At 31.8% G+C, this 57,671-nt stretch carries 61 protein-coding genes (2 of these 61 running past the window's edge); 49 read left to right on the top strand and 12 right to left on the bottom strand.

Features of this window, described 5'->3' with window-relative positions; translation table 11 throughout:
- The 16 genes from scpA to IEW41_RS09625 form a co-directional block, all read left to right on the top strand.
- A protein-coding gene (gene scpA / locus IEW41_RS09700; RefSeq protein ID WP_188606159.1) for a methylmalonyl-CoA mutase crosses the window boundary here: on the top strand, positions 1–473 show its final stretch. It extends 1,651 nt beyond the left edge of the window; the window shows 473 of its 2,124 coding nt (coding positions 1,652–2,124); its start codon lies beyond the left edge, outside the window; the stop codon is at positions 471–473.
- A gap of 40 nt (positions 474–513) precedes the next feature.
- The gene (locus IEW41_RS09695) at positions 514–1,158 is read left to right on the top strand and encodes a DNA alkylation repair protein (RefSeq protein WP_188606158.1); all 645 of its coding nucleotides are present in this window, start codon (positions 514–516) and stop codon (positions 1,156–1,158) included.
- A 179-nt stretch (positions 1,159–1,337) separates the two neighbouring features.
- Positions 1,338–1,952, top strand: a complete 615-nt coding sequence (locus IEW41_RS09690) for a hypothetical protein (RefSeq protein ID WP_229660206.1) — start codon at positions 1,338–1,340, stop codon at positions 1,950–1,952.
- A gap of 164 nt (positions 1,953–2,116) precedes the next feature.
- Complete coding sequence (locus tag IEW41_RS09685) at positions 2,117–2,800, top strand: hypothetical protein (RefSeq protein ID WP_188606157.1); 684 nt, start codon at positions 2,117–2,119, stop codon at positions 2,798–2,800.
- Between the two features lie 137 nt (positions 2,801–2,937).
- Positions 2,938–3,582, top strand: coding sequence for a hypothetical protein (locus IEW41_RS09680; protein WP_188606156.1), 645 nt, complete (start codon positions 2,938–2,940; stop codon positions 3,580–3,582).
- Between the two features lie 164 nt (positions 3,583–3,746).
- Positions 3,747–4,205, top strand: a complete 459-nt coding sequence (locus tag IEW41_RS09675) for a DUF7674 family protein (RefSeq protein ID WP_188606155.1) — start codon at positions 3,747–3,749, stop codon at positions 4,203–4,205.
- Positions 4,206–4,383: 178 nt separating this feature from the next.
- Positions 4,384–4,863, top strand: a complete 480-nt coding sequence (locus IEW41_RS09670; protein WP_188606154.1) for a DUF7674 family protein — start codon at positions 4,384–4,386, stop codon at positions 4,861–4,863.
- Between the two features lie 183 nt (positions 4,864–5,046).
- Entirely contained in the window at positions 5,047–5,391 is a 345-nt protein-coding gene (locus tag IEW41_RS09665; RefSeq protein ID WP_188606153.1) for a hypothetical protein, read from the top strand.
- Positions 5,378–5,578: a hypothetical protein gene (locus tag IEW41_RS09660; protein ID WP_188606152.1), complete on the top strand. Its 201-nt coding sequence runs from the start codon at positions 5,378–5,380 to the stop codon at positions 5,576–5,578. Before IEW41_RS09665 ends, IEW41_RS09660 begins: the two co-directional genes overlap by 14 nt.
- Positions 5,579–5,660: 82 nt before the next feature.
- Complete coding sequence (locus IEW41_RS09655) at positions 5,661–6,071, top strand: hypothetical protein (protein WP_188606151.1); 411 nt, start codon at positions 5,661–5,663, stop codon at positions 6,069–6,071.
- Positions 6,072–6,163: 92 nt separating this feature from the next.
- Positions 6,164–6,667 carry a carboxypeptidase-like regulatory domain-containing protein gene (locus tag IEW41_RS09650; protein ID WP_188606150.1) on the top strand — a complete coding sequence of 168 codons (504 nt, stop codon included), beginning with the start codon at positions 6,164–6,166 and terminating at the stop codon, positions 6,665–6,667.
- A 92-nt stretch (positions 6,668–6,759) separates the two neighbouring features.
- Positions 6,760–7,368 carry a hypothetical protein gene (locus tag IEW41_RS09645; protein ID WP_188606149.1) on the top strand — a complete coding sequence of 203 codons (609 nt, stop codon included), beginning with the start codon at positions 6,760–6,762 and terminating at the stop codon, positions 7,366–7,368.
- 33 nt (positions 7,369–7,401) lie between these two features.
- Entirely contained in the window at positions 7,402–8,070 is a 669-nt protein-coding gene (locus IEW41_RS09640) for a DNA alkylation repair protein (protein ID WP_188606148.1), read from the top strand.
- 133 nt (positions 8,071–8,203) lie between these two features.
- Complete coding sequence (locus IEW41_RS09635; protein WP_188606147.1) at positions 8,204–9,034, top strand: peptidylprolyl isomerase; 831 nt, start codon at positions 8,204–8,206, stop codon at positions 9,032–9,034.
- Between the two features lie 16 nt (positions 9,035–9,050).
- Positions 9,051–9,407 (top strand): SET domain-containing protein, encoded by a 357-nt coding sequence (locus tag IEW41_RS09630; protein ID WP_188606146.1) that lies wholly within the window; start codon positions 9,051–9,053, stop codon positions 9,405–9,407.
- 110 nt (positions 9,408–9,517) lie between these two features.
- A complete protein-coding gene (locus tag IEW41_RS09625; protein ID WP_188606145.1) occupies positions 9,518–10,678 on the top strand; it encodes an outer membrane beta-barrel protein in 1,161 nt (386 codons plus the stop codon).
- Positions 10,679–10,752: 74 nt separating this feature from the next.
- Here IEW41_RS09625 and IEW41_RS09620 read toward each other — a convergent pair whose 3' ends face one another.
- Positions 10,753–13,521: a M16 family metallopeptidase gene (locus IEW41_RS09620; RefSeq protein WP_188606144.1), complete on the bottom strand. Its 2,769-nt coding sequence runs from the start codon at positions 13,519–13,521 to the stop codon at positions 10,753–10,755.
- A 207-nt stretch (positions 13,522–13,728) separates the two neighbouring features.
- On the opposite strand from IEW41_RS09620, the gene IEW41_RS09615 reads away from it, so the two are divergent.
- The 7 genes from IEW41_RS09615 (at position 13,729) to IEW41_RS09585 (ending at position 19,661) form a co-directional block, all read left to right on the top strand.
- Positions 13,729–14,493 (top strand): ParA family protein, encoded by a 765-nt coding sequence (locus tag IEW41_RS09615; protein WP_188606143.1) that lies wholly within the window; start codon positions 13,729–13,731, stop codon positions 14,491–14,493.
- Positions 14,493–15,392 (top strand): ParB/RepB/Spo0J family partition protein, encoded by a 900-nt coding sequence (locus IEW41_RS09610; protein WP_188606142.1) that lies wholly within the window; start codon positions 14,493–14,495, stop codon positions 15,390–15,392. Before IEW41_RS09615 ends, IEW41_RS09610 begins: the two co-directional genes overlap by 1 nt.
- Positions 15,382–15,984: a DUF5683 domain-containing protein gene (locus IEW41_RS09605; protein WP_188606141.1), complete on the top strand. Its 603-nt coding sequence runs from the start codon at positions 15,382–15,384 to the stop codon at positions 15,982–15,984. The genes IEW41_RS09610 and IEW41_RS09605 overlap by 11 nt, the downstream gene beginning before the upstream one ends.
- The gene (dapB, locus tag IEW41_RS09600; RefSeq protein WP_188606140.1) at positions 15,984–16,685 is read left to right on the top strand and encodes a 4-hydroxy-tetrahydrodipicolinate reductase; all 702 of its coding nucleotides are present in this window, start codon (positions 15,984–15,986) and stop codon (positions 16,683–16,685) included. Before IEW41_RS09605 ends, dapB begins: the two co-directional genes overlap by 1 nt.
- Before the next feature lie 63 nt (positions 16,686–16,748).
- Positions 16,749–18,722, top strand: coding sequence for a signal peptidase I (gene lepB, locus IEW41_RS09595; RefSeq protein ID WP_188606139.1), 1,974 nt, complete (start codon positions 16,749–16,751; stop codon positions 18,720–18,722).
- Positions 18,700–19,356, top strand: a complete 657-nt coding sequence (locus tag IEW41_RS09590) for a WbqC family protein (RefSeq protein WP_308419850.1) — start codon at positions 18,700–18,702, stop codon at positions 19,354–19,356. Before lepB ends, IEW41_RS09590 begins: the two co-directional genes overlap by 23 nt.
- Positions 19,353–19,661: a DUF6122 family protein gene (locus tag IEW41_RS09585; RefSeq protein ID WP_188606138.1), complete on the top strand. Its 309-nt coding sequence runs from the start codon at positions 19,353–19,355 to the stop codon at positions 19,659–19,661. Before IEW41_RS09590 ends, IEW41_RS09585 begins: the two co-directional genes overlap by 4 nt.
- On the opposite strand, the gene IEW41_RS09580 is transcribed toward IEW41_RS09585, so the two are convergent.
- The 8 genes from IEW41_RS09580 to IEW41_RS09545 all read right to left on the bottom strand — a co-directional run bounded on the left by IEW41_RS09580 (position 19,662) and on the right by IEW41_RS09545 (position 26,077).
- Positions 19,662–20,684 carry an endonuclease/exonuclease/phosphatase family protein gene (locus IEW41_RS09580; RefSeq protein WP_188606137.1) on the bottom strand — a complete coding sequence of 341 codons (1,023 nt, stop codon included), beginning with the start codon at positions 20,682–20,684 and terminating at the stop codon, positions 19,662–19,664. It abuts the gene before it with no gap.
- An 8-nt stretch (positions 20,685–20,692) separates the two neighbouring features.
- Positions 20,693–21,568, bottom strand: a complete 876-nt coding sequence (locus tag IEW41_RS09575) for a rhomboid family intramembrane serine protease (RefSeq protein ID WP_188606136.1) — start codon at positions 21,566–21,568, stop codon at positions 20,693–20,695.
- On the bottom strand, positions 21,569–22,315 hold the full coding sequence (locus tag IEW41_RS09570; RefSeq protein ID WP_188606135.1) for a rhomboid family intramembrane serine protease: 747 nt from the start codon (positions 22,313–22,315) through the stop codon (positions 21,569–21,571). It lies immediately after the preceding gene.
- Between the two features lie 9 nt (positions 22,316–22,324).
- A complete protein-coding gene (gene mutL / locus IEW41_RS09565; RefSeq protein WP_188606134.1) occupies positions 22,325–24,175 on the bottom strand; it encodes a DNA mismatch repair endonuclease MutL in 1,851 nt (616 codons plus the stop codon).
- Positions 24,175–24,453 carry a riboflavin synthase subunit beta gene (locus IEW41_RS09560; protein ID WP_188606133.1) on the bottom strand — a complete coding sequence of 93 codons (279 nt, stop codon included), beginning with the start codon at positions 24,451–24,453 and terminating at the stop codon, positions 24,175–24,177. The genes mutL and IEW41_RS09560 overlap by 1 nt, the downstream gene beginning before the upstream one ends.
- A gap of 8 nt (positions 24,454–24,461) precedes the next feature.
- Positions 24,462–24,674: a hypothetical protein gene (locus IEW41_RS09555; RefSeq protein ID WP_188606132.1), complete on the bottom strand. Its 213-nt coding sequence runs from the start codon at positions 24,672–24,674 to the stop codon at positions 24,462–24,464.
- A 149-nt stretch (positions 24,675–24,823) separates the two neighbouring features.
- Positions 24,824–25,309 carry a 6,7-dimethyl-8-ribityllumazine synthase gene (gene ribH, locus IEW41_RS09550; RefSeq protein ID WP_188606131.1) on the bottom strand — a complete coding sequence of 162 codons (486 nt, stop codon included), beginning with the start codon at positions 25,307–25,309 and terminating at the stop codon, positions 24,824–24,826.
- A gap of 3 nt (positions 25,310–25,312) precedes the next feature.
- Positions 25,313–26,077: a tetratricopeptide repeat protein gene (locus IEW41_RS09545; RefSeq protein WP_188606130.1), complete on the bottom strand. Its 765-nt coding sequence runs from the start codon at positions 26,075–26,077 to the stop codon at positions 25,313–25,315.
- Between the two features lie 134 nt (positions 26,078–26,211).
- On the opposite strand from IEW41_RS09545, the gene recF reads away from it, so the two are divergent.
- From recF to IEW41_RS09510, 7 genes are all read left to right on the top strand, one after another.
- On the top strand, positions 26,212–27,291 hold the full coding sequence (recF, locus tag IEW41_RS09540; protein WP_188606129.1) for a DNA replication/repair protein RecF: 1,080 nt from the start codon (positions 26,212–26,214) through the stop codon (positions 27,289–27,291).
- Positions 27,288–27,704 carry a lipocalin family protein gene (locus IEW41_RS09535; protein ID WP_188606128.1) on the top strand — a complete coding sequence of 139 codons (417 nt, stop codon included), beginning with the start codon at positions 27,288–27,290 and terminating at the stop codon, positions 27,702–27,704. The genes recF and IEW41_RS09535 overlap by 4 nt, the downstream gene beginning before the upstream one ends.
- The gene (locus IEW41_RS09530; protein ID WP_188606127.1) at positions 27,704–28,003 is read left to right on the top strand and encodes a DciA family protein; all 300 of its coding nucleotides are present in this window, start codon (positions 27,704–27,706) and stop codon (positions 28,001–28,003) included. The genes IEW41_RS09535 and IEW41_RS09530 overlap by 1 nt, the downstream gene beginning before the upstream one ends.
- Before the next feature lie 78 nt (positions 28,004–28,081).
- Positions 28,082–28,687 carry a hypothetical protein gene (locus IEW41_RS09525; RefSeq protein ID WP_188606126.1) on the top strand — a complete coding sequence of 202 codons (606 nt, stop codon included), beginning with the start codon at positions 28,082–28,084 and terminating at the stop codon, positions 28,685–28,687.
- A 93-nt stretch (positions 28,688–28,780) separates the two neighbouring features.
- The gene (locus tag IEW41_RS09520; RefSeq protein ID WP_188606125.1) at positions 28,781–30,271 is read left to right on the top strand and encodes a ComEC/Rec2 family competence protein; all 1,491 of its coding nucleotides are present in this window, start codon (positions 28,781–28,783) and stop codon (positions 30,269–30,271) included.
- An 84-nt stretch (positions 30,272–30,355) separates the two neighbouring features.
- Entirely contained in the window at positions 30,356–31,531 is a 1,176-nt protein-coding gene (locus tag IEW41_RS09515) for an MFS transporter (protein ID WP_188606124.1), read from the top strand.
- A 112-nt stretch (positions 31,532–31,643) separates the two neighbouring features.
- Positions 31,644–31,835, top strand: coding sequence for a cold-shock protein (locus IEW41_RS09510; protein WP_188606123.1), 192 nt, complete (start codon positions 31,644–31,646; stop codon positions 31,833–31,835).
- Between the two features lie 81 nt (positions 31,836–31,916).
- Here the strand turns inward: IEW41_RS09510 and IEW41_RS09505 are convergent, their stop codons facing one another.
- Positions 31,917–32,336 carry a nucleoside-diphosphate kinase gene (locus IEW41_RS09505; protein WP_188606122.1) on the bottom strand — a complete coding sequence of 140 codons (420 nt, stop codon included), beginning with the start codon at positions 32,334–32,336 and terminating at the stop codon, positions 31,917–31,919.
- Positions 32,337–32,424: 88 nt separating this feature from the next.
- Here IEW41_RS09505 and IEW41_RS09500 point away from each other — a divergent pair, with 88 nt between their 5' ends.
- The 3 genes from IEW41_RS09500 to IEW41_RS09490 are packed head-to-tail and all read left to right on the top strand — an operon-like array spanning position 32,425 to position 35,145.
- Entirely contained in the window at positions 32,425–33,444 is a 1,020-nt protein-coding gene (locus tag IEW41_RS09500; protein WP_188606121.1) for a DHH family phosphoesterase, read from the top strand.
- Positions 33,441–33,986, top strand: coding sequence for a gliding motility-associated peptidyl-prolyl isomerase GldI (gldI, locus tag IEW41_RS09495; RefSeq protein ID WP_188606120.1), 546 nt, complete (start codon positions 33,441–33,443; stop codon positions 33,984–33,986). The genes IEW41_RS09500 and gldI overlap by 4 nt, the downstream gene beginning before the upstream one ends.
- A gap of 4 nt (positions 33,987–33,990) precedes the next feature.
- Entirely contained in the window at positions 33,991–35,145 is a 1,155-nt protein-coding gene (locus tag IEW41_RS09490; protein ID WP_188606119.1) for a peptidylprolyl isomerase, read from the top strand.
- 70 nt (positions 35,146–35,215) lie between these two features.
- On the opposite strand, the gene IEW41_RS09485 is transcribed toward IEW41_RS09490, so the two are convergent.
- On the bottom strand, positions 35,216–36,676 hold the full coding sequence (locus IEW41_RS09485) for an aminoacyl-histidine dipeptidase (protein WP_188606118.1): 1,461 nt from the start codon (positions 36,674–36,676) through the stop codon (positions 35,216–35,218).
- 73 nt (positions 36,677–36,749) lie between these two features.
- Between IEW41_RS09485 and IEW41_RS09480 the strand changes: the two genes are divergently transcribed.
- The 3 genes from IEW41_RS09480 (at position 36,750) to IEW41_RS09470 (ending at position 42,235) form a co-directional block, all read left to right on the top strand.
- A complete protein-coding gene (locus IEW41_RS09480; RefSeq protein ID WP_188606117.1) occupies positions 36,750–37,817 on the top strand; it encodes a DUF3810 domain-containing protein in 1,068 nt (355 codons plus the stop codon).
- A gap of 82 nt (positions 37,818–37,899) precedes the next feature.
- Complete coding sequence (locus tag IEW41_RS09475) at positions 37,900–40,872, top strand: amidohydrolase family protein (RefSeq protein WP_188606116.1); 2,973 nt, start codon at positions 37,900–37,902, stop codon at positions 40,870–40,872.
- 58 nt (positions 40,873–40,930) lie between these two features.
- Positions 40,931–42,235 carry an amidohydrolase family protein gene (locus tag IEW41_RS09470; protein WP_188606115.1) on the top strand — a complete coding sequence of 435 codons (1,305 nt, stop codon included), beginning with the start codon at positions 40,931–40,933 and terminating at the stop codon, positions 42,233–42,235.
- A 35-nt stretch (positions 42,236–42,270) separates the two neighbouring features.
- On the opposite strand, the gene IEW41_RS09465 is transcribed toward IEW41_RS09470, so the two are convergent.
- Entirely contained in the window at positions 42,271–43,065 is a 795-nt protein-coding gene (locus tag IEW41_RS09465; protein WP_188606114.1) for a DUF6503 family protein, read from the bottom strand.
- 85 nt (positions 43,066–43,150) lie between these two features.
- On the opposite strand from IEW41_RS09465, the gene IEW41_RS09460 reads away from it, so the two are divergent.
- From IEW41_RS09460 to IEW41_RS09400, 13 genes are all read left to right on the top strand, one after another.
- A complete protein-coding gene (locus tag IEW41_RS09460; protein WP_188606113.1) occupies positions 43,151–43,948 on the top strand; it encodes a TrmH family RNA methyltransferase in 798 nt (265 codons plus the stop codon).
- Positions 43,949–43,965: 17 nt separating this feature from the next.
- Positions 43,966–45,198 carry a M48 family metallopeptidase gene (locus IEW41_RS09455; RefSeq protein ID WP_188606112.1) on the top strand — a complete coding sequence of 411 codons (1,233 nt, stop codon included), beginning with the start codon at positions 43,966–43,968 and terminating at the stop codon, positions 45,196–45,198.
- Between the two features lie 209 nt (positions 45,199–45,407).
- The gene (locus IEW41_RS09450; RefSeq protein WP_188606111.1) at positions 45,408–47,021 is read left to right on the top strand and encodes an AAA family ATPase; all 1,614 of its coding nucleotides are present in this window, start codon (positions 45,408–45,410) and stop codon (positions 47,019–47,021) included.
- Positions 47,022–47,174: 153 nt separating this feature from the next.
- Positions 47,175–47,729 (top strand): hypothetical protein, encoded by a 555-nt coding sequence (locus tag IEW41_RS09445; protein WP_188606110.1) that lies wholly within the window; start codon positions 47,175–47,177, stop codon positions 47,727–47,729.
- 110 nt (positions 47,730–47,839) lie between these two features.
- Entirely contained in the window at positions 47,840–48,421 is a 582-nt protein-coding gene (locus IEW41_RS09440) for a hypothetical protein (protein WP_188606109.1), read from the top strand.
- A 2-nt stretch (positions 48,422–48,423) separates the two neighbouring features.
- The gene (locus tag IEW41_RS09435; protein ID WP_188606108.1) at positions 48,424–48,804 is read left to right on the top strand and encodes a hypothetical protein; all 381 of its coding nucleotides are present in this window, start codon (positions 48,424–48,426) and stop codon (positions 48,802–48,804) included.
- Between the two features lie 74 nt (positions 48,805–48,878).
- Positions 48,879–49,379 (top strand): hypothetical protein, encoded by a 501-nt coding sequence (locus tag IEW41_RS09430; protein WP_188606107.1) that lies wholly within the window; start codon positions 48,879–48,881, stop codon positions 49,377–49,379.
- 135 nt (positions 49,380–49,514) lie between these two features.
- Positions 49,515–50,831, top strand: coding sequence for a gliding motility protein GldB-related protein (locus IEW41_RS09425; protein WP_188606106.1), 1,317 nt, complete (start codon positions 49,515–49,517; stop codon positions 50,829–50,831).
- A gap of 128 nt (positions 50,832–50,959) precedes the next feature.
- Positions 50,960–53,164, top strand: a complete 2,205-nt coding sequence (locus IEW41_RS09420; RefSeq protein ID WP_188606105.1) for a RelA/SpoT family protein — start codon at positions 50,960–50,962, stop codon at positions 53,162–53,164.
- Between the two features lie 28 nt (positions 53,165–53,192).
- The gene (locus IEW41_RS09415) at positions 53,193–53,645 is read left to right on the top strand and encodes a Fur family transcriptional regulator (protein WP_188606104.1); all 453 of its coding nucleotides are present in this window, start codon (positions 53,193–53,195) and stop codon (positions 53,643–53,645) included.
- A gap of 9 nt (positions 53,646–53,654) precedes the next feature.
- Positions 53,655–54,926, top strand: coding sequence for an adenylosuccinate synthase (locus IEW41_RS09410; protein ID WP_188606103.1), 1,272 nt, complete (start codon positions 53,655–53,657; stop codon positions 54,924–54,926).
- A 147-nt stretch (positions 54,927–55,073) separates the two neighbouring features.
- Positions 55,074–57,185 (top strand): OstA-like protein, encoded by a 2,112-nt coding sequence (locus tag IEW41_RS09405; protein WP_229660205.1) that lies wholly within the window; start codon positions 55,074–55,076, stop codon positions 57,183–57,185.
- Positions 57,185–57,671, top strand: the 5' portion of a protein-coding gene (locus tag IEW41_RS09400; protein ID WP_188606102.1) for an aspartate aminotransferase family protein. Its footprint extends 725 nt past the window's final position; only the first 487 of its 1,212 coding nucleotides appear in the window; its start codon is at positions 57,185–57,187; its stop codon lies beyond the right edge, outside the window. Before IEW41_RS09405 ends, IEW41_RS09400 begins: the two co-directional genes overlap by 1 nt.

The following is a 57,671-nucleotide window of genomic DNA, read 5'->3' as shown; positions in this document are numbered from 1 at the left end:
GCGTGTATAGTAAAGAAATAAAAGACGATGCTTCCTTTAAAAAGGCTCGAGAACTTGCCGATAAATTTGCAGAACAAGATGGTCGCAGACCACGTATTATGATTGCAAAAATGGGACAAGATGGTCATGATAGAGGCGCAAAAGTAGTCGCAACTGGTTATGCTGATGTTGGCTTTGATGTCGATATTGGTCCTTTGTTTCAAACACCAAAAGAAGCAGCAAAACAAGCGGTTGAAAACGATGTTCATATACTTGGTGTATCATCATTAGCAGCAGGACACAAAACCTTAGTCCCTCAAGTTATTGAAGAGCTTAAAAAATATGGTCGCGACGATATTATGGTTATTGTTGGTGGTGTTATTCCAAAGCAAGATTACCAATATTTGTTTGATGCTGGTGCAGTAGCTGTATTTGGTCCTGGAACAAAAATTAGCGATGCTGCTATTCAGATTTTAGAGATTCTTATTGACTAAGAATTGCTCTTATAATTATTTAGGTGTAATTTAAAACATAATGAAACTATCTTCTAAAGCACAACATATTTATAATCAAATCGATAAGCAAACTACCAAATTGGGAGATTTGAGAAAGATTGCTAAAGAATTGAAAAAAGACCACAATTTGGCTTTAGAACTTTGGGCAACTACCGAATTTTTACCTCGTCAATTGGCTATTCTAATAATGGATAGCAAACGTCTTAACCAAAAAGAGATTGACAAACTTGACCAAGATATTCAAAAACACGATTACGATGAGCGAATTCATTTAATGGATTGGCTAATGGCAAACCAATTATCTAAAGACAAAAAATTGGTTGCTCTTATTGAATCTTGGGAAAACAGCTCCTATTCATTACAACGTAGAGTGTTTTGGTATTACCAAGCAAGATTAAGATGGATGGGAAATACTAACCAATCTAATACAGACTACCTTTTATCGTCAATAGAGAAACATATAATGGATGAAACACCAGAGGTACAATGGGCAATGAATTATACAGCTGGTCAAATAGGAAAATGGCAAACTAATTATCGCTACAGATGTATTGCTATTGGCGAAACAACAGGACTTTATAAAGACGAGGTTGTACCTAAAAATTGTACGCCAAGTTATTTACCAGAGTTTATTAGAATTGAAGTCGCTAAATTGAATACATAAATTACCTCACGCATTTTACACTTAAAAATTACGTAGTTCTACGTATAGGAAATTACATAAGTTTAATTTAGTTTTATGCTTAATAATAAGGCTAATAATTCCTGTTATCCCTTAATTGAAAAATATAAACAGGAACAATAGTCCACATATAACTAGTTGTAAACAAGCTAAACCAACATATGAACTTCATTAAAAAACTTTTCGGATTAAATAAAAAAGAGGAAGAAGAATACTCTGGGAATTTTATTGTCGCAACTCTAAATGATAAAGTAATGCCAATTGATAGAGGAGAAATTTATGAAGACCCGTTAGATGAATTTCTTCAAGCTAATGGAATTGGAGAAGTTACAGGTGGAGGAACTATGCAATTAGAATCTGGAGAATTAGAATACTGTGACGTAGAGATCCAACTAAATTCTGATGACATTAATGAAAATCACATTAAATCAATCATTGAGAAACTTGAAGAGCTTGGAGCACCAAAAGGTTCTAAGCTGACAATTGAGAAAACGGAACAGAAAATTGAATTTGGAAAAAAGGAAGGTTTAGGAATTTATCTTGACGGAATAAATCTGTCTGATGAAGTTTATAAAAATTCTGACTCTGAAACTTTAGCTATAGAGATTAGACGATTAGCGAATATAAAAGATAATGTTCTTCGATATTGGCAAGGAAATACAGAAACTGGATTATATTTTTATGGAGAATCATTTGAGAAAATCAATGAATCGATTGCTGACTTTGTAAAAACTCATCCTGAATGTGAAAATTGCCGAATTGAAAGAGTCGCATAAAAGCCAGTTTACAACAATGTATAACCGCAATTACGGCGGATTCGACTACGTCCGAATCCATGCGGAATTGCTAAAGCCTGTGTTAAACCGAAAATTAACGCATATTAACCCGTAACTGACGGTTATACGAGACCGTTACCTGCAAGCTAAAAAAAACATTGAGAATGACAAAAAACATTACACTTTTGATTTTAATTTTTATTATCTCAAGTTGCTCTGCGCAAGAAAATTTAAAAGACTTTTATTATCCATTTTCAAATAAAACAGAAACCAAAGTTTATAAATACGTGGATAAAAACGACTCGACAAAAATTGAGTATTGGAAAGTGACATCAAATCCGAAAACAAATGAATTGAAAACAGTTTCTTACGATTCTGACTTTAATATTTATAATACGTTTGACGAGTTTATAACAGAAAATGGAGCTGAATTAACAGCTTACTCTGACTTCGAAATGAATGATAAAGGAGAAAGAAAAGAAATCAAAGCAAAGGTAATTGACAAAGACGTTTACAAATGGAATGGAGATAAAGAGTACATATATTCTGTTAAATATGTAAATAAATATGGTCGCTTCGATTTTAAAAAGAAAAGAGCGGAATCTGGAATTGAAAATATTACTGTAAATGGAAAGGAATATGAAGCTGTGAAATTTAGAGACGACTATATAATTTTAGCACTTGACCACGATGTTGAGCAAAGGTTTTATCAAGATGCATTTTACGTAAAAGACATTGGAATGATAAAATATAAAAGGAAAATCCCTATTCAACACGAGTTGATTGAATTGGAATTAGCCGAAATCCTTAGTGAATCGGAATTTGAAAAAATAAAAGCCAGCAGGTAACACCGTGTATAATTAATGGCTAGTTCGAGCTTGCTTACGAAAATCCTCGCGGATTTTCTATTCGGTTTTTATTTGCTAAATTAGGTGCTTAAACACGCCACTAACCATACACAAAACCGTTACCACACATTTGAGAAATGCCAACACCAATTCATAGTAAAATAATAAACAAAGTTGCTCGGAAAATTTTAAAAGAGTACGGAATTGAACGCAAGGGACAATCTCGTAAATGGCTTGACGACCATTATTGGTTCACAACAGGAATAGAATTTCAACCTTTTAAAGATAGACAAGGAACTTGTTTAAATGTTGGAGTAAATTTTCATTGGTATCAAAAAGGTTATTTTTCTTATGACATTGGATATAGAGAATCTGAATTCATTGACTTTGTAAATGAAGAACAATTTGAAAAAGAAATGTGCACTCTTACGGAATTAGCTCTGAACCGAACTTTAGAATTACGTGAGAAATTGTCTGACTTAAATACTGCAACAAATACGATTCTGAATCACGAATTTACCAGTGACAGTCTTTGGGGGAATTATCATCGAGCAATAATTTGTGGGTTAAATAATGACCAAAAAAAAGCTCACCAGTATTTCGAACTGATTTTAAAAAATAAATTGGAATATGGATGGGAATTGGAATTAAAAAAAAGAGTTGAACAACTAAAATCCGAATCAGGAAACACAATTGAATTTAGAAAAGAAATTGACTATATAATTGAGGAAACTCGGAAAGAAAAAAAACTAAAAGAAACTGATATAAAAAACGTGTGGTAACAACGAGTATAATTTATTGCTTGTTCTCGCCTACTTACGAAAATTGCTTACGCCAGTTCGCTTTGCTCGTGTCTCGCGGATTTTCTATTCGGTTTATATTTGCTAAATTAGGTACTTAAACACGCCACTAATCATACACAAACACGTTGTAAGTAATTTGAGAGATGAATAAACCAGAAACTAGATATCATCAATCTGACATTGAAAAAGTCTTCCATAAACTGATTTCGAATTGGAATGAACTTACCGATTTCTACAACACAGAAGTGAAATTTGATTATGATGACCCAAATGACCGATTAGCCTATGTTGACATTGGAGATATTTCAAAATTTATAGTTGAAAAGAAAAAAGCCGAACAAACCGAGAAATTTGAAATTTTCTTTGAGAACGTAGAAGAAATAATGATTTACGGAGAACACTATGTTCAAGAACTTATCGTAATAGGTCTTTTTGAGGGAATCCAAGCTTTTTGCGGTTATAAAATAGATTATTATCGTTCATTTGACAAATGGCTGAAACCAAATTCGCTCAAAGCGTGGAGAGAATTAATTGATTTTTGGGAAAAAGATGATTGGAAAAGAACTGCTGAAAGCGAAAAAATATTGAATAAGAAAAAATAAAAACTACTTACAACACCGAATATAATTTATTGCTAGTTATAGCCTATTTGTGAAAATTGCTTACGCCAGTTCGCTTTGCTCGTGTCTCGCGGATTTTCTATTCGGTTTTTATTTGTTAACTTAGTTGCTTAACCACGCAACGAAACTATAGCCAAACACGTTGTGTGTAATTTGAGAAATGAACGTAATAGAACCCAAATATAAGTATAAAGAGATTGAAAAAGTATTTGAAAAACTGATTTCAGGAAATGCTGAACTAACTGAACATTTTACGAAAGAAGTTAACCTTACAGACTACAATCAAGTGGATAATATTCCTTATGTTGATATTGGCTCGATTTCCAGATTTATCGTCGAAAAAAAACTCGAAAATCAAACTTCTGATTTTGACCTTCTATTTGAAAATATTGAAGATGTTTATATAAATGGCGATAAAGACGTTCGGAATTTCATTACAGTTGGATTATTTGAGGGAATTCAAAATATTGGTGGAGAAAAAATTGAATATCATCATTCATTTAATGAATGGTTAAAAACAGAAACCCAAAATGCGTGGAATGGAATAATTGACTATTGGGAAGGAACTGAATGGAGAATTCCTAAAGACAAACGTGAAAAAAGGGAAAAGGAAATTCAAAAAATCCTGAATAAAAAGTAATAAAAACTACACACAACAATGGCTGTAACTAATTGCTTGTTCTCGCCTACTTACCAAAATTGCTTACGCCAGTTCTTTGCTCGTGTCTCGCGGATTTTCTATTTGGTTTGTATTTGCTAATTTAGTTGCTGAAACCACGCCACTAATCATACACAAACACGAATTGCGCAATTCAAGAGTGAGATGAAATACAATTTAGACTTTCATAAAACAATAATGCCTGAAAGCCGAAAAGCTGACTACTATTTGTCTTGCCTTGACAGTTCAGTTTTCATCGATTTTAATCGTTCTAATGAAAATCTAATATCATTAGTAAGAATATCTTTTGATGGTTATGGTTGCTGTAATCTTGATGAAAAGTCAAAACAATTAAGCCACGAAGATTCTCAGAAATTTATTGAAGAAATTGAACAGGATAAATTGAATCAAGAGATAATAACTAAATTGGTAAAAAACGCTATAAACATCAATAAGAAACACATTTGGGCTGATGCTTTAGAGAAATATAACTTAGATGAAAACGATTAAGAAGCATCCTTACAGATACAGGATTTGGTGGAGAGCAAGATTACCTTGGTTTCTAATCAATCTTGGAATTGCTGATAAAGGTAAAGATTGTGAAATAGTTAATGCTGAACATTCCTGGTATAATATTGACAATGAAACTAGTGGATGTTATTATTGTAGAAAAACAGCAAATGGAAAGAAATGGTAATAAAAAAACTACACATAACTAAATGATAATAAATTGCTTAAACACACAACTAATTATATACAAACACGTTAGCCAACATTAAATGAAACTCAAACTCTGGAATATAATATTGACATTAATATTGTGCTTTAGTTGTGAAACCGACCGAAATCTTGATGGAAATTATTCGGTTTGTAACAATGGAGAATATTTAGAGATTTATTTCAAACAAGACTCAATGAGAGTTGCATCCAACAATGAAAGAGTCAAATTATCCAAATGGAGAAAAATCGAAATCAAAAATGACACTCTTTATTTCGAGACGTTTGGAGAATGGAGAGAGAAAATGAAAGCGAAAATAAATTACACAGGATTTAATAATATTGAAATGCGGTTTTTGGAAACTGATGAAAGACGGAATTTAGAACCTATAAATAGAAATCTTAATTTCGAAAACGAAAAGGAATTCTGGAATGGATTTAATAAACGTATGAATTCCAAAAATTGCAAATAAGAAAATAACGTTAGTTAACAAAGTATATAAAAAATGGCTTAAATACAGTACTAATCTTACACAAAACTGTTGATCACTATTTGAAAACTACTATGAAAATAAAGATTTTTACATTAATCGGAATTACACTTTTGTTAAGTTCTTGCGATTGTTGGATTTCGGTAAATGGAAAAGTTGTTTCATCCGATACTGGTAAACCGATAAGTGGTGCTAAAATTGAAATGATTGACAAAAATCTAACTTCGACTTCTGACCAAAACGGAAATTTTAGCATTGGAGAAATGACTGGATTTTGTTACTCTCCAAAAGTCAGAATCACTTATGACAATCATAAACCTTTTGAAATTGAATTGGAATCTGACTCTGATTTTAAAAACTATAAATTAAAAAAAGAATCCGAATCTGTTGACTTTGACGAACCTTTTTATCCAGACCCAAATAACAGAAATACCTTTATTTTATCAACACAGATTGAAAAATATAGCGGAAGTTTTGAAATAAAATCGGATAGTTTAATTATCTATCTTGATGAAAAAAATCCGACCAAAGAAATTGAACTAATAAAAAGGAAACTAAAAAATAAAAACAGTGGCTAACAAAGTATATAAAAAATGGCTAGTACTAGCATACTTACGAAACTAATAATATTCATAAATGTTGCCATAAATATTAAAGCATCTATCACTAAATGATTAACAAATTTTTAAACGCCAAACATTGGCAATTATTTATCTTAATGTTTGGACTTCCATTTGCATTACAAATTGCAGTTATGATTTCAATGTTTATGAATATTGATTCAAACGGAAATCCAGACCAAACAGGAATGCTGAATATGATGAAGTTGTTTCCAATTATAATTTCCTTTTACATTGGGCTTTTTTTTGGTTGGTTTTGGTCAGTTGGAATTGGATTACAGAAATATGTCCCAACTGATATTAAAATGAAAATTAAAAAATTTAAAGCATTCTTCTTTATTCCACTGTTTTATATTCTTTTCTTATTATTAGTAATCGGAAATGCTTTTTACGGAATTTCATCTGGAAGTAATGGAATTGTTGGAAAAATGTTATTTGTAATTGTTCCAATACACCTGTTTTCTATGTTCTGTATATTTTATTTATTATATTTTGTATCTAAAACAATAAAAACTACTGAATTAAAACGGAGAGTGACTTTTAGTGATTTTGCAGGCGAATTTTTTATGATTTGGTTTTTCCCATTTGGGATTTGGATTATACAACCGAGGATAAATAAAATTATAGCAGAAAAAAATCACAACACCAACATCGTATAAAAATTAATTGCTAGTTCTCGCCTACTTACAAAAATGATTGAATTTATAAATACATTAGAAATAGAATTTGAAAAGCATAAAAATGCTAAAATTGCTTTAGAGCAAAAGGCATATATGCGACATCAATTTCAATTTTATGGCCTAAAAGCAACTGTAAGAAGGGAAATTCAAAAACCATTTTTTATAAAAGAATATCTACCTCAAAAAAGTGAAATAGAACACATAATAAAAACACTTTGGGAAAAACAACAAAGAGAATATCAACACTTTGCTCAGGAACTTGCCTTTAAATATGTAAAACAATTAGAGCTAAATGACATTAATCTATTTGAGTTTATGGTGACTAATAAGTCATGGTGGGACACGGTTGATTTTATTGCTAATAAACTAATGGGAGAGTATTTTAAAACTTTTCCAAACCAAAAAGAGAAATATGTAACCAAATGGCTAAAATCTAATAATATTTGGCTACAAAGGTCTGCTTTGTTATTTCAGTTAAAATACAAAAACAAAATAGATACTGTATTACTGAGTTCGACTATTAATTCTCTATTAAACTCAAAAGAATTTTTCATAAATAAAGCCATTGGTTGGGTATTACGAGAATATAGCAGAACAAACCCAAATTGGGTAATTGAGTTTGTAAATAATACCGAATTGAGTAATTTAAGTAAAAAAGAAGCATTAAGATTATTAAAATAAAGTAGCTATTACATAACGATAAATAAAAATACATTTTAACTAATTTTACACAAAAACGTTAAAGTACATTCGGCTAAAGCCAACTCAAATTACTAACTTAGTCGCACATCATTTACAAACACTTTTTACTACAATGAAACTAGCTTATAAAATAACCTTAACTCTATTAATAAGTGTATTGTTTTTTAGTTTTAAAAGCAACACACCACAAACCAAACCAAACAACAGAGTAACTGTAGAAATGGTGACCAATTATGGTACGATATTGCTAGAGTTATATAACGAAACGCCTTTACATCGTGATAATTTTATAAAACTCGTTAGCGAAAAGGCATACGACAATTTGTTGTTTCATCGTGTTATAGAAAGTTTTATGATACAAGGAGGCGATCCTGATAGTAGAGATGCTAAACCAAATACAGCACTTGGCGAAGGTGATTTAGGTTATACTGTACCTGCAGAATTTAATCCAGATTTGTTTCATAAAAAAGGTGCTTTGGCAACTGCTAGAGAAGATAACCTAGACAGAGCATCTAGTGCTATACAGTTTTTTATTGTGCAAGGTAAAATCTTTAATGATAGTCTGCTAGATATAGCAGAAACAAGAATAAATACTAAGCTTGCCAGACATGAGGTTATTAACGATGTGGCAAACAAACAACTTTGGAATGACTATCAAAATGCTTTAGAGGAAGAAAACAATGAAAGCATTAAAGACTATAGCGATAAGATAGATGCCATTGCTAAAACCTACACCAATTATACTAAATATACCATACCACAATCGCATAGAGATATTTATAAAACTATTGGTGGCACGCCTCATCTAGACCAAAACTATACTGTTTTTGGTCAGGTTATTAAAGGTATTGAAGTTGTTGATGCTATTGCAGCTGTAAAAACAGACGATAGAAACAGACCTATTGAAGATGTGCTCATCTTATCGGTTAGAATATTAAAATAATTACACATTATATTACATGACTACAATAGTTGAAGTAAAGCATTCTCCTGTGCATGGCAAAGGCGTTTTTGCAACACGAAATATTAAAAAAGGTGAAGTTATTGTAGAGAGCCACATGGCTTTGGTGCATGTTAATGAAAACCTACCAGAAGCCTTGGCAACACTTCAGTTTCCATGGACAGATGAGTATGATGCTATTTGCTTAAGTGATGTTGGGAGCTTTTTTAATCATCACAACCAACCTAGCGCAGAAATTATAGCTCGCGATTTTACAAACCTAGTACAAACTTTTGCTGCTAAAACAGATATTACAAAAGGTGATGAAATTACTATTTATTACAATGATGCTTTTGAGAAGTTTATAAATGAGTAAAACAAAAAAAAACTACCAATAAATGTTTAGGATATTTCATACAAATGCTATTTATTTGTCAAGTTTTAATTAACCATTTAACTAAACAATATTATTTAAAACCATTAGCAATGAACAAATTGTTTCTTTTTTTTATATGTTTTGTCATATATACAACTAATTATTCTCAAGTTACTTTTGAAACTGGCAGTATTACAAAATTTAATGGTGAAACCATTAATGGTTATGTAAAAATTCTATCTGATGTTGAAATTGAATTTAAAACTACTCTCGATGCTGAGTCTAGTAATTACAATAATAAATCGATTAAAGGATTTTCATTAGCTGAGCCTGAAAGAAAGTTTGTTTCGAAAACCATTAAGAAAACTAATGCTTCTTATTTCTTTGAATATATTGTTAAAAGCGAAGTATCATTACTATATGTAAACAATAATTATTACATACATAGTGAAGAAAATGATATCATTTTGCTAGAAATAAAAAAAACAAATGAAGTAACTAAAAAAGGTACTTTTGAAAGCTCAATTAGCACATATAAAGGTGTTTTAAGCTATTATGCAAAAGATTGTCCAGAAGTACAAGAAGAAGCTCAATCCGTAAGTTTTAAGCGTAATAAACTTGCAGACTATATAATAAAGTTAAACGAATGTCGAAAAGCTGATAGTGAAAATTATTCTTACACATCTCGTATCGATTTATTAGAAATTAGTTTTACTGTTGGATCAAACTTTGCTAATTTTCAAAACACAGGCGCAGAACCATATAAAACTCGTGGTTCAAGCCCTGGGTTAAGTGTAGGTAGCTTTATTAGTTTTTCTCCAGATATTACAAGATTAAATTTAACTTTTCAACTTGGACTAGAATACAATCAAAAAAAGGTTGACTATACATACAAAACAGAAAATTTAATATCTGAAAGAACTATTACTCATGATGCAGCAGTTATTGAACCTTTTGCCGCAATAATATACCAACCACTTTATAACAAGAAAAGCCTTTTAAATCCGTACATTGGTGTTGGTTCTTCTTATGGTTTTAATTTAAAAAACGATGTTACTAAAAAAGACATAATTACTGATGAAGCTTATGAAGTAAAACCAGATCAAAGCTTTTCTGTTATGTTAAAAGCTGGAACTTTTATAATGATTAAAAAACAAAAGTTCGTATTTGAGATTAGTTATACAGACTATAACTATCAACACACAAATTATGTAGAAGATTATGGTACAAATCTACAATTAAAACTAGGTTACGTATTCAGTATTAAATAAAAAAATAGTTCTGATTAATAAAACAAAAAAACCTGCCAATAATGACAGGTTTTTTTATGTATAGCAAACTGTAATTAGTCTACTTTTTTGGTTTCATTTTTAATTTCTAAATTTTCAAAATCACCACCATTTACTACAGTCCAATTTTCATAAGCTTTAAAGTATTTTTTAATTACTCTATTAACATCTGCAACTGTAAGTGCTTTTACTTTAGCTTCTACATCTTTTTGGAAATTCATATCTCTATCGTAGTACAAGTTATTACCAATAGTACCAGCTAACTCATTGTCTTTAGCTCTAGATACGTTTTGTTCTTGTACCCAACCATTAACTACATTAGTAAGTTCTTCTTCAGTAATACCATCTGCTATAAAACGAGCAATTTCTTCTCTAAATCCTTGTTGTACTTTAGCAGCATTTTCTGGATTGTAAATAGCATAAATATACATTGATGAATTTTTGTCTTTAGGATCTCCATCAACACCAACATTACCTCCTGCTCCATAGCTCACACCATCTTGCTGACGTAAACGTCCTGCAATACGTGAGTTTAAGAAACCTCCTCCAAAAATTTCGCCAGCAACTTGCAACGCAGCATAATCATCATCATACTGGCTCGCTTCAAAACCTAAAATACCTAATGTAAAGGCATTCTTTTTATCTGGTGTGATAATTTGCTCGTTTGCTGGTTTACTTGGCTTATACGGATTACTAATTTCTGTATAAGGCTTAGTGTTTTTAAAGCTTCCGTATTCTTTTTCAAAATATCCTTTTACAGCTTGCTCATCCATATTACCTATAGCAACTAAAGACGCACTATTAGAGATTCCGTAAAAATCTTTGTAGTAAGCTTTTATAGCATCAACAGTAACTGCATTTATTGCTGCAATTTCTTCTTCTAAAGTCATTGCATACGATGGATGTCCTTTAGGAAAGTTGTTATTTAGGATTCCTATTTGTCTAGACACAACCGATTGTGGTTCGTTTTTGCTTTCTTCAAGTCCAGCTAAATCTTGAGTTTTTAGCTTTTCTAATTCTGTAGCATCAAACACAGGGTTTTTAAGCATATCTGTCATTAAAGCTAATGTCTCCATTAAATTTTCTTCAGTACTATTTACATAAGCAAACGTACGACCAGTACTTCCGTTAAAAAACACCGACGATTTTAATGCGCTTAATTTATCTTCAATATCTTGTCTAGATTTAGTTTTAGTCCCTTTATTAAGCATTCTTGCTGTATAACGAGCTACTAAACCTTTATTCATTAATTGCTCAACAGTACCATTACGCATAGTAAAGTTTAAGTTAACCGTTTTACCACGATTATCTTTTTTAATAAAGCCATATTCAATATTGCTTTTAGTAAGCATTCCAGACTGTAATGCTTTTTGAATATTATCATAAGACACATCAAAAGCTTCTCCTGCGTTTAGAGCCTCTTTACCTTTGTAATTACTTACTAAAGCATCAACACCTTCGGTATGCTCAATATCAACACGTATTGGTTGTTTACTTGGCACAAAATTACCTACAGTTCTGTTCGTATTAATTAAATAACGTTGTATAGCTGCATTAACTTTATCTGGAGTCATAGCCTCAATACGATCTCTAAAAATGAATGATAATCTCCAGTCGCCAGCTCCAATAAACTCGCTCATATAAGTTCCTAAATATGATGAGTTTCTAAAGATTTGATCTACTTGCTTTAATATATTAGCTTTTGCTCTATTAACTTCTGCTTCAGTAACAGGGTTTTTTGATAACCCATCTAAAGTTGATAGTAATGTTGTTTCTGCTTCTGCTAACGATTTATCAGAAGGCACATCTACATTGATATACAAAAACGAAGGCTCTTTAGTGAATGGAGTAAACGACCATATTCCTGATGATTTTTTACCATCTACTAACGCTTTGTATAAACGACCTGAAGGTTCGTCAGTAAGTATTGCTTCGGCAATTGCTAAAGCTGCTGCGTCTTCATGAGATCCTGCTGGCACATGATATAATGCAGAAACAATTTGTAAATCGCCAACACGACTTAATGATACTCGCTTTTCGCCATCTTGTGCTGGCTCAACAGTTGGAATATCTCTTAAAGGTGTGTCTGGGTTTTTAATTCCTCCAAATTTTTTAACAATAAGTGCTAATGTTTTTTCAGTTTCAAACTTACCTGTAACCATTAAAATAGCATTATCTGGACGATAGTATTTTTTGTAAAATGCCTGTAAATTTTCAATTGGCACACGTTCAATATCAGAACGGTTACCAATAGTAGATTTTCCGTAATTATGCCATAAATATGCAGCACTAATTACCTTTTCCATCAATACACCAGTAGGTGAATTTTCACCACTTTCAAACTCATTACGAACTACAGAAAACTCCGATTCTAAATCTTTTTTAGCAATGTATGAATTTACCATTCGGTCTGCTTCTAAATCTAAAGCCCAATCTAAATTTTCGTCTGTGGCATTAAACGTCTCAAAATAGTTAGTACGATCGTACCACGTTGTTCCGTTTGGTCGTGCACCATGAGAAGATAATTCTTCAGGAATATTAGGATGATTAGGAGTGCCTTTAAACACCATATGCTCTAACAAGTGAGCCATACCTTTTTCACCATAACCTTCATGACGAGAACCTACCATATAGGTAATGTTAACTGTAATTGTTTGAGCAGAATTGTCAGGAAACAGAAGTACTTTTAATCCGTTATCTAACGAATACTCTGTAATTCCTTCAACACTTGCTCCTTTTTTTAGTTGTGCTTCTGCAGAAAAAGAAATTGCTACAAGCAAAACAAATGAGAATGTAATTTTTAATAAATAATTGATTTTTTTCATAATGAGTTGTTAATTGATTGTCTATAAAGATAGTACATACTTTATTAAGAAATAAAATTTAAAATAAATTTAACGCAGAAATAATCCTTTAACATTATAAATAAATTGATTTTAACAGGAAGATGCTGTAAATACAATGTTAACAAGTTACATTTTTTAAACTCACAAATAATCGTATTTTTACGTTCTCAAAAACCAAATCAATTAATGGGTAAAATCATTGCAATTGCCAATCAAAAAGGAGGCGTAGGTAAAACAACAACGTCAGTAAATTTAGCAGCTTCCTTAGGAGTTCTGGAAAAAAAGGTCCTACTTATAGATGCAGATCCACAAGCTAATGCAACATCTGGTTTAGGTGTTGATGTTGAAAGTGTTGAGATAGGCTCATACCAACTTATAGAACATTCGGCTACTGCTGAAGAATGTATTATAAAAACAACAGCTCCAAACGTAGATATTATTCCTGCTCATATAGACTTAGTTGCTATTGAGATTGAGCTTGTTGATAAAGATGAACGCGAGTATATGCTTAAAAAAGCTATTTCGCATTTAAAATCGTCATACGATTACATACTTATTGATTGTGCACCTTCGTTAGGTTTATTAACATTAAATGCGTTAACATCTGCAGATTCTGTTATTATACCAATACAATGTGAATATTTTGCGTTAGAAGGTTTAGGAAAATTATTAAATACAGTAAAAAGTGTTCAACGTATTCATAATCAAAATCTAGATATTGAAGGGATGTTGCTTACAATGTACGATTCGCGCTTGCGATTATCTAATCAGGTTGTAGAAGAAGTACAAAAGCACTTTAACGATATGGTATTTGAAACTATAATACAACGTAATGTACGTTTAAGTGAAGCGCCAAGCTTTGGTGAAAGCATTATAAATTTTGATGTGAGTAGTAAAGGTGCAGCAAATTATTTAAGTTTGGCAAAAGAAATTATTAAAAAGAATGACTAATGGCGAAGGCAACTCAAAAACAAGCTTTAGGTAGAGGCTTATCTGCTCTCTTAAAAGACCCTTCAAACGATATTAAATCTGTACAAGATAAAAATGCAGATAAAGTTGTAGGTAATATTATTGAATTGGAATTAGATGTTATTGAAATCAATCCTTTTCAACCACGTACAAATTTTAATGAAGAAACACTTCGCGAACTTGCTTCATCTATAAAAGAATTAGGTGTAATACAACCTATTACAGTTCGCAAATTAGATTTTAATAAATACCAATTAGTATCTGGAGAACGTCGTTATAGAGCTTCAAAACTTATTGGACTAGAAACCATTCCTGCATACATACGTATTGCTAACGACCAAGAATCGTTAGAAATGGCTTTAGTTGAAAATATTCAGAGACAAGATTTAGATCCAATTGAGATTGCACTTTCTTACCAACGTTTAATTGACGAAATTAACCTTACTCAAGAACAAATGAGTGATCGTGTTGGTAAAAAAAGATCTACAATTGCTAATTATTTACGTCTGTTAAAGTTAGATCCAATTATTCAAACAGGAATGCGTGATGGATTTATAACTATGGGTCATGGTCGTGCTATAATTAATATTGAAGACCAAACGAATCAGTTAGATATTTACGAGAAAATTATAACTAATCAGCTTTCTGTTAGAGACACAGAAGCCTTAGTGAAAAATTATCATACTACTAAAAAAGTTAAGATTTCTGATAAAGAAGAACTTCCATCTTTTGTTAAAAATGGCGTTAAAGATTTCTCGGAATACTTTGGACATAAAATAACCGTTAAAGTGAGTAAGAACGGAAAAGGAGCCATTACTATTCCTTTTCATTCTGAAGAAGATTTTAACAGAATTAAAAAATTGGTTCAAAGTGCTAAATAAGCAAAGACATAGCATCCTTATATTTTTTTTAATCAGTTGTATTGGGTTTTCTCAAACTGAAACTGATAGTACTAAAACTGAAATTTCTACCAATTTAGTGGTTATTGATAGTGTTGTAAAAAAACCTATAGATGCTTTATCTCCATCTAAAGCCGCTTTTTACTCAGCTGTTTTGCCTGGTTTAGGTCAAGCATACAATAAAAAATACTGGAAAATCCCAATAGTATATGCAGCTATTGGAACAGGAGTTTATTTCTACATTCAAAATGATAAAGATTACGATCGTTATCGCGATGCTTATAAAAGGAGATTAGCAGGTTTTACAGACGATGAGTTTTATGGTCCAACTCCTGGATCACCTCGTGTTACTAGCGATGGACTTATTAGAGCGCAACAAACATTAAAACGTAACAAAGAATTATCATTACTAGTTACTATTGGCTTTTACGCTTTAAATATTATCGATGCTAACGTTGATGCGCATTTATTGCAATATAATGTAGATGAAAATTTAGCCGTAAGACCTCACTTTCAGTATAATGAATGGGAAAATTCATCAGATTTAGGTTTAACTTTAAACTTTAAATTCTAATGAAAATAGCTTTACTAGGTTATGGCAAAATGGGTAAAGTTATTGAAGGCATCGCTATTCAAAGAGGTCATTCAATCGTTTTAAAAGTAACTAGTCAAGACAAAAATTATAATCTAGCTGATGTAGATGTAGCTATAGATTTTAGTACTCCAGAATCTGCTGTCGATAATATTACAAACTGTTTAATGAATAATGTTCCTGTAATATCTGGAACTACAGGCTGGCTAGCTAACTATAATAAAATGGTAGAGCTTTGCCATGAAAAAAATGGTGCATTTATTTATGCATCAAATTTTAGTCTTGGCGTAAATATCTTTTTTGAATTGAATAAAACACTTTCAAAATTGATGAAAGGATTGCCTCAATACTCAACTAGTATTGAAGAAATTCACCATACACAAAAGCTTGATGCACCTAGTGGAACAGCAATTAGCTTAGCAAACGATATTATTACAAATTCTGAATACAAAAACTGGACATTAGAAACTCCAAAAAATAATGAATTAGGCATTACAGCCAAGCGAATTGAAAATGTTCCTGGTACTCATGAAATAACTTACGAGTCTAGTGTAGATACTATTCAAATAAAGCACACAGCACATAATAGAGATGGATTTGCTTTAGGAGCTGTTATTGCAGCCGAATGGATAGTTGGCAAACATGGTATATTTACCATGAAAGATGTGTTAAACATAGGTTAATTAGATAATTAGATGTAACAATCTCTATTAATTTACAACCGATTAAAAAACAAAATTATAATTATGACAATATCACAATGGTTAATATTTTTCTTGATTGTTCAAGTTATTCATGGCTTTGGAACATGGAAATTATATGTAAAAGCTGACAGAAAAGCTTGGGAAGCCTTTATTCCTGTTTACAATGCTGTTGTATTAATGAAAATAATTAACAGACCTTGGTGGTGGACATTCTTAATATTTGTACCTGTTGTTAATTTAATTATGTTTCCTGTAATCTGGGTAGAAACTGCCAGAAGTTTTGGAAAAAACACTGCAACAGATACACTCTTAGCTGTTGTTACTTTAGGTTTTTATAATTACTACTTAAATTATTTTGTAGATGTTGCACATGTTAAAGACAGAAGTTTACATCCTAAATCTGCCTTAGGAGATTGGGTAAGTTCTATATTATTTGCAATTGTTGCTGCGACTATAGTACATACTTATTTTATTCAACCTTTTACTATTCCAACTTCATCTTTAGAAAAAACATTATTAGTTGGCGACTTTTTGTTTGTAAGTAAAATGCATTATGGTCCAAGAATACCAATGACAACTGTAGCAGCTCCAATGGTTCATGATACAATTCCGTTTGCAAAAATAAAATCGTATTTATCTTATCCTGAGTTACCTTATATGAGAATTCCAGGATTTCAAAAAATAAAGCAAAACGATATTGTTGTTTTTAACTGGCCTGTTGATACTATGCTAGACATGAGACATACAGATAAGTTTTACTACAAACCAATTGATAAAAAGACAAATTATGTAAAACGTTGTGTTGGTCTTCCAGGAGATTCTCTTTCTATAAAAGATGGATACGTTTATATAAATGGTAAAAAGAATGAACTGCCAGACAGAAGTAAAATTCAGTTTTCTTACAATATAAAATTCAAAGGTCAGCTAAGTTCAATGAATCAGGTGTATGATATTTTAGATCGCTATGATATGACTGATGGACTTGGTTATGACGAAAAAAATGAAGCGTATATTATTCCTGCTGCAACTGAAGAAGCTGTTACTAAAGCAAAAAATCATCCGAACATTGAAAGTATAACTATAATTAAAGATTCATTAGGTCGTAGAGATGCTGGAATTTTCCCAATGGATGCTGGATATAATTGGAATAATGATTATTTCGGTCCAATGTACATTCCTGAAGAAGGAAAAACTATAAACTTAACTGTTGAGAATTTACCATTATATAAGCGCATTATTTCAACTTATGAAGGTCATGAACTATCTGTTAATGGTAATCAAATTAGTATTGATGGTAAAGTAACTAACTCTTATACTTTTAAACAGAACTACTATTGGATGATGGGAGACAATCGTCACAACTCACAAGACTCTAGAGTTTGGGGATTTGTTCCTTTTGACCATGTTGTTGGTAAACCTGTATTTATTTGGATGAGTTGGGATGCCAACAAAAAACCACGTTGGGATAGATTTTTTACAACAGTTGGTGGTAGTGGTAAACCTTCTTCTTTATTCATTCCCTTTTTGATTTTATTGATAGTGTATGTAGGCTTTAATCAATGGATGAAGAAATATAAAGCAAAAAATAAAGCTTTTAACAATACAACTTTAATAGATTCAGATAAAGAATATGCTTCTATATCTGATAGAATTAAAGCCGCAGTAATTGATTCAATAATAATAATAATAGCGATGTATAGTATATCTGAAATTTTTACACATTTTGAATCAGTAACAAATGTTGTGAAAATTATAGTTTCAATACTAATATTCTTGCTTTATGATCCATTATTTACAAGTTTTAATGGTGGAACAATAGGACATACAATTGCTAAAATTAGTGTTCGAAAGGATAATGAAGCGGATAAATATATTTCACTACCTCTTGCTATCCTTCGTTTTATCTTTAAAGCACTTCTAGGCTGGCTTTCACTTTTAACAATTTCTGGTAATGAAAATAAAAAAGCGATTCATGATTTAATTGCTAAGTCAATTGTTATTAGGAAAAAAGATTGATTTAGTAATGCTAAATGTTTTGCTACATCCAACTTATTTTCCTAGCATAGCAACTTTTGTGGCCATTGCCAATGCAGAAAAAGTAATCTTAGAGGTTTGTGATAATTACCAAAAACAAACCTACAGAAACAGGATGTTTATTTATGATGCTAATGGTAAATTACCATTAACAATTCCTGTAGTTTATTCGCAAAAAAACAGACAGCTATATAAAGATATTGTAATCTCAGAAGATGAAAACTGGCAAGATTTACATTGGAAATCAATTCAGTCGGCTTATAGTAACTCACCTTTTTTTGAGTTTTATGAAGACGATATAAAACATTTATATACCTCAAAATTTAAATTCCTTTTAGACTTTAATTTTAAGTGCTTAGAAGCAGTTTACGAATGTTTACAAATACCATTAAAATACAAGACTACTGAAGTATTTAATAAAACATTAGACAACCAATATGATTGCAGATTTTTGGTTGACAATAGAAAAGAAATCCCTCAAGATTTTAAACCTTATGTTCAGGTGTTTGATGACAAGCATGGTTTTATTCCTAATCTAAGTATTTTAGATTTAATTTGTAATGAAGGTCCTAATGCAATGATGTATCTAGAATCTCAACAACTTCAGTTACAATGATACAATCAATAGTTCATTACGGAATTCATTTTTTATTGCCATTAGCCATTGCTTTAATTTTCTTTAAAAGCCATTGGAAGTTTGCTTTTTTTGTAATGATTTGCGGAATGTTAATAGACCTAGATCACTTACTTGCAACACCAATTTTTGACCCAAATAGATGTAGTATAAACTTTCATCCGCTACACACCTACTACGCCTTGTGTGCATACTTACTAATGCTATTTTTTAAAAAAACTAGGCTCTTAGGAATAGGTTTGGTAATACATATTATAGCAGACACAGTAGATTGCCTAATGATGTAATTATTTTAATTTCACCTTTGCCATTATAGGATAATGATCTGAAAGCACAACATCAAAAGTTTTAAAGCTATTGACTTCAAAAGCATCATCAACTAAAAGAAAATCTATTCGAACAGGGAAAAATCTAATATCATAAGTCCTACCAAATGCATTACCAGCTTCTACAAAGGCATCTTGCAAATCTCCTTTTATTTCCTTGTAAACATAAGAGTAAGCTGTATTATTAAAATCGCCACAAATAATCATTTTATAAGGACATTTACTTTTATGCTCTAAAAATTGCTCAGCTTGCAATTGTTGCATAGTAAAAGTTTTACTAACTCTTCTATATAAATTTTCAGAGGTTTCATTCTTTAATGCATCAGCATTAGCATCAATCTTCATCGACTGAAGATGTACGTTATAAACTCTAATGGTATCTTTGTTTTTAACAATATCAACATAAATAGCATTATTGAAAGAGTTAGGAAATTCAATTGAACCAGAATTTATAATCGGAAATTTTGAAAAAATAGCTTGTCCGTTTTTAACTTTCTGTCCTGAGATAACTTCAAATTTTTCGTAACCTGAAAGGTTAATATCTTCATCTCTTCGATACTCTTGAATACTTAAAATATCTGGTTGCTTTTCATTAATAAAATCTACAATTTTCTGATCAACATTTTCCTCTTTAATCCATTTAAAAACATTAAATAAACGCACGTTATAGTTCATTACTTTAATGTTATTTTCATCTTCTATGTTTTTTGAAGACGAAAATTTATATAACGGACTTAAGAAGATAAACCCAACAAATAAAATTATTAATGACAGCAGTAATTGTTTTTTAACTTGAAGAAGCCAGTAAATTAAAAACAGAATATTTAAGATTATTAAAAAAGGAACCGACAGACTCAAAACAGATAAAAAAGCAAACTTTTTTGGCTCAACATATGGCAACACATAAGCCAGCAACAACATTGTAGCAGCAAATGAGTTTAAAAAGAAAACTATCTTATTTAAAAAAAGCACTAGTTTCTTCATATCGTGTTTTAATCTTTTCCAGCCTTAAACAGAAATTCTTTTTCCTCTTTAGTTAAACTTTCATAACCACTTTTACTAATCTTATCTAAAATGAGATCAATCTGTTTTTGTTTATTAAACTCATTAAATTCGGTTTTAGTATGGCCTGCAACTTTATTAGATTTGCTTTTGTATACAGCCTTTAATGGCGATTTCTTGTTTGCCCTAAATAGATTAGACACCCAATCTGTAAAGCGTTCAAAACCTTTACCTATATCTGTCCCTTTTTGAAGTTGTGTAGCATATAAATAGCCAAGCAAACTTCCTCCAAGGTGAGCGATACTTCCTCCTTGATTAAGACTAAAAAGACCCATGATATCTATAACAACTAATGCCACACCTAAATACCAAAGTTTAATATTAAAAGCAATTAATCTAACTTCTGTTTGAGGCATATAAGAACACAAAAAAATCAATAATGCTCTCACACCTGCAGATGCGCCAACCAAAACAGTAACTACACTCACCATGCTTTTAGGAAGCACATTATACACCAATAAAAAGGCAAGTCCTCCAAAAATAATTCCTAAAAAATAAATATTAAGAGCCATTTTGGGATTAAAGAGGTTAAGCATTAAACGTGATACAAAGTATAGCACAATCATATTAAACAAGATGTGCAAAAACCCGTAATGAGCAAAACCATAGGTAATAATGGTCCATGGCTTATATAAAAAATCAAAAAAATCTGAAGGAAGTTCCAGCCAAAATAAGCTACTACTATGTAAAAGAAATTGTTTAGCAATAAACCCAATTACAAAAACCAAGACATTAATCGCTATAATTTTTTCTAAAACATTTAAGCGACCTAATTTATGTTGTATGTCTTGTTTAAGTGATGTCATTTAGTTCCAGCGATATTTATCGAATTGATTTTTTTTCCAAATCCACATAAGTATAAACCCTGTTAATGCACCACCAATATGTGCAACATAAGCAGTATTATTAGGGCTAAATATTGATTGTCCTGTAATTGCAGAAAATAAATCTAAAGCTATAATTCCAGGGATAAAATACTTTGCTTTAATAGGTATAGGTAAAAATATGAGCATTAATTTAGATTCTGGATATAACATACCAAATGCTACTAGAAGTCCCATAATCGCTCCAGAAGCACCAACCATTGACGAATGAAAAATTTCAAACATGCTCTGAAGTTGAAGCTGTTGTGCAGCAGATATTCCTCCCAACAATTTATTTGTTGATAGCATTTGTTTGATTTCACCAGAAGTTATTCCAGAAGCAATTAAATCTGCTTCTAATGGAAGGTATTTAAAAAAATAAAAACCAATCATTATTGTTGCAGCTCCAAGTCCAGATAGAAAATAAAAAATAATGAATTTTTTGGCTCCAAAAACCTGTTCTACTGCTGTACCAAACATCCATAACGCTAGCATATTAAAAGCAATATGCATAATATCTCCATGCATAAACATATGTGTTACAAATTGCCAAGGTTGAAACAAATCATTCTTTGGAAAATGCAGTGAAAACCAATTATAAAAAATTCCATTACCAATTGTTGATGCTCCAATAAACATCAACACATTGATAATTAACAGGTGTTTTACAGTATCTGTTATTCCTCTCATAATAAATTATTACATAAATTTTTTATCTAATTCTTCAACATCAATAGTTACAAATGTTGTTCTATTGGTTGGCGAAACATTAGGTTCTTTACAAGCAAATAAACTATTTACTAAATGTTCTTGCTCGCTATTGGTTAACGATTGTCCTGTTTTTATTGCTAAGCTCTTAGCCATCGATTTAGCTAATAAATCGGTTGCACTAAAATTACTATCTGGCACTTCTTGTTCTACATCACTTATAAGTTGCTCAAGTATTATAGACACCTCACTATCTGGAACATTAACTGGAACTCCAATAATATCTATACTCTCTTTATTAAAATTAGAAAAAATAAAACCAGTAGCTTCTAAATCTTCTTTTAATTGCTTTAAAATTGTTAACTCTGTTGGTGTAAAATGTAGCTCCAATGGAAACAACAACTGCTGACTTACAGCTTCTTTTATTGTCATGCTCTTCAACAGATTTTCATATAAAATACGTTGATGTGCTCTATGCTGATCGATAAGTAGCATTCCAGATTTTATTGTGCTTACAATATATTTATTATGAAGCTGATAAGTGCTATAAGTTGCTTCTGATGCTGAATCGTTTTTAAATAGTGATTCCGTTTTCTCTTCGCTTTCAAATTCTACTTCACTAAAATCTTGCTCTTCTCTTGTACTTTTAGATTCTAAACCAACATAAATACTGTCCCAATTATTAAGTGTTTGTTTCTTAAATGCAGTTGTTTGTTTCCCAGATACATTATGGTCTGCAAACGGGTTATAATTTCTATCTACTTCAATAGTTGGTGTTGATGCAGTTTTATCTTTATAATCGTAAGGTGTATCTAAATTTGTATCGTACTCAAAATCTAACACAGGAGCAATATTAAATTGCCCTAAACTATGCTTTACAGAAGAACGCAAAATAGCATATAATGTATGCTCATCATCGAACTTAATTTCAGTTTTTGTTGGATGAATATTAATATCGATAGATTTTGGGTCTACCGTTAAATTTAAAAAATATGTTGGATGGCTGCCATCTTTCATTAACCCATCAAAAGCTGAGTTTATGGCATGATTAAGGTATGCACTTTTTATAAATCGGTTATTGACAAAAAAGAACTGTTCTGCTTTAGTTCGTTTGGCAAATTGTGGTTTACCAACAAATCCAGAAATTTTTAAAACATCAGTGGTCTCTTCAACTGGCACAAGCTTTTCATTGGTTTTATTTCCAAAGATATTTACTACGCGTTGACGATAATTACTTTCTGGTAAATTAAACATCTCACTTCCGTTGTGATACATTGCAAATGAAATTGTTGGATGCGCCAAAGCAACACGATGAAACTCATCAATAATATGACGCATCTCTACAGTGTTCGATTTTAAGAAATTTCGTCGTGCTGGAATATTAAAAAACAAATGTTTTACCGAGATAGATGTTCCTTTTGGTGTAACTACAATATCTTGTGATACTACATCACTACCTTCAATAGTAATTTGAGTTCCTAACTCATCTTGCTCTTGTTTCGTTTTTAGCTCAACATGAGCAATTGCAGCAATACTCGCTAGGGCTTCGCCTCTAAATCCTTTTGTATGTAGACTGAATAAATCTTCGGCTGAACGAATTTTAGATGTAGCATGACGTTCAAAACTTAAACGTGCATCTGTGGCACTCATCCCTTTACCATTATCGATAACCTGAATTAACGTTTTGCCAGCATCCTTAACAATAAGTTTTATTAAAGTAGCATCAGCATCTATAGCGTTTTCTAGTAACTCTTTTACAACAGAAGCTGGTCGTTGAACCACTTCTCCTGCAGCAATTTGATTAGCAACATGATCTGGTAAGAGTTGAATGATGTCTGCCATTAGCGGTTTGGTAGAAATATAGACAAGTCGAATTCAATTAATAGCAAAAAAATTAAAATTAAAATACCAGCTATAATATAAATCCTCTTATTTACAGATTTATCAGGCGATTTGTAATCGTCCATAGCATTTAAGAATTTTGTTTTTATTCCTTTATTATCAATAGATTTACGGAAGTCGTCAAATTTATGTTTTACTTCGTAAGGATTCCCTTCTCCTTTGTAATAACGAGGAGTGTAATCAAATTTTTTATTCTTTCTTAACTTAAAAATACCCATGATTTTGCTTATTCGTAGCGTCCTAAAACGTACATTAATACAATAACAGATATCAAAAACAAGACCAAAAATATGGGTGAAGTAAAAATGCTACTTCTTCGTTTATTAGTTGGTTTAAGCTCTTCCCATTTAGACCTAAAATCTTCTTTTAATGGCTCAACCGTTTCCTTTTGATATCTTGGCTTATAATTAAATCTCTTATTTTTATTTGATAAGTTCACCGAATAATTTTAGGCTTAGTAATAGTTCAAATGTACTTAAAATACAAGGAAAAACCACTTTTCAATTCCTAAAAATTGTTAACAAATAGCTCTAAATTACTAGCTAGAATGATGAAGTGAGAATAAAATTAAAGTGTAAAGTACTTTATTTAAGCGTTTTTGCGCAATACAGCCATTTTTATAGCGGCAACAGCAGCCTCAACACCTTTGTTACCATGTTTTCCACCTGCACGATCAATTGATTGTTGCATTGTATTATCGGTTAAAACACAAAAAATAACAGGAGTTTCACTCTTAACATTTAAGTCTTTTATGCCTTGAGAAACAGCATCACAAACAAAATCGAAATGTTTAGTTTCTCCTTGTATAACACAACCAATAGCAATCACAGCATCGACCAACTGGTCTTGCATTTTTTTACTTCCGTAAATCAGCTCGTAGCTTCCTGGCACATGCCAAATAACGATATTTTGTGGTAATACTCCGTGTTCTACTAAAGTATCAAAAGCACCTTTATAAAGATTGCCTGTTATGTTTTCATTCCATTCAGAAACAACAATCCCAAACCGAAATTGCTTCGCGTTTGGGATTGAATTTTTATCGTATTCTGATAGATTTTGATTTTTGGTAGCCATAAATTATAGACTTGCCTCTGCTCTACCTATAAACACATCAATATTAGATGCTTCAGCTGAAGCAGGGAATTCTTTTTTAATTCTGTTATAATATTTTAAAGCTTTATCTGCTTTTCCTAATGAGTAAGCAACATTTGCAGCTTTAAACAAATACATTGGAGTTGTAAACTCATTTGTTTTCATTTCAGCAGCAGTTTCGTAATATCCTAAAGCCTCATCTGGCTGGTTTAACTGCACAAAAGCATCTCCAATACCTCCTTTAGCAATAGGACCTAACATTTCGTCATCACTAGAAAAATCACCTAAATACTTTACAGCATTTTTGTAATCTTTTAAATTTAAATAAGACATTCCAGCATAGTAGTTAGCTAAATTAGCAGCAGGAGTTCCGCTATACTCTTCAACAATATCAATCATTCCAAATTTTCCTTCACCACCATTTAAAGCTAAAGTAAATAAAGAATCTTTTTCTTGAGAGTTAACCGCTTGGTCAAAATACTGTTGTGCTGTATACATCTCATTCATAGCTTCGCTAGCTTTAGGCTCTGCAACAAATTTTTTGTAACCTAAATATCCTAACACAAGTGCTGCAATAACTCCAACACCAATCATAATGTATTTTTGATTTCTTACAGCCCATTCTTCTGTTTTAGAAGCAGATTGGTCTAATGTATTAAATACTTCTGCTGTTGTAGAGTTTTGCTCTAAAGCATCAACTTTCTCTTCTTGCGTTTTTGGTTTATAACCTCTTTTCTTATACGTTGCCATAAATTGTCTTTTTGTGCGCCGCAAAAATAAAATTTTTATTGGTATTTAAAAGGTAAATTATTTGTTATTTTTCAATAATTTGCACATCCTTTAAAATTAAGGCTAAATAAAGTACGTGCTACATAGTTTCATTTATGAATTTAAACACCCTTTCTCTTATCAATTACAAGAATTTTGACAGTCAAACCTTCGAGTTCGACTCCAAAATTAATTGCTTTGTTGGTGCTAATGGTGTTGGGAAAACTAATGTTTTAGATGCAATATATCATCTGTCCTTTGGTAAAAGCTATTTTAATCCGATAGCAACCCAAAATATAAAGCATGACGAAGATTTTTTTGTTGTCGATGGTGTTTTTGAAAAAGAAGATAGAACCGAAAAAATTGTAGTCTCGCTAAAAAAAGGTCAAAAAAAACTAATAAAGCGCAATGGTAAGCCTTATGAAAAGTTTAGTGATCATATAGGTTTTATACCTTTAGTAATGATCTCACCAGCAGATAGAGATTTAATTATTGAAGGAAGCGAAACTAGGCGTAAGTTTATAGACAGTGTGATTTCGCAAAGCGATAAAAACTACCTCAACAATCTCATAAATTATAATAAGGTATTATCGCAACGAAATGCTTTATTAAAATATTTTGCGTTAAACAACACCTTTAACGCACAAACTTTACAAGTTTATAATGAACAATTACAAACTTACGGAACCGAAATTTTTAATACTCGTCATGTGTTTTTAGAAACCTTTATTCCAATTTTTAAGCAACGTTATGACGCTATTAGTAATAATAAAGAAGATGTAAGTTTAAGTTATAAAAGCGATTTGTTTGATAACGATTTAAACACGCTTTTAAAAGAAAATATTAATAAAGACAAAGCTTTACAATACACAAGTGTTGGCATTCACAAAGACGATTTAAACTTTGAAATAGACACATTTCCAATTAAAAAATTTGGTAGCCAAGGTCAGCAAAAGTCATTTTTAGTCGCTTTAAAATTGGCACAATTCGATTTTATTAAACAACAAAGTGGTGTACCTCCTATTTTGCTTTTAGATGATATTTTTGATAAATTAGATGAAAACAGAGTGGCTCAAATAATAGAGTTGGTAGACAATAAACATTTCGGACAGTTATTTATTAGCGATACACATGCCGACAGAACCGAAAATGTTGTAAAACAAACACATCAATCTTATAAAATATTCAAACTGTGAGAAAAGTATTTTTATTACTAGCATTAGGAATAATTTTTAGCTGTTCAAAAGATCCTGAAACTCTAATTACACATTTAAATGGTTATTGGGAAATTGATGAAGTTACACTTCCTGATGGTACTAAACGAGATTATAATTACAACGATACCATCGATTTTTTAAGCATTAATGATAGTTTAACAGGTTTTAGAAAAAAAATGAAGCCAAATTTTGATGGCAGTTTCTCAACTTCAAATGATGCAGAAGCATTAAAAATAGTTATTGAAAATGACAGCTTAAATATATACTACAAAACTCCTTATTCTGAATGGAAAGAAACTGTTTTAGATGCTACTGAAGATAAACTTCTCATTCAAAATAAAGATAAATTAATCTACCTTTATAAACGTTACGAACCTCTAGTAATTGAATAATGTCTAAACGCCGAAATAACGACCACTTACCTATCAGTGACATCATTAAAGATTTTGTTGATACAAATCGCTTACAAACAGGTTTAGATAAGGTTAATGTGCAAGATGCTTGGGCGCAAATGATGGGAAATGGCGTTAATAATTACACAACTGCAGTACAATTAGAGCGCGATACACTTTATGTACAATTAAGCTCTAGTGTGCTTCGAGAGGAATTGAGTTATGGCAAAGACAAAATAATTACTATGCTTAATGAAGCTATTGGAAAAGAGGTAATTAAAAAGTTAGTACTTCGGTAATGTCTTAATTTTTTTTGTTTTTTAATTAAACAAAGACTACTTTAGATTTGTAATTAGTTAACAATCTGATATTTACACATGTCTAAAGATAAAAAAACAACCAAAGACAAAAACACTTTTAATGAATTATTAGTTGTTGAATACCAAGAACTCTGTAGTAATGTGCGCACGTTTTGGAACTTTAGGATAACCATTTTAGGATTCTCAATTACTATTATTGGAGTATTGTTCACTCACCTTATTAAACCACAATTTCTTCAAAAGTTAACTCTTGAGATATGCTTAATGTTCATCATTTTTGCCTTAATAAAAACGATGATATCATTAACTAGACATTTGGTAGTTTATAGCTTACGATTAAAGGAAATTGAAGTTGTTGTTGGTTCAAATTCATTCTGGACAAGATGGGGAAAGTATTTAAAAGACAACTCTAAAGACAGTAATTCAAAAACTATTTCTATTATTGTAAACATCATAAACATTGTTGTAAGTGTCTTTATCCTATTCATCAATTGTATGGAGTTTACTATGGTTAACAGTCAGACTGAAAAAATTATTCTTATTGTTGTTTCTCTTTTTGTTATTACTTGCTCGATCTACAATTTTGTTCAACTAAACAAATATCTCAATCCAACTAATCATTGGAAAGACATAAAAGACGAGTGGAATAAAACCAAATCTTAACAAGTATAAAACTCTAAAAATTACGTAGTTCTACGTATTGTTTGGCTTTTTATAGAGTTGTATCTTTCCTCTACTTTTTAAAAGTCTTCAATCATGGCGAACACAATCAAATATCTTAATGTCGAAAAAGCCAAGCTTTACAAAGACAGCAACAGCAACACAGAACTTATGGAACTCCTTTGGGGAGATCGAGTAGAGCTAGTATCTAACACCAAAGTTAATGGTCGGTACAAAGTTAATGCACGTTGGGCAAATAATGCTTATATAGATGCAGATGTATTGGGTGACACTTCTTTACTAGAACTTTATTTTATTGATGTAGGTCAAGGTGATGGCGTACTCATTGTTACACCAGATCGCAAGCATATACTTATTGATGGTGGCTACAAACGCTCAAAACAACCTCATGGTAAGAGTGCAGCCGACTTTGTCGATTGGAAGTTTAAAAAAGAATACAAGCAAAACACCATTGAACTCGATGCTATGATTTGCTCTCATTGCGATGCAGATCATTATGGCGGTTTATGGGATTTAATAAACCCTGACGAACGCGAAAAAAAAGAGCTCGATACTACAAAAACCAATGTAAAAAACTTTTATCACGCTGGAATTTCTTGGTGGAAGAATGCTGAAAAATCTCGATTTTTAGGCACTGAAAAAGATGGCGCCATGTACGATTTACTTACTGGTAAAACATCAATAAAAAACGGATTAAAAGCCTCAGCGAGTTTAAAACTGCAAGGTGAATGGGCTAACTTTTTAAATTGTATTGTTGAGACCGATGCAAAAATTGAGCGCTTATCATATAACCCAAAAAAGAACTTTGATTACTTACCAGGTTTTGAAGCAAATCAACCTACATCTATAAAAGTTCTTGGGCCAATAGAGACTACTATAGATGGACAAGCAACTTTAAAAGATTTAGGAACTTATGACAAAAACACCAATGGTAATTCTGTTTTATTACGAGTAGATTATGGCAGAAGCCGAATTTTACTCACAGGTGATTTAAACAAAAAAAGTCAGCGACATATTATTGAATCGTTATCAGGAAATAAAATTGAACTGGCAGCAGATGTTGTAAAAGCTTGCCATCATGGAAGCGATGATTGCTCTTACGAATTTTTGCAATACGTTAACGCAGCTGCAACAGTTATTTCATCTGGTGACGATGAAACACATGCGCATCCTCGACCAAATATTGTAGCAGCTTCTGGTGTAACAGGGTTTCAAAAAATTGAAAACGACGAAATGGTAACACCGCTTATCTATAGCACAGAAATATCGCGAAGTTTAAAAATTGGCGATCCTTATGAGGTAAACTCAAAAGATTATGATACAGCAGATGGAAAAATAGATGTACTATTAACTAACGAGGCTAAAACCAATATTCGCTATAAACACACCTCATCTGGAGCTCTTAATCCAACAGATAAAAGCAAAACCATGAACAGGCTTAAAGTAGTTGATGGAATAGTTTATGGTTTAGTAAATGTTCGTACAGATGGACATAAAATACTATGCGCTACACTTAATGAAGGTAAAAGCAAGTGGGAAATAAAAACGTTTTATTCGAGGTTTTAAGTATTTACTTTTTTATTTTTTGTCTAAAAATAACATTAAAATAAATTCATTTCAACTAACTTTAATCCAAACAAAAACTAGCCTTTGAAACACATTAGCAAAAGCGTTTGGATTTTATCTCTTATCAGCTTATTTACTGATACAGCTAGTGAAATGTTGTATCCTATTATGCCTATCTACCTAAAAAGTATAGGTTTTACAGTTTTACTTATTGGTATTTTAGAAGGATTTGCCGAAGCTATTGCAGGCTTAAGCAAGGGTTACTTTGGTAAACGAAGTGATAATAGTGGTAAGCGAGTTCCTTTTGTACAATTGGGTTACGCGTTTAGTGCGATTTCAAAACCAATGATGGCAATGTTTATATATCCATTATGGATATTTTTTGCACGAACTATTGATAGACTAGGAAAAGGTATTCGCACTGGAGCCAGAGATGCATTATTATCTGATGAAGCTACACCTCAAACTAAAGCAAAAGTCTTCGGGTTTCATCGCTCTATGGATACGTTAGGTGCTGTTTTAGGACCTGCATTAGCACTACTCTATTTGTACTATTATCCTGAAGATTATAAAACTTTATTTTTTATAGCTTTTGTTCCTGGACTCTTTGCAATTATAGCTTCCTTTTATCTAAAAGAAAAAAAGCAAGAGATTAAAATTAAAAAGAAAACCAGCTTCTTTTCGTTTTTAAACTACTGGAAACAAAGCCCTTCTTCTTACAGAAAACTTGCTATTGGTTTATTAGCTTTTACACTATTTAATAGTAGTGATGTGTTTTTGCTTCTTAAAGCTAAGGATGCTGGTTTGGATGATACTTCTATAATTGGTGTTTACATTTTTTATAATCTTATTTATGCTTTATTTGCGTTTCCAATCGGGATTTTAGCAGATAAAATAGGACTTAAAAAAGTATTCATTTTTGGTTTATCACTATTTGCCATTGTTTATTTTGGCATGGCAACTAATACAAATTTATATGTGTTTTTTGGGTTATTCTTTCTGTATGGTGTTTACGCAGCTGCAACAGAAGGCATTTCAAAGGCTTGGATTAGCAATATTTGTGATAAAAAAGATACTGCAACAGCAATAGGTACTTTTTCTGCTTTTCAGAGTATTTGTACTATGCTAGCTAGCGCATTAGCAGGATTTATCTGGTTCACTTTTGGAGCTTCAATAATTTTTATAGTTACAGGAATAGCCACGTTAATTATTATTATTTACTTAATGTACTCTGTAAGACACTCTATTCCAAATAAATAACTTATTTATATTTTTCTGCCTTTTTAACAAGAAAAACAAAAAAAAATAGCTAATTAAATTTTATGGTACTATATTTGATTTATCAAACACAATTAATTTAATATTTATTACAATGAGTAAAGGAACAGTAAAATTTTTCAATGATGCCAAAGGATTTGGTTTTATTGTTGAAGAAGGAAACAACAAAGAACATTTTGTTCACATTTCTGGATTAATCGACGAAATTCGCGAAGGCGATGAAGTTGAATTCGAATTGAAAGAAGGAAAAAAAGGATTAAACGCAGTAAACGTAAAAGTAATTTAACATATACTCACAAACTTTTTTAAATGTAAAAACCTGCAACTTTCGTTGCAGGTTTTTTTATAGTTATAACTAAAGTAAGTCTTAAAACATTTCTCTTCCAGAAAAATGGAAAGCACTTTCAATAGCAGCATTTTCATCACTATCACTTCCGTGTACAGCATTCTCTCCAATAGAAGCAGCATATAATTTACGGATTGTTCCTTCAGCAGCATCAGCAGGATTTGTAGCTCCAATTAAAGTTCTAAAATCTTCAACAGCATTATCTTTTTCTAACACAGCAGCAACAATTGGTCCGCGTGTCATGTATTCTACTAATTCACCAAAAAACGGACGCTCTTTATGTATTGCATAAAATGCTTGAGCATCAGCAGTTGTCATTTGAGTTAATTTTAATGCTACAATTCTAAAACCTGAAGCATTAATTTTTTCTAATATTGCACCAACGTGTCCTTTTTCAACAGCGTCTGGCTTAAGCATTGTAAATGTTCTATTCGTTGCCATTTGTTTATTTTAAATTTGCTGCAAAAGTAATGCATTTCTTAACAAAAACAATAGAAACCAATATTAAAAAATTGTATCTTCGCTGCTTATGACAACAGACGATATTAATAACATAAAGCAGCTTTTAACAACTCCAAAACACATTGTGATAATACCTCACAAAAATCCAGATGGTGATGCTATTGGCTCTACTCTAGGTTTATACCACTATCTTATAAAGCAAAATCATATTACAACTGTTATTGCTCCAAATGATTATCCAGATTTTTTAAAATGGATGCCAAAACAAGACAAAATTGTGATTTTTGAAAGCGATAGAAAAAATGCTGAAGACTTAATACAAAAGGCTAATTTAATTTTCACTTTAGATTTTAATGCTTTACACAGAACAGGTGACGAAATGGAAGCTATTTTAACAGCAAATAAGTCTACAAAAATTATGATAGATCATCATCAACAACCAGACGATTATGCGGCATTTACTTATTCTGATGTAAGCATGTCATCTACTTGTGAGATGGTTTACAATTTTATTGAAATGCTTGGTGATAAAGATAAAATTGATGCCAATATTGCTACTTGCTTATATGCAGGTATTATGACAGATACAGGTTCTTTCCGTTTTGCATCAACAACAAGCAGAACACATCACGTGGTTGCTAATTTAATTGACAAAGGTGCAAATAGTGCAGCCATACATAATGCTATATTTGATACTAATAGTTATGAGCGAATGCAACTTTTAGGGTGTGCTTTAAGTAACCTAAAAGTTATTCCCGAATTGCGAACTGCCTATATAACATTATCACAAGAAGAACTAAATAAATTCAACTTTAAAAAAGGAGATACCGAAGGTTTTGTTAATTATGGATTGTCATTAGACAATGTTGTTTTTGCTGTAATTTTTATTGAACACAAACAGGAAGGCATTATTAAAATTTCATTACGTAGCAAAGGTGACTTTTCAGTGAACGAATTCTCAAGAGCACATTTTGAAGGTGGTGGACATACCAATGCAGCAGGTGGTAAAAGCGATTTAAATTTAAACGATACTGTTGAAAAATTTATTAGTATATTGCCTAGCTATAAAGAAGCTTTAAATCTATGATAAGACCTATAATCATATTACTTCTACTCATAAACGTGGTAAGTTGTAAATCACCAGAAGCAAGACGACCTATATCTCAAAAAACAGGCTCGTTTATTAATGCTTCCGTTGAAAGAAACAAAAAACTCAACAAAAAAGAGCAAGATATCATCCAAGGTATTATAAAAAATGACACGCTAAACAAATACCTTCCTTCAGAAAGTGGATTTTGGTATTACTATAATGTAAAAGTAGAACAAGATACTATCACTGCAAAATTTGGTGATATTGTTAATTTTGATTACAACGTAAAAGATTTTAATAAAAGTGTGATTTATTCTGATGAAGACATAAAACCACAAGACTACTCAATGGATAAAGAAGAATTATTCACTGGTTTAAGAGAAGGATTAAAACTTATGAAACCAGGAGAAACAGTTACCTTTTTATTCCCATCTCAAAAAGCCTATGGTTACTATGGTGACACTAATAGAATTGGCACAAACACTCCATTAATTTGTGAAGTAACTGTAAACTCAATAACAAAAACCCAAAACGATTAAAATTATGCGATTGATCACAAAATCATTTCAATTTTTAATGCTTTTTGCATTATTAACAGCTACAGCTTGTCAGGATAAATACCCAGATTTAGAAGATGGTTTATATGCCGAAATTATTACAAATTATGGCACAATGGTGCTTAAGCTCGAGTACAAAAAAACACCTGTAACAGTTGCAAACTTTGTGTCGTTAGCCGAAGGAACAAATACTTTAGTTGATAGCGCATATGCAGGAAAAAAGTATTATAACGGATTAACTTTTCATAGAATTATGGACGAGTTTATGATTCAAGGTGGAGACCCAACAGCGTCTGGTACTGGAAGTCCAGGCTATAAATTTAAAGACGAGTTTTCACCAGACTTAAAACACGACAGACTAGGAATTTTATCAATGGCTAATCCTGGTCCAAATGCAAACGGAAGTCAATTCTTTATTACTGAAGTACCATATCCATCACTAGATGGAAGACATAGTGTTTTTGGACATCTAGTAATTGGAGAAGATGTTTTGCATACACTAGCTGAAGTTGAAGTAAGCAAACCTTCTAACAAACCTGTTAATCCAGTTATTATGGAGGAGGTAAATATTATTAGAAAAGGTTCTGATGCAAAAGCATTTAATGCACCAAAAGTATTTAAAGATTACTTTATTGAAGCTGAAAAAGCAGAAAAAGAACGTTTGGCTAAAATTGAAGAAGAGAAGAGAATTCGTGAGGAGAAAACTGCTGCTGCTGCTTTAGAAATGAAGCCACTTATTGAAGAATATACCAGCAAAACAAAAGCAACTGCTACTGGTTTAAAAGTATATTATATTACAAAAGGCAATGGTACTAAACCAAAAATTGGTGACGAAGTAAAATTAAATTATCAAGGTTATTTTACTGATGGTAAATTATTTGATAGTAACATTCAATCTATTGAGGAGAAGTATGGTATGCTAAATCCTGTAAAAATTGAGCGTCAAATGTACTCACCAATGCCAATGACTATTAGTCCAGATGCGCAAATGATTCAAGGATTTAAAGAAGCAGTAGGACAATTGAGAGTTGGTGATAAAGCTTTCTTTTATATACCATCTCACTTAGCATATGGCGAAAGAGGTCGTGGAGCAATACAACCTAATACAGATTTAACATTTATAATTGAAATGATTGAATAACTGTTGAATGAATAAATTATAAAAAAAGCAGCTCGTTGAGCTGCTTTTTTTATGCAATATATTTTAATAATTATTTCTTCGGTATATTTTTTAATATCTCTAACACAAACTTCCAGTATTTCTGAGCTGAAGAGATTTGAGCACGTTCATCTGGTGAGTGTGCACCTTTAATATTTGGTCCAAAGCTAATCATATCCATTTTTGGATAATTTGTTCCAAGAATACCACATTCTAATCCTGCATGACAAGCAGCAACATGAGCTTCTTTACCATTCATATCCTTATAAAGTTTAGACATTACTTTTAAAATTGCAGAATCCATATTTGGAGTCCAGCCTGGATAATCACCAGAAAATTCTACCTCACAACCTGTTAATTCAAAAGTTGCTCGTAACATATTTGCTAAATCAAATTTTGAAGATTCTACCGAAGAGCGTGTTAAACATCCTATTTTAACCTCACCATCTTTAACAATAACTCTTGCAATGTTATTAGAAGTTTCTACCAAATCAGGAATATCTGCACTCATTCGGTAAACTCCATTGCAAGCGGCATAAATAGCTCTTGTTAATCCTTCTTGAACACCTAAATCCATTATTGTTGCTGGTGTTTCAATTTTAGAAACCTCAATGGTAAGCTTTGGCTCCATTGTTTTTAATTCGGCTTTAATCTCGTTTGCCAAATCATTCATTTCTGATATAAAAGCAGCTTCATGTATTGCATCTATTGCAACTATAGCATTGCTTTCACGAGGAATGGCATTACGTAAACTTCCTCCATCAATTTCAGAAATTCGCAATCCGAAGTTTTCAAATCCATCAAACATCAAACGATTCATAATTTTATTAGCATTACCTAATCCTTTATGAATATCCATTCCTGAATGTCCTCCATTTAATCCTTTTACAGTAATTTTAAATCCAGTTTTAAACTCAGGAGTTTCTTCAACTTCATAACTTCTAGTTGCAGTTACATCTATTCCACCTGCACAACCTACACCAATTTCATCATCTTCTTCGGTGTCTAAGTTTAAAAGTATTTCACCATTAAGCAATCCACCTTCTAGACCCATAGCTCCAGTCATTCCTGTTTCTTCATCTATGGTGAATAAAGCTTCAATTGCAGGGTGAGCAATATCTTTACTTTCTAATATTGCCATTATTGTGGCTACTCCTAACCCATTATCTGCTCCTAAAGTTGTGCCTTTGGCTCTAACCCAATCTCCATCTACATACATTTCAATACCTTGAGTATCAAAATCGAACTTTGTATCATTATTTTTTTGATGTACCATATCTAAATGCGATTGCATAACGATAGGCTTTCTGTCTTCCATTCCTTTTGTAGCAGGCTTTTTTATAATAACATTACCTACTTTATCTTCAATAGTTTCCAAACCTAAGCTTTTACCAAAATCTTTCATAAACGCGATAACACGTTCTTCTTTTTTTGATGGTCTTGGTACAGCATTAAGGTCTGCAAACTTGTTCCAAAGTTGAGTTGGTTGTAATTGTCTTATTTCTGAATTCATAGTATAAAATATAAAGTTGCACAAAGGTAAGTATTCGTATATCTTTTATAAAACAATTTTCTATTTTTGATTTATGCGTAAATACACCAAGCCAATTATTGCTTTTTCTATTCTACTCCAAATTGTAGTTATAAAGCTTTTGGCACAATTTCCTGAATTTGTTGAATCTGTTTACAGTAATGGAATTTACATATTCATATCTAAATTAATGCATTATGTATTTGGCTGGATTCCTTTTTCTGTTGGCGATATATTTTACACTATTGCAGGAATTTATATTTTACGATGGTTATTTGTTAACCGTAAACGAATACTAAAAGATACTAAAAACTGGTTTTTAGATGTAATGGTTGCAGTATCTGTTGGTTATTTTGCTTTTCATTTTCTTTGGGCATTTAATTATTACAGACTGCCTCTTCATAAATCTTTACAAATTGAAGCTGATTACACAACGGAAGAATTATTAAATATAACTAACCAACTTATTGTTAAATCGAATGCTGCACATATAGCTATCACTCACAACGATTCGGTAAAAGTGGAAATGCCTTATACTAAAACAGAGTTATTAAATTTAATTCCTGAAGGCTATAACGAGTTATCTAAACAATTTCCGCATTTGGCTTACAAGCCCAAAAGCTTAAAACGTTCATTGTATAGCTTACCATTAACTTATATGGGATTTAGTGGTTATTTAAATCCGTTTACAAATGAAGCTCAAATAGATGGATTAATTCCTACTTATAAATATCCTACAACTGCTAGCCATGAAGTTGCTCACCAATTAGGTTATGCAGCAGAAAATGAAGCCAATTTTATTGGTGCTATGGCAAGTATAAACCATAAAAATAAGTACTTTAAATATTCAGGTTATACTTATGCTTTGCAGCATTGTTTGAGCGAAGTTTACCAAAGAGACACTACTCAATACGACATGCTTATACCAAAAATTAATGTTGGAATTTTAAAAAACTACGCTGAAGTTAATGCCTTTTGGAAAGGATATCAAAATCCGACAGAGCCATTTTTTAAACTTTTTTATAATGGATTTTTAAAAGCCAATAATCAAACAAAAGGTATTGAAAGCTATAATTATGTTGTTGGTCTTTTAGTTAACTACTATAAAGTTAACAATTTATAAAAGTTAAAAGTTTAAATAAAGTGAGTAACTATAAAGTTAATTTTTATCTTTAGAACTCAAACTTATCAACCAATTTAATATAATGATTAAACACTATTTAACAATCCTCACGTTCTTGTGTGGTTTTACACTACTTGCACAAGATTATTTTCCAAAAAATGATGGTGTTGTAACAAAAAACACCAATTACACAGCAATCACAAACGTTAAAATTTATGTCACACCTACTCAGGTAATTGAGAAAGGGACATTATTAATTAAAGACGGAAAAGTAGTTGCATCAGGAACAACGGTAACCATCCCGAAAAACAGTACTATAATTGATGCTACTGGTAAAAGTATTTATCCATCTTTTATCGATATCTACTCTAGTTTTGGAGTAGAAAAACCAAAGCGTCAAGGCGGTGGCAGAAGTGCTCAATATGATGCGAGCAGAACTGGTTATTATTGGAATGACCACGTTATGCCAGAAAACAATGCCATAGACAAGTTTAACTACGATTCTAAAAAAGCTGATGAATTAATTAAAGCTGGATTTGGAGTTGTAAACACTCACATTCAAGATGGTATTATTAGAGGAACAGGAACTCTTGTTGCTTTAAATAATGACGATGGAAATGAAGTTAGAGTTTTAGATACAAGATCAGCTCAATACTTATCTTTTAGTAAGAGTTTAACATCTAACCAAGCTTACCCATCTTCAATTATGGGAAGTATGGCTTTATTACGCCAAATGTATTTAGATGCAGATTGGTATGCAAAAGGCAACTCTAAAACTAAAGATTTATCATTAGAAGCTTTAAACTCAAACAAACAACTGGTACAGATTTTTGAAGCTGGCAGCAGAGCAAACGATTTAAGAGCTGACAAAGTTGGTGATGCCTATAACATACAATATGTAATTTTAGGTGGTGGAGACGAATTTGAACGTATTGGTGAGATAAAAGCCATGAATGCGTCAATGATTATCCCAATAAATTTCCCTGATGCTTATGATGTAGAAAATGCATTTTTAGCTTCTACGCTATCACTTGGCGATTTAAGAGCTTGGAATCAAAAACCTGCAAATCCTAAAATTTTAGCAGATAACAATATCACTTTTGCTTTAACTACTCACGATTTAAAATCTCCTAAAGAGTTTAAATCTAACTTAATGAAAGCTATAAAATTTGGGCTTTCTAAAGACAAAGCATTAGAGGCATTAACTATCATTCCAGCTCAAATTTTAGGAAAATCTAATAGTATTGGTTCTTTAAAAAATGGTGCTTATGCTAATTTCTTAATCACTTCTGGTGATATTTTTGACGAAAAAACAACCGTTTACGAAAACTGGGTTCAAGGCAATAAAAATGTACTTGAAAATATGAATGCTATTGATATTAGAGGAACTTACGATTTTTCATTAGCTGGTGAAACCTACAAAATGGATATTAAAGGTGAGCTAGACAAATTAAAATCGGAAGTAACTTCAGATGAAAAAACAAGAGGTTCAAAAATATCTTATGCTGATGATTGGGTAAATATTGCATTCACAACAAAAGATTCAATACAACAAGAATTTATTAGAATAGTTGCTAATGTCGATGCAAACAAAAACCTTAACGGAAAAGCAATGTTGCCAAGCGGAACAGAAATGACATTTTTCGCAAAGCAATCTGAAGCTAAGGATGATGCTAAAAAAGGTGGTGACGACAAAAAAGAAGATAAAAACAATGCCGAGAAAGTATCTCCTATAACGTATCCTAATAAGGCTTTTGGTTTTGCTGAACTTCCAAAACAAGAAACGTTATTATTTAAAAATGCAACAGTTTGGACCAACGAAAAAGATGGTGTACTAAACAATACAGATGTATTAATTAAAAACGGAAAAATTGCTAAAATCGGTCAAAATCTATCTGATAGTAGCGCAACAGTTATTGATGCTACAGGCAAACACTTAACTGCTGGAGTAATTGATGAGCATTCTCATATTGCTGCTGCATCAATAAATGAAGGTGGTCAAAATTCGTCTGCCGAAGTTACTATTGAAGATGTTGTAGATGACACAGATATTGATATTTATAGAAACTTGGCTGGTGGTGTTACATCAATTCAAATACTACATGGTTCTGCTAATCCAATTGGAGGACGTTCGGCAATTATCAAACTAAAATGGGGAGAAACTGCCAATAATTTAATTTACAATAACAGTCCAAAATTTATAAAATTTGCTTTAGGTGAAAACGTAAAACAATCTAACTGGGAAAGTTACAGTCGTTTTCCTCAAACTCGTATGGGAGTTGAGCAATTGTTTATTGATTACTTCTCTAGAGCCAAAGAATATGATGCTTTAAAGAAAAGTGGTAAACCATATCGAAAAGATTTAGAAATGGAAACCCTTGCAGAAATTCTAAACAAAGAACGCTTTATTAGCTGTCACTCTTATGTACAAAGTGAAATTAATATGCTAATGAAAGTTGCTGATAAGTTTAACTTCAATATTAATACGTTTACTCACATTCTTGAAGGTTATAAAGTTGCCGATAAAATGAAAGCTCATGGTGTTGGTGGATCAACCTTTAGTGATTGGTGGTCATACAAATACGAAGTTAATGATGCCATCCCTTACAACGCAGCTATTATGCACGATGCTGGTGTTACTGTAGCCATAAATAGTGATGATGCCGAAATGTCTCGACGTTTAAACCAAGAAGCTGCAAAATCTGTAAAATACGGAGGAATTAGCGAAGAAGAAGCTTGGAAATTTGTAACTCTTAATCCTGCAAAACTTTTACATATTGATGATAGAGTTGGTAGTATTAAAGTTGGTAAAGATGCTGATGTTGTGCTTTGGACAGACCATCCGCTTTCAATATATGCGAAAGCAGAAAAAACAATTATTGAAGGCGTAACGTATTTCGATTTAAAGCGTGATGAACTAATGAGAGATGCCATTATGAGAGAGAAGAGCGATTTAATCAATGAGATGCTTAAAGCAAAAAACAAAGGATTAAAAACTCAGCCTATCAAAAAGAAAGAAAAAGAATTATTGCATTGCGATTCTTTAGAGGAATAAATTTAAAACATATAAGGTTGCATCAAATTATATGATGCTTTATAAAAACAAAATATAAATGAAAAATTTAAAACTATTAATATTAACCTTGCTGTGTACTTCAATATCCTTGGCACAGCAAACTCCAGCATCAAAGCAGACCAAAACCATTGCTATAATGGGAGCTACTGCACATATTGGTAATGGTGACGTCATTCCAAATAGCGTTGTTATTTTTAAAGACGGAAAAATTGTTACTGTTGCAGATGCTACAGTTATAAAAATGGATATGTCTGACATGGAAATCATTAATGCCAATGGTAAACATGTGTATCCAGGTTTTATAGTACCTAATTCAACTTTAGGACTAGTTGAAATTGATGCTGTAAGAGCTACTGATGACGATGCTGAAATAGGAAATTTTAATCCGCATATACGCAGTATTATTGCTTATAATGCTGAATCTAAAGTTGTAGAGTCAATGCGACCTAATGGTGTGCTTTTAGGGCAAATTACACCTCGTGGTGGACGTATTTCTGGAACTTCTTCTATTGCACAATTTGACGCGTGGAACTGGGAAGACGCAACTGTTAAAGCAGATGATGGAATACACATGAACTGGCCAAGTAGTTTTACTCGTGGTCGTTGGTGGTTAGGTGAAGATCCTGGTTTAAAAGCTAACGACAAGTACAGTGAACAGGTTAATGAAGTAACTGCATTTTTTAATGAAAGTAAAGCTTATGCTGATGGTGATAAAACAACAACTAATTTACCATATAAAGCTTGTAAAGGTTTATTTGATGGCACACAAAAACTATATATTCATGCAGATGATGAAAAAGGAATTACTGATGCTATCAATTTTGCTAAAGAGAATAAAGTAAAATCTATGGTTATTGTTGGTGGCGCTGAAGCTTATAAAGTTGCTAGTTTATTAAAACAAAACAATATTCCTGTGTTATTACAACGTGTTCATTTACGTCCTAATGCTGAAGATGACGATTACGATTTACCATATAAAATGGCAAAATTATTAGTTGATAAAGGTGTTTTAGTTGGATTAGAAGTAAGCGGGCAAATGGAACGTATGAACGCTCGTAACCTTCCGTTTTATGCTGGAACAACAGTAGCTCATGGTTTAACTAAAGAACAAGCCTTACAGCTTATCACATCTAACACAGCTAAAATTCTTGGTATTGATGATATGTATGGCACTTTAGAAAATGGCAAAAATGCAACTTTGTTTATTAGTGAAGGTGATGCTTTAGATATGAGAACAAATATATTAACTCATGCTTTTATTGATGGTCGACTAATTAGTTTAGAAACGCATCAAACTGAATTATGGCAACGCTACGATAATAAGTACAAATCAAAACAATAAGCATAAAAAAAGCGAACCAAATGGTTCGCTTTTTTTTATTGAACAACTTCTGCGTCGTCAGGCATCATATACATTTTTAAGCTCATTTTGTCTGTCGTCATCATCACATGCGAAAACTCAACATCATTTCTTTTTGTTGTTGGTAAGTTGTTTTCAACATTATACCATGATAAGGTTTTTGGCATTAATAACCCTTCAACTTCTTGCCAATCGCTATAATTTATAAAGCTCCATTTTTCACTTTTCTCTTTCGAAAAATATGTTACTGTATAGCCTAACCAAGTCATTTTGTTAGTTTCACTATCATAATACATTACATACTCATCATCTGGCGACTCTCCTACTCCTGCCTCATAGCTAATTTTAATTCCAGGATATGATTTTCCTTCAAACACTAATGGCTCAGCATCAGTATACTTTATACCATCATCAGCTAAAATAAAAGGCATCGCATAAAAATAGAACATTAAATTGTAGTAAAATTTAGGATTCCCTTTATAAACTGTTTTGTCCTTACTTTTCATCCAAACAGATTCACCATCAAAACCAATGGTGTGTTTTGGCATTTCAATAAGTGAGTAACGTTCTCTTAAATCGGTTGTAGTAATTTCTAAACCATCAGGTTTTTCCATACTAAATTCTAGAGTACGCATTTGCTTCCAATTATCTAACCCACCATGAGCATCAAACACTTTAGTAATATCTTCAGGGTAAATACTTGTGGTAACGTCTAAATTTTGTTCCTCATAATTAACTGTTGGAGTTTCTGTTTTTTCTTTACAAGAAGTGATAACAACTAGTAAAACAAATAATAAGGTTAGTTTTTTCATTATAGAGTTTTTTTTTGATTTTGAATTGTTTGTCGTATCAAACATACAATGTTTACACTAAAATCTGTTACTTTTGCTTTCAATTATGAATAAAGAAATTACAAGCATACAAAACCCTTATATAAAGCAGCTTTTTCAGTTAAAGGAAAAATCACGTGAACGTAAAAAATCGGGATTATTTTTAATTGAAGGCGAACGCGAAATTAGTTTAGCTATAAAAGGGCACTATGAGCTTGACACTATTTTGTATTATCCTGAATTAATTTCTGAAGCTAAAGTTAGCGCATTAACAAAGCAACAAACCAATAGTATAGAAATCTCAAAAGAAGTCTATCAAAAATTAGCACATCGCGATACAACCGAAGGCATTATTGCCATTGCAAAAAGTAAATCTCACGAGTTACAATCTATTAAATTTAAAACCAAAAATCCATTAGTTTTAGTAGCCGAAGCTCCTGAAAAACCTGGAAATATTGGTGCTTTGCTACGTACTGCAGATGCTGCAAATGTCGATGCAGTGATTATTGCTAATCCTAAAACCGATTTATACAATCCTAATAGTATTCGCTCTAGTGTTGGCTGTATTTTTACCAATACCATTGCTACAGGAAGTACTGCAGAAATTATTGCGTTTTTAAAGCAACACAACATTAGTATTTATTGTGCAGCTTTACAAGCCTCAAAACTCTATACAGCACAAAATTATAAGCAAGCTAGTGCTATTGTAGTTGGCACTGAAGCCACAGGATTAAGCGACGAATGGTTGCAAAATTCCACCCAAAACATAATCATACCAATGCAAGGCGAAATAGATTCGATGAACGTTTCTGTAGCTGCTGGAATACTTGTTTTTGAAGCTGTTAGACAAAGAAGTATTCATTAATAATTAGTAATCACTTTATGACCTCAACAACATTATTCTACATCATCATTGCAATAATAATTATCAATTTTATTGTAGATAAAATTTTAGATACACTAAATGCAAAACATTACAACGATGCCATTCCACCTGAATTGCAAGACGTTTATGATGAAGAAGAATATAAAAAATCGCAAGCTTATAAAGTCACAAATTACAAATTTGGTGTTTGGAGCTCTACGTTTTCAATAGTAGTAACACTCGCTTTTTTAATGTTTGGCGGATTTGAGTATGTCGATACTTTGGCACGAAGTTATAGCGACAACTCTATAATAATTGCACTTATATTTTTTGGAATTATCATGTTAGGTAGCGATATCATCTCTACACCTTTTGCGTATTACAAAACCTTTGTTATTGAAGAACAGTTTGGGTTTAACAAAACCACAAAAAAAACATTTATACTCGATAAAATAAAAGGATTGCTAATGATGGTTGTTTTAGGAGGCGGAATAATTGCAGCCATAATTTGGTTTTACGAAGAAACACAACACCTATTCTGGCTTTATGCTTGGGCAATTGTAACAGTATTTACTGTGTTTATGAATATGTTTTATGCCAAACTTATAGTGCCGATGTTTAACAAGCAAACACCTTTAGAAGAAGGCTCTTTAAGAGATAAAATATCAGACTATGCACAAACGGTTGGCTTTAATCTCGATAAAATTTTTATTATCGATGGCTCAAAACGTAGCACTAAAGCTAATGCCTACTTTTCAGGATTTGGAAGCGAAAAACGTGTTACGCTGTACGATACTTTGGTAAACGATTTAAACGAAGAAGAAATAGTAGCTGTTTTGGCGCATGAAGTTGGACATTATAAAAAGAAGCACATCATTTTTAACTTAATAGCCTCTGTACTATTAACAGGATTAACACTGTACATTTTATCTATTTTTATTTCAAATCCGTTATTATCGCATGCCTTAGGTGTATCTATACCAAGTTTTCATGTTGGTTTAATAGCGTTTGGAATGCTTTACTCACCAATTTCGGAAGTTACAGGCTTTATAATGAATCATTTTTCACGAAAGTTTGAGTACCAAGCCGACGATTATGCCAAAACGACTTATAAAGCAGAGCCATTAATTACCTCGTTAAAAAAGCTATCTAAAAACAGCTTAAGCAATTTAACACCACATCCTGCTTATGTTTGGGTACATTACTCACATCCTACACTTTTAGAGCGTGTTAAAAACTTGAAGAAATAACCAATTAAGCGTTTGTTTTTTTACTTATAATTAATTGAAAATTACGTAGTTCTACGTATAGGAAATTAAGTAAGTTTAGTTTAGATTTATGCCTAATAATTAGGCTAATAATTCCTGTTATCCCTTTATTATTATATATATACAGGAACATTAGTCCACATATAACTAGTTGGGCGCAATTTAAAAACGACCGTAATCAAATTAACTAAATGACTGAAAATAAATATAAGTTCAATATACCTACGTCAAATAATGGAACGCTTAACATTCCATTGACTGAAGGAAATACAGTTTTCGTACTAGGAGCAAATGGAGTAGGAAAATCAACGCTAATGCATAATTTGTTTAGTCAAAATCAAAACCACGCCAAACGAATCCTTGCTCATAGACAAACTTGGTTTACTGATAATGCAATGAATATGACTGCTTCTCAAAAGAAGTCAACTGAAAGTAATATAAAATCAAGCGATACTCGTACTTATTCAAGATGGAAAGATGATTATTCACAAGCAAGAACTTCTTTGTCAATTTTTGATTTAATAAATTCACATAAAATTAGAGCTAGAATTATTGCTGATGCTGTTGATGGCGATAATATTGAACTCGCAAAAGAACATTCGAGACACCAAGCACCTATTGAGGCAATAAATGAATTATTAGCAATATCAAATATTCCAATAAAAATCATTCTTGGAAAAGATGAACAACTATTCGCATCAAAAAATGGTAGTGAACCATATAGCATTGCAGAGTTATCAGATGGCGAAAGAAATGCACTTTTGATTGGAGCAGATGTTTTGACCACTGACCCAAACTCATTAATTATTCTTGATGAACCAGAAAGGCATTTACATAGGTCAATTATTTCGCCATTATTGACATCGTTGTTTAGAAAAAGAGAAGATTGTGTTTTTGTAATTTCTACCCACGACATTCATTTGCCAATTGATTGTCAAGAATCGAGCACGCTTTTAATTCGTAGTTGTCAATGGCAAGGAAAAAATATAAAAGATTGGGATGCTGATTTGATAACTGCTGATTTGTCTATTCCAATATCTATTAAAACTGATATACTTGGTTCAAAAAGAGAATTACTGTTTGTAGAAGGACAATCAACAAGTCTAGATAGACAAATCTACCAACTCATATATCCAAGTGTTTCTGTTATTCCGCAAGGAAATTGTAGAGAAGTAGAAAAAGCAGTTAACGGAATAAAAAAAACAGAAACCATTCATTGGATAAATGCATATGGTCTAATAGATACAGATGATAGAACACCAGAACAAATTCAAGCATTATTAGAAAAGGGAGTTGCTGCTATTCCTTTTTACTCGGTAGAAGCGTTATATTATCATTTACATATTATTGAAAAAGTTGCACAAAAAATCTCTGAATTAACAGGTCAAGAAGCAACAACATTATATCAAAACGCAACCGAAAATATAATTTCAGATATCTCACAGCATAAAGAGAGGCTTTGTTCTAAACTTTGCGAAAAGAAGCTTCGTAATGACATAATGTTATCAATGCCAAAACATAGAGATATTCAACAAAGAGGACAGTTCAATGTAACATTTGATTTAAACCAAATTTTACAAGATGAAGAAAATTATTTCGACAGTCTTGTTACAAATAGCAATCAGATGGAATTACTAACTCGCTATCCTATTAGAGAAACCCAAGTTTTAAATAGGATAACATCAGGCTTGGGACTTAATAAAGAACAATATGAAAATACAGTCAGGAAATTAATTCTTGACTCAACCGAAATAAAAGATTTTTATAGAGCCTTATTACAACCTTTGACAGAACTTATCGAATAAAAACTGCGCCCAACAATGTATAAAAATAATAGCGGTTTAATCGCTAAACTGAAACAAAGTGAATATAAAAAAGGTCTGTGTTCATACGAAAAGTTAGTGGCTGTAAATCCGCTACTATTCTTATACTAGACCGTTAGCAAACATAAAAACGAAATGCAGAAATTTTATTTAGTTTTAGTTCTGGTTTTGACTTTTAGTTGTACTCAAACTGACAACCGAATTACGGAATTTGAAAAAGTATTAGGAGAAAGACAGACAAATGCTCTGAATTTACTCGTATCTGACTTTGAAATAAATTTAACTAAAATATATCCGAATTTGACAACCGAAAAAGGTTATCGACAATATCTTAATGATATGATTTCGGACACAATATCCTATTATGAAAATTACAGTTTTATGTCCAGAAAGACTATTACTGAATATATTGAAAGTGGTTTATGGAATGAAGTTTATGAAACGAATTATTATTTCGATATTAATTCAAAAGATTCCATCGAAACAATTAGCGTAAACAATATTGGTAAATATATGCAAGCACTCTATGTTGTAAAAGATTCTGATAATTTGATTAATAAGTATTGGGAAAAACGAGAAGCAGCTGGAATGATGCAAAACGAATTAGTAGTTAACGGAATTTTAAGTTCGAATCCTGATTTTAATGATTATTTTCATAAACGAATTGTAGTATTGGAATTTAGCTTCTGACAAAAAATACGTTTGCTAACACCGTGTAAAAAACATTGCTTATTTTAGTTAAACCGTTTGGTCGTTGCATTTTTGCTTACACAAACACGTTGTACACCATTTGAACAAAAGTGAAATTAGGAAATATTTATAAAACAGAATTTGATGAAAGACCATTTCGAATAATCGGATTTGACGATTACGAAGTGTTTTATGATTGTCTTTGGGCAAATAATAAATGGACATTCTCGGGCAAATTTCTAGTCAAAACAGTTTTCTATCGAATGTCCTCTGATATTTTCAAGAACAAATCAGAATTGATTGAAAATCTACCTTTGACAGAAAAGGAATTACAATATTTTCGACCTGATTTACCGATGAGATTTGGAAGAACAAAAAAAGTTAATTGGAATGCTTTTGACTCAAGCGGTATTGAAAAACTGGAATCCGAATTTGGAAGTCGGACATTCAATGCGTCAAAAATTATACTAGTTCCTTATGGTTCAAAAGGTGGGCTAAAAAAAGGAGAAGTTATTGAAAGTAAATCAGAATTGACTGAGTTAGAAATCATTCATAAGGCGAAAGAAATCCAAGAATCTGTAAACGGACAAAAAAGCGATGGAATTGGATTCTATCGATTGGGTTATGAGGAAGGACTTCCAAGATATTCTATTGGAGAATATTTTGACCGAGCAGGAATAATGAAAAATTAAATATGAGTTGGGACATTATACTTTTTAATTCAAGACAGAAAATAGAATCAATCGCAGAACTGGACGAAAACCAACTCGAACCAACAGATTTTAGCGGAATTTTAGAAAGCTCATTTGACCGAATAAAAAAAGACGACAATCACAGAGAAATAATAGGAACTGATTTTACGATTGACTTTTTTATCGACAACAAGCATTCAAGTAATTTTATGCTTTCACTATATGGAGAAAACGCAATTTATGCCTTGATTGAATTATCGAAAAAGTATAATTGGCAGATTTACGACTCTGGAATTAATGTAATGGTTGACTTGGAAAATCCAGAAAATAACGGATTTGACAATCACAGAAAATATGTTGAACGGATATTAAAAAATAAATAAAAACGGTGTACAACACTATATAAAGCGCATTGAAACGCGCCTTATACTAACCGTTAGCAACAAGTTGAGAACCAATGGGAATTTTGACCAACAAAAAGCATTTTCTACATGAACATCTAACCTTTATTGAGTCGGCTGGAATTGATGGAAAAGATGGTGGATTTAATAAATTTCTGACCGATTTAGGAATTAGTAATAAAGGTGAAAATTGGGAAATCGACCACTCCTCTGTTGACTGGAATAAATCCGAAAAACATTATCAATTCTTTTTTGACTATGAAAACAACGAATCAGAAATAATGGATTGGTTGAAAAAAAGTGAATTATCAAAATCTGAATTTCTTTATACTTGGTTGGATTGCAATGACCCAATTGTAAAAGTAAAAACTACCGATTTCATCCAAAATTGGAATGAATTTTATATTGCAAGTGTTGAGGGAATGATTTTGACTACAACTGACGGTAAAAACTATATGGAATTTACTGATGATTGGAAATATCATCTGAACAGTAACTTTGAAATTAAACCAAATACAAAAAAAATAAAAACTGGCTACAACAATGCATATAAGTAATTGCTAGTTCTCGCCTAACTCTAAAAACCCTAGCGAATTTTCTGTTCGGTTTTAGCATGAATCAGTTATTTAATTAGCAATTAATATGACACTAAGACGTTATCTACTAATAAAAACTAATCACAAAACTATATAATGAAAAAAGCTCTGGTTTTACTCATCACAGTAATAGTTATTATAAGCTGTAATAGCAAGCAACACACAAATAAAAATGTTATAACGTCAGATATTACTAACTTTTGGAAAGCTTATGATAATATAATTTCTACACAAGATTCTACTTTACAATACAAATACCTTGATAGTTTATATTTTCAAAAAGGAACTGTAGGTTTAGAAGGCATTAGACAAGCAAGAAATTATACAGCTCAAGATTATATAAACTCCATTAATAATTACCCTAAATTTTGGAATTCAATTAGAGAAAACACTTTAAATGCTGACAAAATTAGCTCTGAACTGGAAGATGGAATAAAAAAATTAAAAACAATATATCCTCAACTAAAGCCTGCAAAAATATATTTTACAATAGGAGCTTTTCTCACTGGAGGCACAACAATAGATAGTTTGGTTTTAATAGGCTCTGAAATATCTATGGCAGATAACACTACCGAAACAAGCGAGTTTCCAGAAAATTTGTCGCACTTAAAATCGCATTTTGCTACTAACCCTAAAAATCACCTCGTGTTTTTAAATGTGCACGAGTACATACATACGCAACAAAACCCTAGAGAATTTAATATACTTTCTTTAGTTCTTTATGAAGGTGTAGCAGAGTTTGTTGCATCAAAAGCACTTGAAAAAAAATCTCCTAATCCTCAAATAGAGTTTGGTAAAAAAAATGCCAAAAGAATTAGAGAAGTATTTGAAAATGAAATGTTTTATTACAATAACTTATACAAATGGCTAGATGGAAATGCACCAAACGAATTTGGAATGAGAGATTTAGGATATTATGTTGGCTACCAAATTTGTGAAAACTATTACAATCAGGCTGATAATAAAGAAAATGCAATAAAAACAATGATAGAGTTAGATTATACCAATGAATCTGAAGTAGAAAACTTTATTAAAAAAGCCAATTATTTTTCTAAATCACTTGATAGTTTATATCAAACATTTGAGAGTAAACGTCCTACAGTCATCAGAATTAAACAATTTGAAAACAACAGTCAAAATGTTGATACAAAAACCAAAGAAATAACAATAGAGTTTTCGCAAGCATTAAATGGTCATAATACAGGTGTAGACTTTGGAGAGTTAGGCCAAGATGCATTTCCAAAAGGTACTTTAAATGAAAGAAAATGGTCAGCAGATAATAAATCTTGGACTATTCCAGTAGAATTAGAACCGAATAAAGTTTATCAAATATTTATTTCAAACAACTTTAGAACACAAGAAAGTATTCCGTTAAAACCATACTTAATCGAATTTAAAACAGCAAATAAATAAAAGCATTAGTAAAAATTTGATGGATAAATGTTATAAAAAATCATTAATTCTATAAATACAACCAACCTCCAAAAATTTCTCCTTAAAAACTATTGCCAATTAATTTTCTTTGTCTTACTTTTAAGTTTATGACAGATGTAGAGCTAGAAAAAGAGAATGCAGCCATTGCCAAGGCTTATAAAAAGCTACTTAAAGTAAGTTATCAAACCCTTACCAAAGACGATAAAAAATTAATACGTAGTGCTTTTGATGTTGCTGTCGATGCACACAAAGACCAACGTCGTAAATCTGGCGAGGCTTACATATTTCATCCTATTGCTGTAGCAACAATCGTAGCTTCAGAAATTGGATTGGATGCAACTTGTATTGCAGCTGCCTTACTACATGATGTGGTTGAAGACAACCCAAATTATACACTAGACGACATTGAACGTTTATTTGGTAAAACCATAGCCAGAATTGTTGATGGGCTTACCAAAATAGCATCGCTAAATAAAGACATGGATGTATCTGCACAAGCAGAAAACTTCCGCAAAATGTTACTTACACTTAATGACGATGTAAGGGTTATTATTATAAAAATTGCAGACCGACTTCATAATATGCAAACTATGGAATCGATGCAACCAGACAAGCAAGTTAAAATAGCATCAGAAACCTTATACATTTATGCGCCTTTAGCACATCGTATTGGTTTGTATAACATTAAAACCGAACTTGAAGATTTAGGTTTAAAATATACCGAACCTGATGTTTACAACGACATACTTAACAAAATAAAAGAAAGTAAGGAAGAGCAAGATGCTTACATTAGAGATTTCTCTAAAGTTATTGTAGACTCGCTTAACAATGAAGGTTTAAATTACGATATAAAAGGACGTCCAAAATCGATTTACTCCATTAGAAGAAAAATGCTAAAACAAGGCGTTTCTTTTGATGAAGTTTATGACAAGTTTGCGGTTAGAATTATTTATAAATCCGATTTAGCAAACGAAAAGTTTCTGGCTTGGAAAATTTATTCTATAGTTACTGATCATTTTATTCCAAACCCAATTCGACTTCGCGATTGGATTTCATCACCAAAATCAACAGGTTATGAAGCCTTGCATATTACTGTAATGGGACCAAAAGGACGTTGGGTTGAAGTTCAAATTCGAAGTGAGCGCATGAACGAAATTGCCGAAAAAGGATATGCTGCGCATTATAAATACAAACAAGGTAATCAGGAAGATGCATTAGATACTTGGGTTGACAAGCTGCAAGAAGCTTTAGAAAACAACGAGATGAATGCAGTAGATTTTGTTGAGCAGTTTAAACTCAACCTCTACTCTAAAGAAATATTTGTATTCTCACCAAAAGGCGATTTAAAATCGTTACCAAAAGGTGCTACGCCTTTAGATTTTGCTTTTAGCGTTCATACCGAAGTTGGTATGAAAACTCGTGGTGCAAAAGTTAATGGTAAATTGGTTCCGCTGAGTCATGAGTTACAAAGTGGTGACCAAGTTGAAATACTAACATCTGAAAACGCTAAACCTAATCAAAACTGGTTAGACTATGCTACAACATCTAGAGCGCGAAGTAAAATAAAATCGTCGTTAAAAGATGAAAAGAAACTGGTTGCTGAAGATGGTAAAGAGCTTTTACGCAGAAAACTAAAACAACTTAAAATAACCCTCGATGATAAATCTATCAACGAAATGGTGGTTTATTTTAAACTAAAAACAAGTCTCGATTTATTTTATAGAGCTGGTGTTGGTACTATTGACAATACTATGCTTAAAGAGTTTGCAAACTCGCGTAGTAATGCGTTTATGACTTACATTAAAAGTAAAATTCGTAAACCTTCAGTAGCTCCAGATATTGACAAAGATGAGATTACTGCAAAATACGATTTGCTCGTTTTTGGTAAAGAAGAAGAAAAACTAGATTATAAATTATCTGCATGCTGTAACCCTATTCCTGGTGATGAAGTGTTTGGGTTTTTAACCATTAACGAAGGCATAAAAGTTCATAAAAAAAATTGCCCAAATGCATTAAGTCTTCAATCCAACTATGCATATCGTATTATGAAAGCAAAATGGATTGATTCGTCACAACAAGAATTTGCTGCACAAATTACCTTATCTGGAATTGATAATTTAGGATTGGTAAACAATATCACTAAAGTAATTTCTTCCAATATGCATGTTAATATGAAAAGTATTAGCTTTCAAAGTGATGATGGTGTCTTTTCAGGAAAAATAAACGTTATTGTTACCAACAATACCATGCTTAAGAAGTTAATGGACAATCTTAAAAAAATTAATGGTATAGATAAGGTGACAAGAGTTTAAAATTTGTGTAAATTTGCAACTTGAAATTATGAGTGTAAAAACAGAACATAGTAATCAGGAAATTGTAAAAAATGTATTTACAAAATTTCTTGAAGACAAAGGACATCGAAAAACACCAGAACGTTACGCTATTCTACAGGAAATCTACGATAGTGAAGAACATTTTGATATAGAATCGCTCTACATCAAAATGAAAAACAAAAACTATCGTGTAAGTCGTGCAACACTTTACAATACCATCGAATTATTATTAGAATGTGCATTGGTTCGCAAACATCAGTTTGGACAAAATCAGGCTCATTATGAAAAATCGTATTTCGATAAACAACACGACCACGTCATTCTTACAGACACTGGTGAAGTTATTGAATTTTGTGATCCACGAATTCAAACCATAAAAAAGACAATTGAAGAAGTGTTCGATATTTCAATTACAAATCACTCACTATACTTTTACGGAACAAAAAATAAACCTAATTAAATATTTACAATGGCAGTAGATTTACTACTTGGACTACAATGGGGAGACGAAGGCAAAGGAAAAATTGTTGACGTTCTTACCTCTAAATACAACATTATTGCACGTTTTCAAGGTGGCCCAAATGCAGGACACACTTTGGTTTTTAACGGAAAAAAGCATGTACTTCATACAATTCCATCTGGAATTTTTCATGAAGGCAAAGCTAATTTAGTTGGTAATGGTGTAGTAATCGATCCTGTCATCTTTAAAAAAGAACTCGATAAGCTTGAAGAGCAAAATGTCGATTATAGAAAATCGCTTTTAATTTCTCGTAAAGCACATATCATTTTACCAACACATCGTTTGTTAGATGCTGCTAGTGAAGCTTCAAAAGGAAAAGCGAAAATTGGTTCTACTCTAAAAGGAATTGGTCCAACGTATATGGACAAAACTGGCAGAAATGGTATTAGAGTTGGTGATATTGAGTTAGCAGATTGGAAAGATAAATATCGTGCATTAGCTGATAAACATGAAGCAATGATTGCGTTTTACAATGTAGATGTACAATATGATTTACAAGAATTAGAAACTGAGTTTTTTGCGTCTATAGAAACTTTAAAATCGTTACAATTTATCGATTCTGAAGAATACTTACACCAAGCTCAAAAACGTGGTGAATCTATTTTAGCAGAAGGTGCTCAAGGATCGCTTTTAGATATCGATTTTGGAACCTATCCTTTTGTAACATCATCAAATACTACAGCTGCTGGTGCTTGTACTGGTTTAGGTATTGCTCCAAACAGAATTGGTGAAGTTTTCGGAATTTTTAAAGCTTATACAACAAGAGTTGGTTCTGGGCCTTTCCCAACCGAATTATTTGATGAAGCAGGAGAAACAATGGGACGTGTTGGTAACGAATTTGGTGCTACAACAGGTCGAGCACGACGTTGTGGTTGGTTAGACCTTGTTGCTTTACGTTATGCTTGTCAGGTTAATGGTGTTACACAACTTATAATGATGAAAGGCGATGTGCTTTCAGGTTTTAAAACTTTAAAAGTATGTACATCATACAAATATAAAGGTAAAGAAATCAAACATTTACCATTTAATATAGAAGAGCAAAACGTAACTCCTATTTATACTGAAATGAAAGGTTGGCAAGCCGATTTAACAGAAATGACAGAAGCGTCACAAATGCCAAAACCATTAGTTGAATACATAGAGTTTTTAGAAAAAGAATTAGAGATACCTATTACAATTGTTTCTGTTGGACCAGACAGAAAACAAACAATTGTAAGATAAATTATAAAAGTCCTGTTTTAATAAAACAGGACTTTACTGTTAAAACTTTTGTTAACTCATAATAATGCCTGATTAATATAGTTATTTTTGAAACAAATTAACAACACCTTGAAAGCATTACAATATCTTTTACTTCTACTATTCTGTTTGAGTTTCACTACGATTACGTTAGCTCAAAAATCAAAAAAAATTCAGATAGAATACGCAGGATTTGCAAATTCTGATAGTCTTTTAGGTAAAGGAGTAACTGTATTTACAAGAGATAATTCTCAACAAGTACATTTTATACATGAAGGTATTAATATGTGGTGTGATAAAGCTGTGTATTACGAAAAAGATGATTTTATTGAAGCCTACAGCAATGTTATAATGCAACAAGGCGACACTATTAACATGAATGCTAAATATGTTGAATATAGTGGTAAAACACAATTAGCCTTTGCAAGTGGTAATGTTCTTTTACGTGAACCAAAATCTACACTATCTACAGACACATTATACTTTGACAGAACAAAACAGCAAGCTTTTTACAAAAGTAGAGGTCAGGTTGTAAGAGATTCTTCTGGAACAATTACTAGCCAGATTGGTCGCTATTATATGCAAAACAAAAAGTATCAGTTTGTTAATGATGTTGTACTTGTTAACCCAGAATACACCTTAAAAACAAATCGACTCGATTTTTATACCGAAACTGGTCACGCCTTTTTATTCGGTCCATCAACTATTGTAGGAGAAGAAAGTGAAATTTATTGTGAACGTGGCTTTTATGATACCAAAAATGATACAGGCTATTTTGTAAAAAAATCTAAAATTAATTACGAAAATCGTGTTTTTGAAGGCGATAGCATGTATTTTGATAGGAAGATTAGTTTTGCGTCTGCCACAAATAACATTAAAGTAACAGATACAGTTAACAACAGTATAGTAAAAGGACATTATGCCGAAGTTTGGCGAGCCAAAGATTCAGTATTTATTACTAAACGAGCTTTAGCAATTACAGTTCAAGAACGAGATTCGATTTACATGCATAGCGATACAATTATGGTTACAGGTAAACCTGAGCATCGCATAACAAGAGCATATTATAACGCTAAAGTTTATAAAAGCGATTTAAGTGGTAAAGCCGACTCTATTCATGCTGACCATAAAACTGGATTAACACGTTTAATTAATCTAGCACGTTTTTCGTCTACAGATGCATTTAGCACTAAACGAAATCCAATACTCTGGAATCTTGGTAATCAAATGACAGGAGATACAATTCACTTAATATCCAACCCAAAAACAGAACAGCTAGACTCCTTGCTCGTATTCAATAATGCGTTTCTCATAAGTAAAGACACTTTAGGAACTGGTTTTAATCAGGTAAAAGGACAACAGTTAATTGGCTTATTTAAGGACAATAAACTAAGTACTGTTGATATTATTAAAAATGCTGAAGTTGTATATTTTTCTCGTGATGGGCAAAATGAATTAGTAGGCATTAATAAATCTAAATCTGGTAGTATACATATGGAAATTACCGAAAATAAGATTGATGAAATTCGTTTGATTAATCAAGTTGAAGGTAACTTATATCCAGAATCTAAATTTCCAGAAAACGCTCGGAAGTTAAGAGGATTTGATTGGCGAGATGAAGAACGACCACAAAGTGTTGAAGATTTATTTAAAGATGATCCTCCTTTAGAATTACCAGTTATAAAAGGATTAGATGAATATGTCCCTCAGGAAGAATTTTTTGATGAAGATTTGCTACAACGTGTAGAAGCAGCAAAAAATAAAGATGCTAAAAAAGATGAAGTTAATAAAGCATCTAGAAATATTCCTGAAAACAACAATACACTACCTTTCAATAGTGATATTAGCAATAGTGGCTGGCAAAAAATTGATATTTCTATTAAACCAAATAAAGAGATAGACCCTAAAGGAAAAAAAACAGCTAAAACTGTTACTGGAACTGGAACTGGTGATGGCTATCTTAACTTTGTTGTCTTTAAAAAGTCAAAAAGTTTAGAATGGTCTTTATGGCTAAAAGGCAGTGGGACAATTAGAATTGCTATTCAGGAAAATGGAGGTGATTACACAATATATAGCACTAAAGAAATAAATCTAACAGGCGAATGGGAAAAACACACTATTGTTTCAAACCCAGAAGGTGATAGCAATTTTCCTAGATGTTTAATCTACGATATTCAATCTTCAGATACCTTTAGTATTTGGGGATCAGAATTAATCGAACTTACAAAAAAAGATAATTAATGTTATCTGAAGATTTTTTAAAATATCAAGCACAAACAACGCCACATCCTTTGGCAATGGAGATTTCTCATGCCGAAGGTTGCTATATCTATGATACTAATAATAAAGCTTATTTAGATTTTGTTGCTGGAGTTTCAGCTTGTAGTTTAGGTCATAAACATCCGAAAGTTGTTAAGGCAATAAAAAAGCAGTTAGACAAGTATCTTCACGTAATGGTTTATGGTGAATATATACAAGAACCAGCCGTTGAGCTTACTAAATTATTGGCTAAACATTTACCAGAATCGTTAGAAACCACTTACTTAACCAACTCAGGCACAGAAGCTATTGAAGGCGCTTTAAAATTAGCTAGACGAGCCACAGGAAGAAGTCAAATAATCGCTGCAAAGCACGCATATCATGGCAATACTATGGGCTCAATGAGTGTTATGGGTTATGAAGAACGCAAACAAGCTTTCAGACCATTAGTTCCAGATATTCAATTTA

It is taken from the genome of Aquaticitalea lipolytica (assembly GCF_014641635.1).
GTDB lineage: Bacteria > Bacteroidota > Bacteroidia > Flavobacteriales > Flavobacteriaceae > Aquaticitalea > Aquaticitalea lipolytica.
Note: the sequence above shows the minus strand (reverse complement) of the source record. Positions and strands in the feature narration are given on the sequence as shown.

Coding starts and splice junctions, on each gene's coding strand:
- IEW41_RS09630 (WP_188606146.1), top strand. CDS start 9,051: ATGACTACAATAGTTGAAGTAAAGCATTCTCCTGTGCATGGCAAAGGC.
- IEW41_RS09660 (WP_188606152.1), top strand. CDS start 5,378: ATGAAAACGATTAAGAAGCATCCTTACAGATACAGGATTTGGTGGAGA.
- IEW41_RS09620 (WP_188606144.1), bottom strand. CDS start 13,521: ATGAAAAAAATCAATTATTTATTAAAAATTACATTCTCATTTGTTTTG.
- IEW41_RS09530 (WP_188606127.1), top strand. CDS start 27,704: ATGTCTAAACGCCGAAATAACGACCACTTACCTATCAGTGACATCATT.
- IEW41_RS09635 (WP_188606147.1), top strand. CDS start 8,204: ATGAAACTAGCTTATAAAATAACCTTAACTCTATTAATAAGTGTATTG.
- IEW41_RS09425 (WP_188606106.1), top strand. CDS start 49,515: ATGAAAAAAGCTCTGGTTTTACTCATCACAGTAATAGTTATTATAAGC.
- ribH (WP_188606131.1), bottom strand. CDS start 25,309: ATGGCTACCAAAAATCAAAATCTATCAGAATACGATAAAAATTCAATC.
- IEW41_RS09690 (WP_229660206.1), top strand. CDS start 1,338: ATGAACTTCATTAAAAAACTTTTCGGATTAAATAAAAAAGAGGAAGAA.
- IEW41_RS09420 (WP_188606105.1), top strand. CDS start 50,960: ATGACAGATGTAGAGCTAGAAAAAGAGAATGCAGCCATTGCCAAGGCT.
- mutL (WP_188606134.1), bottom strand. CDS start 24,175: ATGGCAGACATCATTCAACTCTTACCAGATCATGTTGCTAATCAAATT.
- IEW41_RS09500 (WP_188606121.1), top strand. CDS start 32,425: ATGACAACAGACGATATTAATAACATAAAGCAGCTTTTAACAACTCCA.
- IEW41_RS09680 (WP_188606156.1), top strand. CDS start 2,938: ATGCCAACACCAATTCATAGTAAAATAATAAACAAAGTTGCTCGGAAA.
- IEW41_RS09665 (WP_188606153.1), top strand. CDS start 5,047: ATGAAATACAATTTAGACTTTCATAAAACAATAATGCCTGAAAGCCGA.
- IEW41_RS09455 (WP_188606112.1), top strand. CDS start 43,966: ATGACCTCAACAACATTATTCTACATCATCATTGCAATAATAATTATC.
- IEW41_RS09520 (WP_188606125.1), top strand. CDS start 28,781: ATGGCGAACACAATCAAATATCTTAATGTCGAAAAAGCCAAGCTTTAC.
- IEW41_RS09570 (WP_188606135.1), bottom strand. CDS start 22,315: ATGAGAGGAATAACAGATACTGTAAAACACCTGTTAATTATCAATGTG.
- IEW41_RS09670 (WP_188606154.1), top strand. CDS start 4,384: ATGAACGTAATAGAACCCAAATATAAGTATAAAGAGATTGAAAAAGTA.
- IEW41_RS09545 (WP_188606130.1), bottom strand. CDS start 26,077: ATGGCAACGTATAAGAAAAGAGGTTATAAACCAAAAACGCAAGAAGAG.
- IEW41_RS09525 (WP_188606126.1), top strand. CDS start 28,082: ATGTCTAAAGATAAAAAAACAACCAAAGACAAAAACACTTTTAATGAA.
- IEW41_RS09510 (WP_188606123.1), top strand. CDS start 31,644: ATGAGTAAAGGAACAGTAAAATTTTTCAATGATGCCAAAGGATTTGGT.
- IEW41_RS09645 (WP_188606149.1), top strand. CDS start 6,760: ATGATTAACAAATTTTTAAACGCCAAACATTGGCAATTATTTATCTTA.
- IEW41_RS09640 (WP_188606148.1), top strand. CDS start 7,402: ATGATTGAATTTATAAATACATTAGAAATAGAATTTGAAAAGCATAAA.
- IEW41_RS09585 (WP_188606138.1), top strand. CDS start 19,353: ATGATACAATCAATAGTTCATTACGGAATTCATTTTTTATTGCCATTA.
- IEW41_RS09485 (WP_188606118.1), bottom strand. CDS start 36,676: ATGAATTCAGAAATAAGACAATTACAACCAACTCAACTTTGGAACAAG.
- IEW41_RS09450 (WP_188606111.1), top strand. CDS start 45,408: ATGACTGAAAATAAATATAAGTTCAATATACCTACGTCAAATAATGGA.
- recF (WP_188606129.1), top strand. CDS start 26,212: ATGAATTTAAACACCCTTTCTCTTATCAATTACAAGAATTTTGACAGT.
- IEW41_RS09415 (WP_188606104.1), top strand. CDS start 53,193: ATGAGTGTAAAAACAGAACATAGTAATCAGGAAATTGTAAAAAATGTA.
- IEW41_RS09575 (WP_188606136.1), bottom strand. CDS start 21,568: ATGACATCACTTAAACAAGACATACAACATAAATTAGGTCGCTTAAAT.
- IEW41_RS09490 (WP_188606119.1), top strand. CDS start 33,991: ATGCGATTGATCACAAAATCATTTCAATTTTTAATGCTTTTTGCATTA.
- IEW41_RS09615 (WP_188606143.1), top strand. CDS start 13,729: ATGGGTAAAATCATTGCAATTGCCAATCAAAAAGGAGGCGTAGGTAAA.
- IEW41_RS09685 (WP_188606157.1), top strand. CDS start 2,117: ATGACAAAAAACATTACACTTTTGATTTTAATTTTTATTATCTCAAGT.
- IEW41_RS09465 (WP_188606114.1), bottom strand. CDS start 43,065: ATGAAAAAACTAACCTTATTATTTGTTTTACTAGTTGTTATCACTTCT.
- IEW41_RS09675 (WP_188606155.1), top strand. CDS start 3,747: ATGAATAAACCAGAAACTAGATATCATCAATCTGACATTGAAAAAGTC.
- IEW41_RS09470 (WP_188606115.1), top strand. CDS start 40,931: ATGAAAAATTTAAAACTATTAATATTAACCTTGCTGTGTACTTCAATA.
- IEW41_RS09475 (WP_188606116.1), top strand. CDS start 37,900: ATGATTAAACACTATTTAACAATCCTCACGTTCTTGTGTGGTTTTACA.
- IEW41_RS09410 (WP_188606103.1), top strand. CDS start 53,655: ATGGCAGTAGATTTACTACTTGGACTACAATGGGGAGACGAAGGCAAA.
- IEW41_RS09560 (WP_188606133.1), bottom strand. CDS start 24,453: ATGGGTATTTTTAAGTTAAGAAAGAATAAAAAATTTGATTACACTCCT.
- IEW41_RS09650 (WP_188606150.1), top strand. CDS start 6,164: ATGAAAATAAAGATTTTTACATTAATCGGAATTACACTTTTGTTAAGT.
- IEW41_RS09480 (WP_188606117.1), top strand. CDS start 36,750: ATGCGTAAATACACCAAGCCAATTATTGCTTTTTCTATTCTACTCCAA.
- IEW41_RS09695 (WP_188606158.1), top strand. CDS start 514: ATGAAACTATCTTCTAAAGCACAACATATTTATAATCAAATCGATAAG.
- IEW41_RS09655 (WP_188606151.1), top strand. CDS start 5,661: ATGAAACTCAAACTCTGGAATATAATATTGACATTAATATTGTGCTTT.
- gldI (WP_188606120.1), top strand. CDS start 33,441: ATGATAAGACCTATAATCATATTACTTCTACTCATAAACGTGGTAAGT.
- IEW41_RS09505 (WP_188606122.1), bottom strand. CDS start 32,336: ATGGCAACGAATAGAACATTTACAATGCTTAAGCCAGACGCTGTTGAA.
- IEW41_RS09445 (WP_188606110.1), top strand. CDS start 47,175: ATGCAGAAATTTTATTTAGTTTTAGTTCTGGTTTTGACTTTTAGTTGT.
- IEW41_RS09460 (WP_188606113.1), top strand. CDS start 43,151: ATGAATAAAGAAATTACAAGCATACAAAACCCTTATATAAAGCAGCTT.
- IEW41_RS09625 (WP_188606145.1), top strand. CDS start 9,518: ATGAACAAATTGTTTCTTTTTTTTATATGTTTTGTCATATATACAACT.
- IEW41_RS09430 (WP_188606107.1), top strand. CDS start 48,879: ATGGGAATTTTGACCAACAAAAAGCATTTTCTACATGAACATCTAACC.
- IEW41_RS09580 (WP_188606137.1), bottom strand. CDS start 20,684: ATGAAGAAACTAGTGCTTTTTTTAAATAAGATAGTTTTCTTTTTAAAC.
- lepB (WP_188606139.1), top strand. CDS start 16,749: ATGACAATATCACAATGGTTAATATTTTTCTTGATTGTTCAAGTTATT.
- IEW41_RS09610 (WP_188606142.1), top strand. CDS start 14,493: ATGGCGAAGGCAACTCAAAAACAAGCTTTAGGTAGAGGCTTATCTGCT.
- dapB (WP_188606140.1), top strand. CDS start 15,984: ATGAAAATAGCTTTACTAGGTTATGGCAAAATGGGTAAAGTTATTGAA.
- IEW41_RS09435 (WP_188606108.1), top strand. CDS start 48,424: ATGAGTTGGGACATTATACTTTTTAATTCAAGACAGAAAATAGAATCA.